Genomic DNA, 56,302 nt, shown 5'->3' on the forward strand with positions numbered 1-56,302 from the left:
CCGCCCCCCGGGGCCGCCCGGCGGGGCGCTCCCCCGGTGGCTCCTCTCTCTGAGCGCCGGGCGCTGTTGCCCCGCGTCCGGGGGGCCCGCGGGGGGGGCGTCACCGTCGGGCACGCGTCCGGCCTTGCGGCACCGGGGACCGGAGCGTCAACCACTGCTCCGGCCCCCGCCCCGCACCGGCCGGATCAGTACGCGCTGTCGTACGTGTAGAACTTGGTGTGGTCCAGCAGGTCGGCCGGGGTGACGTCGTTCCACGGCTTCATGGTGTCGTTCAGGGCGACCACGTTCCTGGTGCGGCGGACCGGCTGGTAGCTCTGGCCCGCGTGGCGGCTCTGCCAGCCGGCCCAGAGGCGGTCGATCATGCAGTGGTGCATCCAGAACACCGGGTCGTTGGGCGACATTCCGGTGCTCATGGTGCCGCCGACCCAGACGTGCACCCGGTTGTGCACGTTGACGCCCACCCAGCCCTCCAGGTTGTTGCGGAAGCCGGCGCTGGAGCTGTTGAACGGCGCGGCGTCGTACGTGGCGATCGCCAGCACGGCGTCCACGTCGGCCCTGGTCGGCAGGTCCTCTCCGCCCTGGCCCAGTTGGCGGACCAGGAAGTTGCGGGTGTCGGGCCTGACGGTGAGCGTCCAGTTGCCGGAGCCCTGCGCGAACGGGCCGGTGGTCACCCGGCCGTTGGTGCCGGTGCCGTCGCCGCCGAGGAAGTCCGGTCCCCAGAGCGAGGCGTCCGGGGTGCGGTCGGTGGTCCAGTCCCAGTACGGGAGTGTGACGGTGGCGTCGATCGCCTGCAGTGCCCGCTCGAAGCGCAGCAGGAAACTGCGGTGCCAGGGCAGGAAGGACGGCGAGCGGTGGCCGGTGCGCTCGGCGGTGTCGGTGTCGCTCATGATGAAGTCGTTGTGCGTGCTGACGAACGCGTCGTACGCGCCGCGGCGCTTGAGTTCAAGGACCGCGTTGACGAAGGCGCGCTTCTCGGCGGCCGTCAGGGTCGCCTGGCTCTTGCGGACTGCCATGGGAATTCCTTTGAGGGTGGTCTGCGCGGAGGCCGGAGTGCGGTCCGGAGTCAGGCGGCGAGCGGCGCCAGGTCGGCGCCGTTCAGGGAGTTGACGGCGGCCCGGACCAGCGCGCGCGGCGTGGTGAAGGTCTGGTAGTGGTTGATGACGCTGATCCAGCTGCCGTCCGCGTTGCGCATCACGTGCAGTTCGCGGCCGTCGATCAGCACCGCGTAGCCGCTCATCGCGTGGTGGCCGTCGCCGGCCATCGGCATGCCCTGGATGCGGCGGCCGCGGAAGACCTCGTCGAAGCTTTCGCCGGTCTGCGTGTCGGCGCCGCTGGCGGGTGCCACGGCCGGGCCGGTGAGGCCCAGGACGACCGTGCCCGTGGCGACGGCCGTCGCGACGACGGCGCCTTGCAGCATCCGCCGGCGGGTGATTTCGGTGGTGGTGTCTTCGGACATGGCAGTGCCCCCCAGATGGAGATTGTGAAGAGTTTTCAGTGCCCCCGTTCTTCGCGGACCGGTCGGCAACGGCGACTGCCGGACGCGTCGTCGGCACTGGTCAGGGCGATCTGTCGGCGACCGGCCCGCTCGAAATCATTCCTACCAGGCGTACGCGAACAACTCGGATGTGTGATCGACCTGAGGGCCATAAGTGATCATTTCAAGACGACCGTGTGAAAGATGTTGCATCTTCTACAGAAGCCAGAGCTTCGGTCAGCCGTGAATCCTGCGCGCGGAAACCGAAGATCCTTCGCCCGGACGACCGCCGCACCGCAAGGCCTGCGGCCTTGACGCACCTCTTGTGACGGTCGTTACACGAACAGGATGGCGCGATGCCGACAGCCGCTCACGCACCTGCTTCGAGGCGGTCGATCGCGAGGAACTGCCGAGCGGCTTCGATTGCGGCGGCGAAGGAGGCGGCGTCGGTCTCGGCCCCGAAGTGGTGAATCACGTGTTCGCGGACGTGGTCCTGCTGGGCGCGGGTGAAGGCCGCGCATGCGTCGTGGATGACGTGGGCGGTGTAGCCGCGGTCGTGCGCCTCGCGCAGGGTGGACTCGACGCACACGTGGGTGGCGAAGCCGCCCAGGTACAGGTCGGTGACGCCGAGGCGGCGCAGGATCCGGTCGAGGTCGGAGAAGCCGGCGAAGGCGCTGGCGCCGGCGCGCCCACGCACGACCGCCTCGCCGGGCGCGGGCCGGAACGCCGCGGCGAACTCGGTGCCGGGGTCACCCTCGATCCAGGTGCCGGCCTTCGGGATCGCCGCGCGCAGGCCCAGGCGGGCCGGTGTCCAGCCCGCGAGCTCCGGGGCGCCGGGGGTGAGGACGAGCGGCACGTGCACGACGGGGACATCGTGGGCGCGGGCGGCGGCCAGGGCGGCGGCCGCGCCGCGGACGGCGGCGTCCAGCAGGTCGCGGTCCTCGACGAGGTGGTTGAGGCGGCCGTGCTCGGGGTCGAGCCACTCGCGCTGGAACTCGATCAGAACCAGGGCGGCGTTCGGGCGTGCGGAGGCGTGCGTCATGGGAGCTCCCGATTCGGAAAATTTCCAACTGGCGAGTTGGAGACTAGCGCGAAGAGACCACATCTCCAACCAGCGAGTTGGAGATGTGGTCCGGGCGAATCAGGACTCCAGCCTGCGCACCAGCTCCACGACGACGGCCCGGCGGCCGGCCGGGTCCTCATCGGCCGTCCCGCCGAGGATCATGCGGGCGAGCTGCGGCACGGCGAACTGCCAGCCGGCCAGCGCCACGACCGCAAGCAGCAACTCCCCGGGCGGCAGCGGCACACCGACCCGCGCGAAGCCCTCCCCCTCCCGGTGCGCCCTGGCGACGGCGGCGACCTTCTCGGCGTAATAGGCGGCACGCCGCTCCTCGCCCGCGACCGGAGCGTTCGCGTCGCCGTACAACGCCTCCCACTGCAGCAGGCGCAGCAGGTGCGGGTGGGCGAGGTGGTAGTCGAACACCCGGCCCGCGTACTCCGGGAGCTGCACCGGGCGCCCATCCGCCCCCTCCATCGGCACGGCGGCGGCGAGCTGTTCCAGCTCGCGCTGGACCACGGCGTCGAAGAGCTGCCGCTTGCCGCCGAAGTACGGGTAGATGCGTTCCTTGTTGACCCCTGCCGCGGCCGCGATCCGGTCGATCCGCGCGCCCTCGGGCCCGTGCGCGGCGAACTCGTCCACGGCGGCCTCCAGCAGGAGCCTCCTGGTCTTCGTGGTGTCCCATGCCATGCGACCAGGATACGGAGCATCCAACCCGCCAGTTGGCAATCAGGGGCGCCGACCACGGGCGCGGTGCCGGCAGGAAATCCTGCACGGCGCCGCCGGAACCGACGACGCCGTAACGGCTCGCACACCGCGGCCCCCTCCGCACCGCCCGTACGGGGCGGGCGAAAGCGCCCTGGCCGGCCGGGAATCGAAGACGCGGCACACGGGTAGCCGGCCCGGACGGTGGTCGACGACGCTGCCTGGACCGGACCAGCCCGGACCAAGCCGGACCAAGCCGGGACACGGTTCGCCCCGACCCGGCCGCCGCACGGCCGGGGGCGATTTCACTCGACCCGGCCGCTCCCCACCTGCGGGGCCCAGGTGCGCGGGTGGCCGAGCCAGCGGGTCGCGGCCCGCTGGAACGCTTCGGTGTCGGCGTGGTCGTCCGCCCAGGCCACGATGCCGTCCGGCCGGATGAGCAGGGCGGTGAATCCGAGGTCGTTGCGCACCGGTCCGGCCGCGTAGTGGATCCGGCCCGCCCAGCCCTCCGCCGCGGTCTGCAGCGCACGGTCGCGGCCGAAGTCCAGGAGCACGCCCCGGCCCTGGCGCAGCAGTTCACCGAGGCGGGCGCCTTCCTGGAAGCGGAAGTCGGGGGCGCTCAGGCCGATGAGCGGCTGCTCGCCGCCCAGGTCGTAGCGGTGGAACAGTCCCGACGTCTGCCGGTACACGTGGGTGACCCCGCCGGGGGTGCTCAGCAGGTCGAGGACCAGCTTGCGCAGGGCGGGGGCGTTGGGGCCCGGCTTCATGGTGGCGACCTGGGCGCGGGACCAGTCGAGGACGGCGGCGCCGATGGGATGGCGCTCGTCGGTGTAGGTGTCGAGCAGGCCCTCGGGCGCGGTGCCGTGGACGGTGGCGGCGAGCTTCCAGCCGAGGTTGACGGCGTCGCCTATGCCGAGGTTGAGGCCCTGGCCGCCAAGCGGTGAGTGGATGTGCGCGGCGTCACCGGCGAGCAGGACGCGGCCCTTCCTGTACCTGGTGGCCTGCATGGCGCGGTCGGTGAAGCTGGAGGCCAGCTCGACGTCGGTCAGCGTCACGTCGGTGCCGGAGATGCGACGCAGGACCGCCTGGAGGTGCTCGCGGGTCAGCGGCTGGGAGCGGTCGAAGGTGCCGCCGTCGAAGTCGTTCATGCCCAGATGGCCCTCGAAGGACGTGCGCAGGTACATGCCGGTCGGCGTCAGGTTGAAGCCGAGCGGCAGTTGCCGGGGGTCGGCGAAGGTGACCTTGGCGACGTAGCCGGTGAACAGCGGGTCGGTGCCGACGAAGTCGAAGCCCACGAGTTCGCGCACCGCGCTGCGCCCGCCGTCGCAGCCCACCAGCCAGCGCCCCCGGTGCTCCTGTCCGCCGGCGGTGGCGGTGACACCGCCGGCGTCCTGCGTCACGGCGGTGACGGGAGCACCCCGGACGATCTCCACGCCGAGCGAGGCGGCCCACCGGGTGAGCACCGTCGAGACGGCCTCCAGGCTCGTCATGAACCCTGCCATCGCCGGACCGGGCAGCCGGAACGGCAGAGCGGACGCGTCGATGCCACCCGCGTCCAGGCCCATGCCCGCGAAGTGGGACACGTCGCGGGGAGCGGGCGCTTCACTGGCGTCGGGGTCCGCACCGACCTCCTTCCGGTCGGCGCCGGAGGCCTCCAGCATCGCTTCCAGCAGGCCGCGGCGGTGGAACGTCTCGGCCGAGCCGGCGTTCAGTCCCCGCATGCCGAACGGCAGCGCCTTCAGCGGCGAGGTGAGGTCCCGGTCCCGTTCGAGGATCAGGACCGAGCAGCCGGACAGGGCCAGTTCGCCGGCCAGGAACAGGCCGACCGGGCCGCCACCCGCGATGACCACGTCATGCATGAGAGATTTCCCTTCACGGAAGTCCAGTTGGCCGCCCGGCCCGGTGGGGCGGGGTCAGCGCAGGCGGGTGAGGCCGTCGAGGACGACGGCGATGCCGGTGAGGAACTGCTCGCGGTCGTCGTGCTCCCTGATCTGGCCGACGATGGCGTGCAGGAACGGGTAGGACTCGGCGTCGAGTTCCTGCCACGCCCGCGAGGTCGCGTCGAAGAGTTCCTCGCGGTCCGCTTCGGGGTCGATGCCCGAGGTGTCCCCCTCGACACGGGCGTTCTGACTGATCGCGCCGAGGATGTAGTGCACGAGCGTCGAGGCGGCGTCGAACCATCGGGCCTGCGGGACGCCCAGGGCGCCCACCTGTCGGCCGAGCCTTTCGAAGATGCCCACCGTCACCGGGCCGACGGGGTTGCGGACGATCTGGAGGATCAACCGCGTGGCGAGCCAGTGGTGTTCGGCGATGGCATCGAACAAGGCCAGGGCGACGAGGCGGACCTCGTCCGCGGGCGTGGCCTGTGCCCCGGCGGGCCTGGTCGCCAGAGCCGCGGTGATGACGGTCTCCGTCGCCGTGTCCAGCAGTTCGTCCCGGTTGCCGACGTGGTAGTAGATCGCCCCTGACCCGGTGGCCAGGCGATCGGTCATCGCCCGGACGGTCAGGGCGCCCTCGCCACCGGCATCGAGAAGGTCGATCGCGGTGTCGATGATCTGCTCCCGGGAGAGCACCTGGTTACGCCGCTGGGTCCGGCGCGCTCGTGTTGGCATGGTCCGAATATCGCACAGTTGGAGCAGTGTTCCAACTTGGCGCAGCGCTCCAACTTGAATCACTGAGCCAACGTGAAGCCTCACTCCACAGTGGAACCGTGCACCACCGGGTCGGCGGACCGTACGACTGCCCGCGCCCTGATCGACGGCGGGCAGGAGGCGACCTTCGCCTTCAGCGGTGCTCGGGGTTGTCGGAGTCGAAGCGGAAGCCGGCGTCCCACTCGGAGCGCTGGTTGCCGTGGGCGGGGATTCCGCCGGCGTCCATGAGCATGCGGGCGAGGTGGAGCTGGTTCCAGGTCATGAAGGTGGTGTTGCGGTTGGTGAAGTCGTTTTCCGGGCCGCCCGAACCGCCCGCGCACGGATAGCGCACTGCTGCTGGTCCGGGCCCAGCACCTGGTGCTCGCCCACCCGTCGGCCGCGTCGTCCGGAGACCAGAGCCTCACGACCGCCGGCCTGCCACGCCGCCCACCAGTCGGCGACCGACTCGGCGCTCACGCCCAGGAGTTCGGCCACCTCACGCCGCTCCCGCCCCGCCCGAACGGCTGCCACGGCCCGCATTCCGCAAGGCTTCCTGCGCGTCCGGCGACAACCGCCGCGCGTCCCCAACCAGTGGAGGAGCGGCCACGCCGCCCCTCCACACCCGCCGCCACCGACCTCGGCACGCCGCGGAACGACCGGCCTGCCGGGCCGATGGGCACCGTGCCCGGTCCCAACCAGCACGGGACCTTCGGCACCGTCCTCCGGCAGGCGGTCGAGCACCTCGTCTACCGGGGCCACCCGGGCCCGCCAGGTCGTCGAGCACCCACGCTTCCGTCGCCGGCAGCCTTCCCTGTCGGTGCTGCCGCCATCCGGCATCGCCGCCAACGGTGACCCGATCGACGGTGTCCGTCAGTACGAAGCGCTGGTGGCGCACCGACCGGAATCGGTGTTGCACACGACGACGTACGAGGTGATTCCGGAGTCCTGGAGCTGGAGGGTGTAGTGCTCGTCGCCCCGGACGTTGCTGTAGGCGCTGGACCAGCGGCCGTTCGACTGCTGGAGGTTCACCGTGCAGTAGTTGCCCCCGGTGGAGATCACGTAGCCCTGCACCCAGTCGTGCCCGTTGTAGTACTGATCGATCATGCCTCCGGCACAGCCGGGAACATTGGCGGGGTAGGTGGCGTCGGCCGACGCCACCCCAGAGCTGAGACTCAGACTGCCGGCGGCGACGGCGGTCACGGCGGCGAGGCGAACGGCGGTGCGCAACCCAATCATTCTTTCCCCCTGTGGAGTTGGCGGCTCGCGACTGCGACCCATGCTGCCACCGAACCCCCCTGAAGGCACGCCTCGCGCACAAATTCGCACACGCCCGGGACGACCGGCCGAATGGGACGACACCCATGCCTGGTACCTCACGACCCAGGGCGTCATGAACAGGCTGTGGGTCGCAGAGCGGCTCATCCGCGTCCGGTTCCCCCTGCCGTACACGACGCGACACGTGCGTACTTCCTCGACCTCAACCGGACGGTGTGGGAAGGCCTGCCCGACGGCGAGAGCGTGCGGGTGGCATGGTCGGCCGGGGTAGGCGTCGCGGCGTTCCTGCTCGGTGCGGCGGGCCTGGCGTAGGCCCACTCGTCGAGCAGGGTGCGGTTGAAGCGTTCGACCTTGCCGTTGGTCTGCGGCCGGTAGGGACGGGTGCGTTTGTGCGCGATGCCCTCGGCGGCGAGGGCATCGCGCCAGGTCCGGGAGCGGTAGCAGGACCCGTTGTCGGTCAGTACGCGTTGGACGGTGATCCCGGCCCGGGCGAAGAAGGCGTTGGCCCGGGTCCAGAATCCGGTGGCGGTCTCCTTCCGTTCGTCGGGCAGGATCTCGCTGTAGGCCAGGCGGGAGTGGTCGTCGACCGCGTTGTGCAGATAGCTGTAGCCCGCTCCGGATCCGGTCTCGCGGCCGGCCTGGCGGCCCAGAGCGTGGTGCCCGCCGCCGTCGGGGATGTTGCCGAGCTTCTTGATGTCGACGTGGACCAGCTCGCCCGGTGCGGCGCGTTCGTAGCGCCGCACCGGGCGTACGGTGGCGCGGTCGAGGTGGGAAAGGCGGGCGAGGCGGTAGCGGACCAGGACCCGGTGGACGGTGGCCGGGTTGAGGTGCAGCAGGTAGGCGATGCGGGCCGGTCCCCAACGGCGGAGCAGGCGGACCTTGATGATCCGCCGTTCGGTGCGGGTCGCCGTGCGTCGGGGACTGCGGTGCGGGCGCGAAGAGCGGTCGGCCGTGCCGGCCTCGCCCAGCGCCCGGTAGCGGTCCGCCCAGCGCTTCGCGGTGGTCGGCGAGACCTGGAAGCGCTCGGCCGCCCGCCGCAGTGGCCAGCCGTCCTCGACGACGCAGCGGGCCAGGCGCAGGCGTCCGGTCTCGGTCAGCGGTGCGTTACGGTGTGCCATGAGGGCCTTTCTGGCGTTGGTGCAGATGTCGCAATCCACACCGAGTCAGAAGGCCCTCACTCATTTCAAGATCACCGCGCCGTGAGCCCCGTCACCAACCTCCGTGGTCAGGACAACTAGACCGGGACGGTGACGAAGGTCTGGCCCGAATCATTGACGACCGACACGGATGTGACGTCCGCCGGGGCGACCAGAGCCGATCCGTCCAGGGTGGTGCCGGCCTTGGCGCCGACCGGGGAGACCAGCCAACTGCCCGCGTCCACCGCGACACCGTCCTTGCCGTTGACGAGCAGGTGGCAGCGCTGGCCGACGGGGATTCCGGTGATCGCCGCGCTGACCCGGACCCAGCCCATCGCCGGGGTGACCGTCAGGGTCATCCGTGCGCCGGTCGACCGGTCGGTCGCCGAGTTGGTCCTGGTCCCGGCGGGTGGGGGCGCCACCGTCGCGGTCGGTGCCGGGCCCACCGCGACGGGGGGCAAGGGCTCTGCGGGGGATGTGGCCCGGCCGAGCAGGACGCCGCCGGTCAGTACGGCGGCGGCCACGACGGCCGCCGCCGTGCCGGCCACGGCCCAGCGCCGCCGCTGTCGCACGCCCTGCTCCGCGCGGGCCTGCCGCAGGGTGCGCTGCAACAGCAGGTCACCTCCCTCGGGAGGGCCGTCCACCAGCAGCTCGGGCGGCACCTCGTCCAACACCCTTTCCAGGTCGCGCAATTCGGCCACCTCCTGGCGGCAGGACGAGCAGGCGGTCAGATGCCGCTCGACCGAGTCCACGTCCGCCGCCTCCAACACGCCGAGGACGTAGGCACCGAGGAGCCTCGCGCTCAGCTGGTGCTGCTCGGTGTTCATACCGTCGCCTCCTTCAACGTCCCCGCCCGGCTGGTGTACGACTGCTTCAGGGCCCGCAGCGCGTAGTGTGCGCGGGACTTGACCGTCCCCGCGGGTACGCCCAGCTGCTCGGCCGCCTCGGCGACGGACAGCCGCTGGAAGTAGATGGACCGCAGCACCGCGCGGTGCTCCGGCGAGAGCTGGTCCAGCGCCTGCGTCATCACCAGCGTCTCCACCACGGTGTCCGCGTGGTCGTGCGCCACCGGCACGGTGGCCGTCGCCTCGGACACCTCGGCGACCTCGGCCGGCCGCGCCGCCCTGGCCCGGAACCGGTCGGTGATCAGGTTGCGTTCCACCGTCAGCAGCCAACCGCGCACCGAGCCGAGGTTGTTGGTCAGCACCTCGGGGTTGCGCCAGGCACGGATCAGCGTCTCCTGGACCACATCCTCGGCGGCAGCCCGGTCGCCGGTCAGCCGGACGGCATAGGCGAGCAGGGCGCCACCGTGCTGCTCGTAGAGCGTCCGTATCAGCGCCTCGTCGGCCGCCTTCTGCCGGGCGCCGGATCGTGTTCCAGCCATCCGCCCACTCCCCTGTCGTCATGTGCCAACGGACAGCACGTCCGGCGCGGCGAAAAGGTTCAACCCGAGACCGACCGGTCTGTCGCCCGGCAGCTGCGGTTCTCGTTCAGGCAGGCCACGATCGCTGCCATCCGGCTGTCGCTCATGACGTCGACGAACACGCCGTGGTCGGTGACCGGGCTGTGGTGCTGCTCGGGGAAGGCGTCCAGGGCGAACGTCTCGCCCGGCGGCGGCCGGTAGCTGACGGTCACCCGCAGGTGCGGGACCGGGAAGGTGTCGTGCGGGCAGCCGCCGGACGCGGCGGGGAACACCGCCTGGGCGCGATGGTCCCGGCTGTCGGTGCTGCGCCCGTCCCAGCAGCTCGGGAAGTCCAGGGTACGGGTGAGCAGACTCCCGGCCGGGCAGAGCGGGTAGCGGGTGGTGGATCGGTCGGGCAACGTACTGCAACCCCACTGCGCGTGGGCCTGCGCGCCGCCGTTGGTGGCCGCCGTCGGGTCGCCCTCCAGCAGCCGTAGGAAGCGCGGCATCGGCACGACCCGGCTCCAGGCGTTGCCGAGGTACTCGATGGACACCGCCTGCGGTGCGAGGATCTCGCCGACGTTGCCGTGCGACCCGTCCTGGGCGGCCGCCTGGTCGGTTGCCCGGTCGGTCCGGCGCAGCACCGGCCAGTAGTAGCTGGATCGGTCGCCGCCGAGACAGGTCGTCCCGGCGGCGGCCAGCGTGTCGTCGGTGGAGAGGGCGTCGGTGGACAGGTTGCCCACGTAGTCGTGCACGTGGTGGGCTCCGCCGACGACTCCTGGTGAGATCACGACGTTGTCGGCGTTGCGGTGCCCCTGCTCGTTGCGACCGCAGTCCTCGGTGTACGAGCCGGTGGCGGCGTCCGGCCCGGGCGGGGCGGCCCGCGGCTGGGTGCCGACGTCGGCGATCGCGACGTAGTCGGCGGAGCCCGGGGTCTGCGGCCACAGGTGCACCGTCAGGAGTGCGAGGGCCAGCGCCAGGCAGAGCAGGGTGCCGACGGGCAGCGCGAGGCCCTCCAGTGGACGGCGACCGCGACCGGGATTCATCGCGCCAGTCTCTCCAGCGCACCGTCGTGGCGGCAAGTCCGTCCCGGTCAGCGGCCCGGCCGGGGGTCAGCGGGCCGCTGACCGGCGGCTGTTCGCCGGTGGCCGTGGCTCTCGTCAGTAGCCGTAGCTGTAGCCGCTGCCGCTCTGCGATGCGCTCGGAGCCTGACCCGGTGCCGGTGTCTGCGCGGTGTTCTGGCCGCCCGCCTGAGCCTTCTTGCCCTCGGGCGTGCTGGCGAACCAGGTGCCGCCCACACCCTGGCCGTTGACCTGCCCGGCCGCCGTGTCCCCGGCGAAGCGGTAGAGCGGCCACCCGTTCAGGGTGAGCTGCTTGCTGCCGTCGGGGCGCGTCACGCTCCCGACCAGCGACGAACTGACACCGGTGAGGGTGACCTTGTCCTGGGCGATGGCTGGAGGCCACTTCACGGCGCAGGCGCCGGTGCAGTTCGTGGCCGACGGCTTGTTGGTGTCGTTGTCGAAGCGGTACAGCGTGCGCCCGGCGGAGTCGGTCACGATCGTGCCCAACGTGGTGGAGTCGACCGCGACCAGCTTCGCCGACCCCGTCGCGTCGGCGGCGGGCGCCGCCGAGCTGCTGGCGGGAGCAGGGGCGGGGGCGCCGGGACTCCCGGCGGAGGTCGTCGCGGTGCTGCTGCAGGCGGTCGCGGCGAGGGCGAGGGCGGCGAAGCCGGAGGCGAGGACCAGGCGGCGGCTGGCAGTCTTGGGCATGGCGAACTCCCCTGGAAGGCAGGTGTGTTGGTGGTTTCTACGCGTCGTGTTCGACGCTCGCACCCAGTACACGGACCGGAGCCGGGGGTGGTTCAACGCTCCGGAAGATTTATTCGGGGACGCGCTGCAGGGCGAGTCGGCGGACGGACAACGTCGGCATCGTCGTCGAGGGACTCTTCGCGGACCAGTGCACCGGACTCGACGGTGTCCGCTGTGACACCGCGATGCTCCGCACCCCGGACGGTCACAGCCGACCCGAGCTCGCGAAGTACCGCAGCCCGTGGCGATCAGCGCCGGGCCGCGCAACCGGCCGCACAACATTCTGGGTACGCACCGCGTCATGTTCGCCGACGAGGATATCGAGGACACCGTCGCCCGCCTGTGCCCTCACGGCGCCGAACTCGTCGGCGAGATCACCCGGTTCGAGGCCGGCTGTCCGTCAGCGTTCGGACCCTGAGGCGACGGACACCCGCGCGGGCCCAACTCCCTTGCACATCTGCCGACGCGGAGTTGATCTTCCCAGCCTCCCCGACCGGCGAAACCCTGATCATCAGCGGCCAGGCGGTCAAGACCCACGCCTCCCGGATCCTGACCAACCTGAGCCTCCGCGAAAGGTCCAAGCGGTCGCCCGCGCCCACGTGAATCGCGACTCGCCGTCATGAACTCCCGGATGCTGGGGCAGAAGCTGCTGTCGCACGTCCTGCCATGGCCGCGTTCGAGAGGCTTGCGCCTCCGTTCGGGCAGGTCAGCGGTGCTCGGGGTTCTCGAAGTCGAAGCGGCAGCCGGCGTCCCACTCGGAGCGCTGGTTGCCGTGGGCCGGGATGCCGCCGGCGTCCTTGAGCATGCGGGCCAGGTGGAGCTGGTTCCAGGTCATGAACGTGGTGTTCCGGTTGGTGAAGTCGTTCTCCGGCCCACCCGACCCGGGGTCGAGATAGGACGGCCCAGGCCCCGCTTCCCCCACCCAACCCGCGTCCGCCTGCGGCGGGATCACGTACCCCAGGTGCTGGAGGCTGTAGAGGACGTTCATCGCGCAGTGCTTCGCCCCGTCCTCGTTCCCCGTGATGAGACAGCCGCCCACACGTCCGTAGTAGGCGTACTGGCCTTCGGAGTTGAGGATCGAGGAGCAGGCGTAGAGCCGCTCGATGACCTTCTTCATCACGGAGGAGTTGTCGCCCAGCCAGACCGGTCCGGCCAGCGTGAGGATGTCGGCGGACATGACCTGGGAGTAGATGACCGGCCACTCGTCGGTCTCCCAGCCGTGTTCGGTCATGTCCGGCCAGACACCGGTCGCGATGTCGAGATCCACTGCCCGCAGCACCTCGACCTCGACGCCCTGGCGTTTCAGGATGCCGGTGCTGACGTCGATGAGGCCCTGGGTGTGGCTGCGTTCCGGGGAGCGCTTGAGGGTGCAGTTGATGACCAGGGCGCGCAGGTCGGCGTACGACGTCGATGGGTCCGGCACGGATTCCTCCCGGGGTTCGGCGGGGAGGCCGGGCGGGTCACGGCTCCCGGCCCAGCTCACCAGGGCGGTGTGGCGGGCGCACGTGGGGATGGGCCGGTCGGGGCGGGACGCCGTCGTTCGCCGGCGGATCAGACGGGCCGGGCTCGTTCGGGTGGTTCCGGTGACGTCGGTGGCTCCGGTGACGTCGGTGGTTCCGGTGTTCCCGGCGGTTCCGGTGTTCCCGGCGGTTCCGCTGTTCCCGGCGGTGCGGGCGTTCCCGGCGGTGCCGGCGCCCCGGCGGGTTCTGCCGGTGCGGGCTCGGGCTGCCAGTGCGGGTGCTCGCGTTCGGCCCACTGGCGGTCGACCAGGCCGGTGCGCATGCCCAGCCGTGACTCACGGTCCCCCATCGCCATCCGGATGTGCCCGGCGGTCACGGTGGCGATGGCCAGGGCGAACCAGTCGTGGACGAAGGTGGCTCCGGTCCGCCAGGCCGGGGGTGAGAGGTGGGTGAGCCACATCAGCAGGCCGGTGCCCAGGATGACCAGCATCGATCCGAGCGTCCACTGCGCGTACAACTTCTGGCCGGCGTTGAACTTGCCTGCGGGGCGGACCGCCAGGCGGGTGCGGACGGCGCGCAGCCAGGTCCGGTCCGCGGGGGTGAAGCGGCTCAGGCGGGACGCGTCCGCCCGGAGGGCCCGGGTGGTGAGACCGAGCAGCAGCGGGACGGGCAGCGCCAGGCCGCACCAGACGTGGACGCTGGCCAGGAGGCGTCGGCGTCCGATCAGTTCGGCGAGCGGCGCGAGGTAGAGGCAGGCCGCGGTGGCCAGGCAGACGAGCATCAGGGTGGCGGTGGTGCGGTGGACCCAGCGCTCGGCGCGGGTGAACCGGAGGACGAGGTCAGCCGGTCGGCGCATCGTCCCTCCCGTTGGAGCGGCCGACCCACGCGTCGATGTCGTAGCCGTTCCCCTCCCAGTAGCCGGGGCGGACGGCGTCGGTGACGGTGATGCCGGACAGCCACTTCGCCGACTTGTAGAAGTACATCGGCGCGACGTAGAGCCGCACCGGGCCGCCGTGGGCGTGCGTGATCGGGGCGTCCTGCAGTTTCAGTGCGATCAGGACGTCGTCACGCCGGGCCTGTTCCAGGGTGAGGCTCTCGGTGTACGCACCGTCGAAGCAGGTGAACTGCACCGCCCGTGCCCCGGGCCGGACTCCGGCCTCGTCCAGCAGGTGCGCGAGCGGCACGCCTTCGAACGGCGTGTCCGGGACGCGCCAGCCGGTCACGCACTGGACGTCCCGGACCAGCCGCCGCTGCGGCATCGTCCGGAGGTCGGCGAGCCGGTGGGTGGTCGGGCGGTCCACCAGGCCGTCGACCGTCAACGCGTAGGTGTCCGCGGTGCGGTCGGGCACCGAGGCGGCCACGGAGTAGTACCGGAAGCCGCCACCGCCGGGCAGCAGGCCGGTCAGCCCGGTCGGGTCACCGGCGGTGACGGCGTCCTGTGCCCGTTGGAGGTAGGGGCCGACGGTCACGCCGGCGGCGCCGAGCCCGAGCAGGCCGAGCACGACCCGCCGTCCCACCGGGGTGCCCCCTGGGGGTTCCGCAGTTCTGTCCACGTCCCCGATGAGACCAGCTCGGACGGGGTCGTGGCCAGTGCCGGGGGATTTCCGTCAGGTATCGGCGACCCCTGGGCCCGGAACGGCGACCACAGCCGCAACCGGGCCCGGCCGCCACCCGCAGGCGGCCGTCAGCGGACGGCCCCGGCAGCCGGGGCGCGGCGGACGATCAGCATGTCCTGGGTGTGGCCGATGGCGTAGCCGCCCTCGGGGCGGGCGAAATAATCCTGGACGTAGGCGGCGAGGGCGGCGCGGGACGGGCGGGGGTCGAGGGTGGCGAGGTCGGCGACGTTGACCATGAACTCGGCGACGTCGACGGCCTCGGCGAGGTGGGGCGTGCGGTAGTGGAGGCCGAGGGTCTCCAGGGCGACGGCGTCCGTCGGGCGCCGCGCGCGCAGGTCGGCGGCGAGGGGGCTCAGGTCGTGGCGGACGCCGGTGAAGTGGGCGGCCATCCGCATGCAGGGGCTCTCCGGGTTCTGCAGGACGACCAGGAGGGTGCCGCCGGGCGCCGTCCAGTCCAGGGCGCGGTCGACGGTGGCGGGCCAGTCCGCTTCGGGCACGTAGTAGAGCACGTGCGAGAGGTGGACCAGGTCGGCGGGCTCGGGCGGCCGCACCCGGTCGAGCCGGTCCGGGAGGACGAGGGCGTCGGGGCAGGCGGTGCGGAGCTTCTCGCGCATGGCCTCGCTCGGCTCGACGGCGATCGTACGGTCGAAGGACCTGGCCAGGTGGGCGGTGGTGCGGCCGTCGCCGGCACCGAGGTCGAGCAGGACCCGGCGCCGCGGCAGGGTGTCGACGAGTTCGCTCAGCCGGGCGTGGGTGAGGGGCTTCTCGTCCGTGCCGGCGAGGAACAGTTCGAACGCCCGGCGGTAGTCGGCGCTCGCCACGTCCAGGACGCGGACCGGTTCGGCGTCCTTCGTCGTCGTCTCCACCGGGCGGCCTCCTCTGGCGTCGGGCTGGGCGCGCCCATTGCACCCGGTCCGGCGGCCGACCGAATGCAGGGACGTTCCTGCCCGCGTGTCGCGGAGCGGCCGGGCCGGAGGGTGGGTCTGCGGTTCCCAGGGAACGGCGTTCCCTTCCCCGGCCCGGCGCGCTCGCGAACGATCGACGGCATGACCACCACCTCCCCGGCCCCCGCGCCGCCCGCTCCTCCGGCACTGCGGACCGACGATCAGCACTTCCGGTACACCGTCGCCGCCGTCGCCACCGCCGCCCTGATGCTGCCGTTCTCGGTGACGGGGGCCGCGGTGGCCCTGCCGAGCATGGCCTCCCGGCTGGGCGCGTCGGTCGGCAGCGCCCAGTGGATGCTCAACGCGTTCAACATCGGTTTCGCCGCGCTGCCGCTCGCGGCGGGCGGGCTCGCCGACCGGTACGGGCGGCGGCGGGTGCTGCTGGCCGGGATCACCCTGGTCGGGACGATGTCGCTGCTGGTCGCGCTGGCGCCGTCGATGGCGCTGGTGGACGCCGCCCGGGCCGTCCAGGGCTGCGGGGCCGCGGCGGTGCTGGCGTCGGGTGCGGCGGTGCTGGCCCACGGCACCTCGGGAGCGCGCCGACGGCTGGCCTTCGGGATCCTCGGCACCTCCTTCGGCACCGGGCTGGCGGTCGGGCCGCCGCTCGCCGGGGCCCTGGTGGAGGGGCCGGGTTGGCGGTCGGTATTCCTGCTGGTCGCGGCGGTGTCGCTGCCCTCCGCGTTCCTCACGGGCCGCGTGCCGGAGTCCCGTACGCCCCGCTCCCCCGGCACCGACCGGCCACCGCTGGACCTGGCCGGACCGGTCCTGTTCACCGCCGGGCTCGCCGCCCTCGCGTTCGGCTTCGCCCGGGCGACCACCGACGGCTGGGCGGCGCCCGTCCCGCTGGGCCTGTTCGCGGCCGCCGTCCTGCTGGTCCTGCTGTTCGCCGTGGTGGAACTCCGCCGGGCCGAGCGGGCCCTGTTCGACGTCCGCCTCTTCGCCCGGCCGGAGTTCCTCGCCGTGGTCTGCCAGCCCTTCACCGTCACCCTCGGCTTCGTCGTCCTGCTCGTCTACCTGCCCACCTACCTGCAGGGCACGGCGGGCCACGGCACCCTGGACAGCGGCCTGCTCCTGCTGCCGATGACCGCCCCCGTGCTGCTCCTGCCGCTGGTCGCCGGGCGGCTGGCCCAGCACACCTCGGTGCGGGCCGTCCTCACCGCCGCGTCGGCGCTCATCGCGCTCGGCGCGCTGCTGCTCACCACGCTGGACGGCGGCGGCTCGTGGGCCGGTCTCGCCGTGCCGCTGCTGCCGTTCGGCGCGGGTGTCGGACTGGCCTTCGGGGTGATGGACGACGCGGCCGTCGGCACCGTCCCGGTGGAGCGCGCCGGGGCCGCGGCGGGCATCTTCAACACCCTGCGGATCACCGGGGAGTCCGTGGCCGTCGCCGGTGCCGCGGCCCTGCTCACCTCGCTCACCGCGGCCCGGCTGCGGGCGGGCGGTCTCGGCGGCGGCCCGGCGGCCGACCTCGCCGGGCAGGCCGTCGTCCAGGGGCGGGTGACACCGGGGCAGCGGGCCGCGGTGGCCGAGGCCTTCACCGGCGCCTTCCACACGGCCGGGCTGCTGCTCGCCGCGCTGTCCGCCACGGGCGCCCTGCTCACCTGGCGTGCGCTCAGGCCGGGTTCGGGGCGGTGACGGCGGACGTGCGGGCGGCGGCACCGGCGGTAGCGGCATTGGCACCGGCACCGGCACCGGTGGCCGTTCCCGCGGCGGTGCCACCGGCAGTGACACCGGCAGTGACACCGGCAGTGACACCGGCGGCGGCTCCGGCGGTGACACCCGCAGTCGCTGCGGCCGCGACACCGGACAGCCGCCGCAGGGCCGACTCCGCCGGGCTGTCGGGGGCGGCCGTGTAGACCACCAGGAGGTGGTGGTCGGCACCGGGCGCCTGGAAGGTCTCGTAGGCCAACTCCACCTCGCCGACCGCCGGATGGTGGAAACGCTTGGCGCCGTGGGACTTCTCGTGCACGTGGTGGCTCGCCCACAGCGTACGGAACTCGGCGCTGCCCAGGGAGAGTTCGCCGACCAGCCGGACCAGCTCCGGGTCGTGCGGCCGGCGTCCGGCAGCCATCCGCAGGATCCCGACCGTGGTGCGCGCGGCCTCGTCCCAGTCGAGGTGGACCTCCCGGGCGCGCGGGTCGAGGAAGATCCGCCGCGCCATGTTGCGGTCGCGCGGCGGGAGTCGGGGGAAGTCGGCGAGCAGCGCGGCGGCGAGCGCGTTCCACGCCAGGACGTCGTTGCGGTCGTTCATGATGACGGCCGGGGTCAGCGGCATCGCTTCGACGACCATCCGCAGGGCCGGGCGCAGCGTCTCCGCCCCGCCCCTCGCGCCCGTCTCCTTCCTGGCCCGGGCCGCCGCCCGGCGGGGTGGTCGCGCCAGGTCGCGCAGGTGGGCGCGTTCGGCGGGGCCGAGGAGCAGTGCCCGCCCGAGGGCGTCGAGGACCTCGTCGGACGGGCGGTCGGCGCGGCCCTGTTCCAGGCGCACGTAGTAGTCGGTGCTCAGCCCGACCAGTTCGGCGACCTCCTCACGGCGCAGCCCGGGCACCCGTCGGCGTCCGGTCGGGGGCAGTCCCGCGTCCGCGGGCGAGACCAGCGCCCGTCGGGCCCGCAGGTAGTCGCCGAGGCTGTTCGGGGTCATGATCGGGTCGGCCATGGGTGTCAGTATCGCCGCACGTCGCAGGCGTGCGGGCGCCGGAGGGTGGCCCCGTCGTACCCACCTTCGCGGTGCCGCCGTACCCGCCTTCGCCGTGCCGCCGCGCCCATTCACTCCGGTGCCGTCGTACCCGCCCGCTCCGCTGCCGCCGCGCCGGCGCTTATTCGCTGGCCCGCACCCGACCGCCGCTCCTACAGTGTCCGCCGGATCGACAATCTCCACGGGAGCCCGGACATGCGCGTGCACTACCCCCGGACTCCGCACCTGCCCTGGTCACCGGGGGCAGCGGCGGACGACGTACGGACCGGGGACCTCGGTGCGCTGGCCGGCGCGGAGGTCGTCGTCACCGAGAAGCTCGACGGCGAGAACACCACCCTCTACGCCGACGGTCTGCACGCCCGGTCGCTGGACTCGGCCCACCACCCGTCCCGCGCCTGGGTGAAGGGCCTGCAGGGCCGGGTCGGCGGGCGGATCCCGGACGGCTGGCGGATCTGCGGCGAGAACCTGTTCGCCCGGCACTCGATCCCGTACACCGACCTGGAGAGCTGGTTCTACGGCTTCTCGGTCTGGACGGACCGCGACCACTGTCTCGACTGGGACGACACGGTCCGCTTCCTGCGCCGCCTCGGTGTGCCGTCGCCCCGGGTGCTGTGGCGCGGCCGCTTCGACGAACGGGCCCTGCGCACCCTGAAGTTGGATCCGGACCGGCAGGAGGGCTACGTGGTGCGGACGGTCCGGGGCTTCTCCCGGGCGGAGTTCGGCGCGCGGGTCGCCAAGTGGGTCCGCCCGCACCACGTGCGCACCGACACCCACTGGATGCACGCCGCCGTGGTGGAGAACGGGCTCGGCCCGGGTGCCGCGCTGTGGGCCGTACGGTCCGGGGCGCTGCCCGAGCCGGCCGCCCTGGCCACCGCCCTGAACCTTCCCGAACTTCCCTGCGAGTCAGAGCAGTTGTCGGATGTGTCGGCCCGGCTGGACGAGCTCGGCCGCGGCGGGGACGCCCGGCTGGCCGGGGTGCTCGCCACCGCGCTGCGCGCCGGGCACCGGCAGTCCCTGGCGCCGCGGCTGGCCGGGCCGCTCGGCCTGCCGCTGGCCCGGCGGGTCGCCGACCTGGTCGGGCTGCACCCCGGCCTGCACCGGCCGTACCCGGACGAGGACCGCCGCGCCGGGCTGGCCCGGCTCTCCTGCGCCGCCGACCTCGGGGTGCTGCACGCCGTCGCCGCGGCCGCCGCTCCCGGGGCGGAGGAACGCGAGCAGGTCGCCTGGTCCGCACTCCACGCCGAGGACGCCGGGCTGCTCGACGGCGCGCCGCTCGCCCGGCTGCGCACCGGCCTGCGCGAGGCGCTCGCCGGCCTCGACCGGGACGCCGCCGATCGCTGCTGGGCGCAGGCCCGCGAGGCGTTCGCGCTCGGCCGGATCTCCGGTGTCGAGGAGGCGGTCGCCGCGACCTGGCGCCGGCGGGACGGCGGCTTCCCCCGGCTGGTGCACCTGTGCGGCCCGTCCGGCAGTGGCAAGAGCAGTTTCGCCGCCGGGCTCGCCGGCGTCACCGCCCGGATCAGCCTGGACGACCTGCGCGCCGCCCGGGGCTCGCGCTCCGACCAGCGCGACAACGCCGTGGTGCTGCGCGAGGGCCTGGCCCGGCTGGACGCCGCCCTCGCCGCCCCGGGCACCGACGGCGCGGGCCCCACCGTCGTCTGGGACGCCACCTCCCTCAACCGGCAGCAGCGCTCGCACGTCCACGCCGTCGCACAGCGCCGCGACGCCCTGCTCACCCAGGTGGTGCTGGTCGTCGACGAGGACGAACTGCTGCGCCGCAACGCCGTGCGACCGCACCCGGTGCCGGCCGACGTGCTCACGGCGCAGCTGTACCGCTTCAGCCCGCCCTACCCAGGCCAGGCGCACCGCACCTGGTACGTCGGCGCCGGTGGCACCGTGGAAGACACGGCGGGCACACTCGACGCCGAGGAGGACTGATGCGTCCCATCGAGCAGATCTGCCAGCGCATCCGCTGGGACGCCCGCTTCGACCCGGCCCGGTTCACCCTGGGCGTGCGCCAGCGCGACGACCGCACCAAGCGGGTGCCGCTGGAGGCCTTCGCCGCGGCAGGCGACATCCCCTGGCACCGGGTCCACTGGGTCGAGGCCGACGGCGTGGTGGTCTGGGACCGCGTGTCCGGCGTGGACCTGCTCGACCGCACCGAGGCCGGACGCCGCACCGACCCGCGCCGCCTGCGCTCGCCGTTCTTCGTGGCGACGACCCCGTACGCCTGGCGGCCGGACGGTCACTGGCAGGCCGTCGCTGCGGAGAGCGTCCGGCCCGGGGCTCCGGCGGTCACGGGCCTGCGCGTGGTCACCTGGAACACCCTGTGGGACCGCTACGACGCCGACCGCATCGCGACCGCCCGCCGGCGCCCGCTGCTGCTCGCCGCACTGGAGGCCGCCGACGCCGACGTCATCGCCCTGCAGGAGGTGGAGCCGGCCCTGGTCACCCTGCTGCTGGCGGCGCCCTGGGTGCGCGCCGGGTACACGCTCAACGCCGACCCGCTCGGGCGGGACGTCGACGAGCACGGCCTGCTGCTGCTCAGCCGGCTGCCCGTCCTGGAGGCCGGCCGGCACGCCCTGGGCCCGCACAAGGCCGTCACCGCGATCACCGTGGGGACCGCGGGCGACCCACTGACCGTCGCCGCCGTCCATCTGAGCAGCGACCACTCACCGGACGGCGCGGCCCGCCGTGCAGCCGAACTCGCCCGGATCGCCGAGGGGTTGGGCGGCGTCGAGGGTGAACTGCTACTGCTCGGGGACTTCAACGACGCCCGTTCCGGCGCCTCGGGCCCGGCCGCCGCACTCGGCCTCCGGGACGCCTGGACGCAGGTGCACGGACCGTCCGACGACACCCCCACCTTCGACCCGACGGCCAACCCGCTCGCCGCGGTCTCCTCCCTCACCGGCCGGCCGGGCCGCATCGACCGCGTCCTGCACCGCGCCGACCGCACCCGCGCCACCGCCGCCACACTGCTCGGCAACCACCCGACCACCGACGGACTGCACCCGTCCGACCACTACGGCGTGGCCGTGGACCTCGGCCTCGGCGGAGCGGCCGGGGCTGCCGACGGAGCGCCGGACTTCCTCGACGCCGCGCCCGTCGCGCGCACCGCCGTCGCCTGGCTGCCGCCCGAGGAGCTGTGGCCGCCGATCCAGCGGCTGCGCGCCGCGCACGACCCGCAGCTGCACCGCTGGCCGCCGCACGTCAACCTGCTGTTCGGCTTCGTCCCGGAGGCCGAGTTCGACCGCGCCCTGCCGCTCCTGGGCGCCGCAGCCGCCGAAGCGGCCCCGTTCACGGCACGGCTGGACGGGGTGCACACCTTCGGCCACCGCGAGGACGCCACCGTCTGGCTCGACCCGGCCGCCGCCTCCGCCGAGCCGTGGGCGGCGCTGCGGCACGCGCTGGAGCGCCGCTTCCCGCGCTGCCACGGCCGTGCGGAGGGTTACACCCCGCACCTGACTCTCGGGCGCAGCACCGACCCGCAGCGGGTGGCCGCCGACTGCGCGGCCCGGCTCCCCGGGGTCACGGCCCGGGTCGGCGAGCTGGTGGTGCTCTCCCGCCGGGGCTCCGAGCCGATGCGACCGCGCGCGGTGGTCACGTTGGGGACGGGTGAGGTGCGGCCGGTGCCCGCGGAGCAGGCCGTCCGGCTGCAGCCGGAGTCTCCCCAACAGACCTCTGCGGCAAGGATATTGGCCCGGCGCATCACGGAGGCACTACCGGACGGCGCGGTCCGTCTGGTCGGCTCCCGGCGGCTGGGCTGCCACCTGGACGGCGCCGACGTCGACCTCGTGGCGGCGCTGCCCGGCCCGGCCGACCTGCCCGGCGTCCGCACCCGGGTGGCGGCCGCACTGCCGGAGGCCCGGCGGCTGCGCGAGGTGGTCGGCGCCCGGGTGCCGGGACTGCGGCTGGAGGCGGACGGCCTGTCCGTCGACCTCGTCGTGGTCTTCACCGGCTCCCTCGACCCGGCCCAAGCCGTGGCCCGCCGTGCGGAACTGGGCGAGGCGGAGGCCGTCGCACTGAGCGCGGTCACGGACGCCGAGGCGATCCTCGCGGCGGTCGGCGACCGGCACGACCGCTTCGTCCGGCTGGCCCGCCAGGTCAAGGCCTGGGCCCGGTCCCGCGGACTGGACTCGGCACCCTTCGGCCAACTTCCGTCGCTCGCCTGGTCGATGCTCGCCGCACGCACCGTCCTCGACCACGAGGACACAGACTGCGACCTCTTCCGGCAGTTCACCGAGACCTGGGCGGGCTGGGACTGGCGGCAACCCATCGCCCTGTCAGGCGAACTGACGGATCGTCAGGTCGGTACGGTCACCGTCCTCACCCCCTCCTCTCCCGTGCGCAGCTGCACCACCCAGGTCGGCGCGGACACCCGCGACCTGCTCACCGAGGAGCTCTACCGCGCCTGGGAGCTCAGCACGGAGAGCGCCGACCCGTGGCCCGCCCTGCTCACCCCGCCCCCACTCCACCGGCGCCACGCCGCCTGGGCGGTGGTCACCGCCCCGGAGGAGTCCGTCGGGCTGGTCCGCGGCCGCCTCCGCGCCCTGCTGACCGCCCTGGAGGAGGCGGGCGGCACCCACCTGCACGCCTGGCCGCACCCCTACCGGACCGCCGACGGCCTCACCCACCACCCCATCGGCCTCGGCCCCGACCCGCTCGCCGCCGACCGGCTCGCGGCGGTCGCCGACTCCTGGGGCCGCCACCTCCCCGGCGTCCACGTCCGGCATGTCGAGGGCGGCGCGGTCCCCACCCTCACCTAGCCGAGACCTGGCCGTCCGAGGCGACCCTGTGCCGCGCCTCGGTTTCGAGCCGGGCGGCGGCTTTCAGGGTTTCCGACCAGGTGCCCGTTCCGTGTTCCTCCAGGGGACGCAGAAGGTCGGCGACCTTCTCGGCGCAGGCCCGCGCCGCCGTCGGCGTCTGCGGCAGCAGTGCTCGGCCGTGCGCGAGCAGCAGGCCGCCGAGGAAGTCGATCGCGTGGACCTTCGGGACGGTGAGGTCGCCGCCGAGGTGCCGCTCGGCGCCCGCCAGCAGGGCCTCCCGCATCGCCATCGACTCGGCGTGCCGCCCGATTCGCCAGTAGGTGCCGGCGAGGAGCAGCTGCGCCTCGTAGGTGTCCGGGGCGTCCGCCGACAGGACCCGGGTGTGCTCGGCCAGCGACTGCTCCAGCGTGGTGACGGCGTCGTCCGGGCGTCCGTCGTACAGGTAACGCTTCCCGAGCCGCTGTCGCGTGGCGAGCGTGGTGGGGCTGTCGAGACCCTTGGTCCGGGCCAGGTCCGCCAGGAGGCGTTCCAGGACGGCGACGGCGTCCGCGGTGCGGCCGACCGTCCCGTACACGGCTTCGAGGAGGGCGCGGGCGTTGAACGTCCGTCGATGGGTGTCGCCCACGCGCCGAGCGGAGCCGTCGACCAGGCGTTCGGCCGGTGCGACCGCGTCGGCGGCCCGGCCTGCTGCGAGGTAGCAGGTGACGAGGGTCTTCCTGGCGGAGAGGGTCGGCAGGCCGTCGTCGCCGTGGATCCGCTCGCTCTGCGCGTGCGCCAGTTCGGCCGTCCCGACCGCCTCGTCCGTCCGGCCGACCTGGCGGTAGTAGCCGGCCAGGAGGGTGCGGCTGTGCACGGTGTCCTCGTGTTCGTGGCCCAGGGTGCGTTCCCGCTCCCGCAGCACCGCCTCGCCGAGCTCCACCGCTTCGGCGACACGGCCGGTGTTCTGGTAGCAGGAGGCGACGTTGCTGCGCACGGTCAGCGTGTTCGGGTCGGTCGGGCCCCACAGCTGCTCCACGTCGGCCAGGAGCTGTTCCGCCAGCGCGAGGGCCTCGGCCGGGCGGCCGGCCTCGCCGTACGAGACGACGAGGCTGTTCCGGACCGAGATGCCGCCGGAGAGGCCGAGCGACGAGGCGGACGGGGTGGTCGACAGCAACTGCTCCCCGAGCGCGACGGCGTCGGTGCTGCGGTCCGCGATGTTGTAGGCGGAGGCGAGACCCAGGAGGGCGCTCCTGGTGTCCTCGTGGTCGGGTCCGAACCGTTCCTCGCACTCCCGCACGAGGAACTTCCAGTACTCGGTGGCCTCCACGTGCAGGCCCGCGTCGGTGAGGCTGCGTCCGAGTGCGAACAGCAGGGAGTCCGCTCCGATCATCCACATGAACTTGTGTTCCGTCCGGGCGAGGTGCTCGCTGTTGGCACGCAGCACGTCGACCAGGGCACGGTCGGTGTGCTCGTACTCGGGCCACAGGCTCTGGAGGCTCCACGAGGCGGCGAAACAGGCGCCCAGGTACTTGGGCCCGACCTCGCGGGTCGCGCGGGAGGTGAGGGCGTGGACTGCGATCGCGCGGGGGCCCGCGTCCGGGCCGCCGTCCGTCAGCAGGTTGTAGTTGTGCAGCACGGCCAGGACCTGCCGGGCTTCGGTGGCGGAGACCGGGGGCTTCGGCTTCTCCTTCCGGCCCGCCACCAGGCGCCACAGGTTCCGCAGCACGGACTTCGGCGGGAACGGCGGATCGGTGATCCGGCGGTCGGGGCCCGACCGCCGCTCGGCGAGGTAGTCCAGCACGGCGGGCTCGGTCCACAGCTGCCGGGGGTGTCCGGCGGGGTCGAGCACGGCCGCCAGCTGCATCGCGGGGACGGCCAGGCCCTCGGGCTCCTCCCGCTGCGCCGCCTCCAGCGCCACGAGCAGGGCCGCGGTGACGGGCCGCCCGTACCTCTCGGCGTCGGTGGCGGCGGGCATGAGCGAGTCGAGGTCCGCCGACCGGGCGGTGAACCTGTCCAGGTACTCCCCGGTGGTGCAGCCGTTGCGGACGGTGTACGCGGCGGCGTGCCCGAGCGCGAGCGGCAGGTGTCCGAGCACCTGGGCCAGCCGCTCCGCGGACTCGTCCAGCAGCTCGGGCCGCCCCGCGCCGGTGAGCCGAGACCGCAGGAAGGCCAGCGACTCGTCCCGGCTGAACAGGCCCACCTCGACGATTGTGCGGCCGGCGGAGCTGACCGTGGCATCGCGCAGGCGGGTCGTGGCGAGGACCTGGCTGCCGGGATTCCGCGCCCGGGTCGGCCACACGGCACTCCGGGTGAAGTCGGTGACGTCGTCGAGGACCAGGAGCCACCGGCCGTCGGTCGCCGTGAGCCAGCTCAGGAAAGCGGCGGCGTCCCGCTCGGTGTCGGCGGGGTCCGCGGTGGTACCCGGCACCCCCAGCGCGGCCGCGGCCCGCGCGTACTGGGCGAGGACGTTCGAGACGTCGGTCGCGTCCACCCACAGGACGAGGTCGGCGCCGGTTTCGGCGGCCCGGTGCGCCCACGCCGCGGCGAGCTGGCTCTTGCCGACGCCGCCGCCTCCTGCCAGCACTGCGGACCGGAGGCCCAACCCGTGCGGCGCCTCGGCGGCGAGGGCCGCAGCCAGCCGTCCGTGGACGTCGTCCCGCGACTGGAAGGCGCTCGCCAGCGAGGGGAGGGCGCCGAGCGGGAAGGGGCCACCACCGGCCGCCTGCGGCGGCCCGCCCCGGTCGGGCGCGGGGTTGACGATCACCGTTCCGATCCGACCGGCCTGGATCACCGGGCCGTGGACGGTGCCGCCGCTGAGCGTGCTCGTCACGGTCATCGGCGCGGCGTCCGGCGCCGACCCGTCCCTGGTCGGCTCCTCCCCGGCCCCGACCTCGTTCCCGTCCACCGCCATGGTCCCTGCCCCTCCCCGGCACCGCCCGTCACGAGAAGCCTGCCACCGCCCGCCCCGCCTCGGCGTCCGTTCCGGCAACACGGACGCACGGACGCCGGGCCCTCCCGTCCGGGTCCTTTCGGATCAGTGCGCGGCGTCGGGAGTCCGGCTGGGAGTCCCGACGTGACGCCCTCGTCCTGGATGCGGATGCACTCGGGGTTTCGCCGGTGCTTCCGGCCGACGGGGCACCTCCCGGCCCCCTGGGGCTGGGGGTGAGCCGGCGGCGCGCGCTCGGCAAGATCCGGAGGAGAGGGCCTGGCCACGGTCGAGCACTCAGTCCGTGCCACCTTCCAGCGGAAGGCGGTCCCGGTAGTACTCCGACTCCAACCACTCCTCCTTCACGAAGAGCGGACGCGTGAGCCGCACGTCGCCGACCCGCTGGTCCCGCAGAAGGATCCCGAGGTCGGTCAGGGCGAGCGACGCGTCCGCGGTGAACAGGATCCAGTTCCCGTGCTCCGAGGCGTGGTCCGGAAGGAACTGCTGGCCCCACCCTGGATCGCTCCCTGCCAGGGGGAATCCTGCCAGCCAGACCTGCGGACCGATGACGGCGTCCAGCGCGACGCAGGCGAGCCGGCCGACGTCGTAGAACGCCTTCACCCCGTTCGGGAAGTCCTCCTGACCGTACGGGCCACCGACCCGGGACCGGGGCTCGGAAACCATCAGCGCCTCGGCGACGTCCGCCGGAGACATCCCGAAGAGCAACGGTCCCACTCCGATGTCGGGCCGCAGCTCCCACGGCTCCCGCTCCCCCACCACGCCCGTCCGCCCGCCCCGCCCCGGCACCGCGCGAGAGGACCTGCTCGACGGCCTGCGCTACCTCGGGCGCCACCGTCTGATCGGCCCGCTGGTCGCCGTCGGGACGGTCTGCGAACTCGGCCTCGCCGGCACCCTCAACGTCGGCATGGTGCTCCTCAACGCCGAGCGCGGCTGGGTCCGGCACCCCGGCCTGGCCGCCGGTGGCGACCGCGATCCCGGACAAGAAGCAGCAGACGAGCCGCACGCGCCGGTCGTCGGGCTCCTTCACCCGCCCGAGGCGCTCCAGCGCCGCCATGTTCCGGGCCGGGATCACCACCGCGCCACCGATCTCCGCCGACGCCGCCGGCGCACCCCGCCCGCGCGCTCGACCGTCGGGCGGGCCCTGACCGGGCCACCCGCACCGGATTGGCCCGGGACGACGCCCCGCGCCGCTCGTTACGCTCGGGCGCAGTCGATCAACGGAGAACCGCCATGCACCCCGAACTCGCCGCCGACCTGGCCCGGTTGCCCGACCTCCTGGAGGAGACCCGGCGGCGGGCCCTGGCCTTCCTCGACGGTCTCGACGAGCGGCCCGTCGTCCCCCGGGCGGCCCCGCCCGGCGCCGGATCCGGCGCCCCGATGGAGCTCTCCGAGGCGGGCGGCGGGCTGCCCGCGGCGCTGGCGGAGTTCGCGCAGTGGTGGGAGCCCCGGCTGTCGGCGAGTGCCGGGCCGCGGTACTTCGGCTTCGTGACCGGCGGAGCGACCCCGGCGGCGCTGGCCGGCGACTGGCTGACCTCCACCGTCGACCAGAACTCCAACTCCTCGCTGGACCCGGCCGGTCAGCACCTGGAGCGGGAGACGGTCGGCTGGCTGCGCGTGCTGTTCGGGCTGTCGGAGGCGCACCACGGAACGTTCGTCAGCGGCGCGACCATGTCCAACACGGTCGGGCTGGCGATCGCCCGCGAGTGGCTGGGCGAGCGGCTCGGGGTGGACGTCGCCGAGGACGGGGTCGGTGCGCTCGGCCCGGTCCGGGTGCTGTCGGGCGGCGCGCACTCCTCCGTGTCCAAGGCGCTGTCGGTGCTGGGCCTGGGCCGGTCGGCGCTGCGGCGCGTGCCCCTGCTGCCGGGCCGGGAGGCGGTGGACGTGGCCGCGCTGGAACGGGCGCTGGCCGGGACGGACGGGCCGTGCGTCGTGGTGGCCAACGCGGGCACGGTCAACACCGTCGACTTCGACGACCTGCGGGCGATCGCGGGCCTCCGCGAGCGCCACCGCTTCTGGCTGCACGTGGACGCCGCGTTCGGCGCCTTCGCCGCACTGTCGCCGGAGCACGCGGAGCTGGTGACCGGCCTGGACCTCGCCGACTCGGTCTGTGTCGACCTGCACAAGTGGCTGAACGTGCCGTACGACAGCGCCGTGCAGTTCACCCGCCGCCCGGACCTGCAGACCCGGGTCTTCCGCAACGCCGCCGCTTACCTCGGCCCCGCCCCGGTCTCCGGCCGGGCGGGCGGCCACGGCGAGCACCCCGACCTGGTCCACCTCACCCCGGAGAACTCGCACCGGCTGCGCGCCCTCGCGGCCTGGTTCACGCTGCGCGCATACGGGCGTTCGGGCCACCGGGAGATCGTGGAGCGCAACATCGCGGGCGCCCGGGTGCTCGGCGAGGCGGTCGAGCGGATCGACGGGCTGGAACTGCTCGCCCCGGTCCGGCTGAACGTCGTCTGCTTCACCCTGACGACGGACCCCACCCCCGAGCGCCTCGCCGCCCTCGCGGCCGGTCTGGCCGGGGAGGCCTTCCTGACCCCCACCCACTACGCCGACCGGCCCGCCCTGCGCGCGGCGTTCAGCAACTGGCGCACCACGGAGGCGGACGTCCGGCGGACGGCGGAGGCGCTGGCACGGGCCGTCCGGACGCAGGCCGCCGGCCGGGACGGGGATTGACCGGGGACGAACCTGGGCGGCCCCGGTGACGCCCCCTCACGCGCGGGGACGGCACCGGGTGCGGCACCGGTGACGAGTTCAGCTCCGGTTGTGGTCCCCGGTCCCGCAGTCGATCAACTCCCGCAGGATGTCGAGGTGTCCGGCGTGCCGCGCGGTCTCCGTCGTCATGTGGATCAGCACCCAGCGCAGCGTGACGCTGTTCCCCGACCAGGACGTCCCGAGCTCCTCCAGGGCGAGTTCCCGGATCACCTCGTCCGCACCGGCCCGGGCCCGTGCGTAGAACTCAAGGATGTCGGCCGTCGACTCGTGCGGCTCCACCCGCATGTCGGAGGTCTCGTCGGCGTCGATGTCGAACGGCAGCGGCCCGGTGTCCCGTCCGAACGTCTCGCGGAACCAGCCGAGTTCGGCACCGCCGAGGTGCTTCACCAGGCCCAGGAGGTTCGTGCCGGACGGCGTCATCGGACGGCGCAGCTGCTCGTCGTCCAAACCCTCCGTCTTCCACAGCACCGCATCGCGGTGCCGGTCCAGCGCCGCGTGAAGGCTTTCCTTCTCCCCACCTGTGAAGGGCACTCGTATGCTCATGCCCGGACCGTACCAGCCGCCTCCGACAGCCGGCCGCGCACGCCACGGTCCGGGCACGCAGCCCGGACGCGCGACCCCGGCGCACGCCCGGGCCCGGCCCGCCGACCGCGCAACACGCCTGGCCCGCCTTGACCTTCACACCGGTGTCAGGGTCGATGATGCTCCCATGACCGCCACACCCTTCGACCCGTACGCGCTCCTCGCGCAGAGCCGCCTCGGCGTCCTCGCCACCATCAAGGCGGACGGCCGGCCCCAGCTCTCCCCCGTCCTGCCGTTCTACGACCGGGAGGCGAACAGCATTCTGGTCTCCACCCGGGACGGCCTGGCCAAGACCGTCAACCTGCGCCGGGACCCCCGAGTGAGCCTGGAGGTGACCGGGCCGGACGGGCGCTCCTGGGTCACCGCCGAGGGCGTCGCCGCCCTCACCGGTCCGGGCACCGATCCCGACGGGCCGGAGGTCGAGGCGCTGGTCGACTACTACCGCCGCGCCGCCGGCGCGCACCCCGACTGGGCGGAGTACCGCCGGGTGATGGTGTCCGACCGCCGGGTGCTCCTCACCATTCCCGTCGACCACGTGTACGGCACCCACCTCTGAACGTGCCCCACGGCACCCGCCTCCGAGCGTGCCCGATACGGCACCTCCGAGCGCGTCCGGTGCGGCACCTCCGAGCAGTCCCGGCCACCGTCACAGGGGTACGGTGGCCGGGACACCCGGAGGTCAGGCCGACGTGGCGGTGACCACCGTGGCGTCCAGGTCCTCGTGCCGGCTCTCCACCGCCGCCAGTCCGGCCGCCCTGGTCACCGCGAGGGCCGCCGCGACCTGCCGCTCACTGGTCTCGAACAGCAGCGCACCGCCCGCCGTCAGCCACCGCGGCGCCTCCGCGACCACCCTGCGCAGCACGTCCAGGCCGTCCGCCCCGCCGTCGAGCGCCGGCCTGGCCTCGTGCAGCCGCGCCTCGGGCGGCAGCAGCCCGAGGTCACCGGTCGGAACGTAGGGGACGTTGGCGATCAGCACGTCCACCCGGCCGCGCAACTCGTCGGGCAGGGCAGCGAACAGGTCGCCCTCGTGGATCCGCGCTCCCGTCCCGGCCAGGTTGCGGCGGGCGCAACGGACCGCGTCCGGGGCGATGTCGGCGGCGTACAGCTCGACCGGGTGCGCGGCCCCGGCCGCCACGGCGGCGCCGAGCGCACCGCTGCCGCAGCACAGGTCGAGCACCACCGCCCCGGGGCCCCGGGGCGGGCCGGTCAGCGCGGTGGCGGCGGCGGCCAGGAACTCGCTGCGGCGGCGCGGGACGAAGACGCCCGGGTCGACGGCGATCCGCAGACCGGCGAACTCGGCCCAGCCGACGACGTGTTCGAGCGGCCGCCCCTCGGCGCGGGCGCGGACCATGACGGCGAGTTCGGCGGGCGAGGCGGCGGCGGTGAGCAGGATCCGCGCCTCGTCCTCGGCGAACACGCAACCGGCAGCGCGCAGCCGGGAGACCACCGAGGAACGGAGGGAAGCGGAGGAGAAGACCGGCAAGACAACCCCTTGGGGAAGACGGGAGGAAGGCGAACGGAGGGAAAGGACTCCGTCAGGGCTCCCGCAAGGGCCGACACCGCGCCGGTGCGCCACCCGCGCTACACGCGTGCGGCGCCCGCACGGCCGCGCTCCGGGAGCACCCGCTCGGACGTTCCGGTAATGGGTCTCACCTCCCTGAGTCGCGGTCATACTCGGCGCCGAACACCCTACCGCACCACCCGCCGTGGATGATCAGTCGCCGGCCGGAAGCGGCGCGGGCGGGCCGACCGGGCCGCTCGCCCGCAGGTCGTGCCAGAAGGTTGCCGAGGCCTCCTCGCGCAGGGCGCCGAGGTCCTCGGCGATGTGGGAGGGCCGGCCGGCAGGAGCGCGTCGGGCGCGGTCCGTCCAGGGCGAGGGTCGGCCGGGCCGGGCAGCAGGTCGGTGAGGCTGGTCGGAGTTCCCCTTCGGGTGGTGGTCGGCCGCTCGACGCCTCCCCATCGCCCCCCGCGGCCTTGCTTGCCCACCGTGCGGCCTTCGGAGGTGCACTCGTACAAGGACCCGATCGGGGCGCCCGCCAGTCAGGCGGGCTGCGGCGCCGGCGGCCTGGTGCGGTACTCACCGGCCGCCCCCGGGGGAACCAGACAGGGCAGCAGCCAGTCCCACAGCGCGCCGACCCGCCGCGCACGCTCCTCGGCCGGGAATCCCTCCGCGAACACGACCTCCAGGCCGCAGGCGGCCGTCACCACCAGGGTCTCCGGACCGAGCGCTCCCGAGCGGTCCCGCAGCTCGCCCGCACGACCGGCCTCGGCCAACAGGCCCCGGACGACCCCGGCCCAGACGCTGTGGAAGCCGCGCAGGCCCGCGAAGGCCGACCGTGGGTCCGCCGCTCCGGAGCCGTCCGACCCGGGCCCGCCCCGGACGTACCCGCCCGACGCGTACCCGCCCGACGCGTACCCGGCCGACGCGTACCCACCCGACGCCGGCCGGCCCGCGGTGGCCCTTGTCGGCCGGAGGTCACCCGGCGCACCCCCTCCCGACCGCGGCTGGACCTGCCAGCCGCCGTCTTCACGGCCGAGCCGGAACGCCGCCCGGACCACCGGGTCCGCCCCCAGGGCGTCGACCAGCCAGTACCCGGCGTCGATCAGCCCCTGGAGCGGTGAGGAGGAGGCGCCCCGGTCGCCGCAGGCCGACCGCAGCGAACACTCGGCCTGCTCGAACACCGCTCTGGCCAGCTCCTCCTTGGAGGCGAAGTGGAAATAGAGCGCCCCCTTCGTCACCCCCGCGGCCGCGGCGATCTCGCCGAGGGTGGCACCGGCGTAACCACGACGGTCGAACAGCCCCGCCCCCGCCTCCACCAGCCGCCCGCGCGTCCGTTCCGACCTCTCCTGGACCACCCGTCCCACAACCCCTCACGACGACAAGCACGTTCCGACCAGATCCCGGCAGCTCCCGGGCGGGCGCCGGCCTTCCGATCCGACCTCCTCAGCCGACCCGGCTGAGCCGGGCCGCCCCCGCACCCTCCGGCAGCGCGGCGGCGACAGCGGGCTCCCGCTCCGGCCCGGCAAGGCGCTCGGGCCCGGCAAGGCGCTCCGGCCCGGCGAGCAGGATGGAGCGCTGCAGGCGGCGCAGTCCGGCGGACGGCTCCATGCCCAACTCCCGTACCAGGGTGTTCCGCAGGCGCTGGTAGGCCTCCAGGGCCTCGCCTCGCCGTCCGGAGCGGTGCAGGGCGACCATGTACTGGCCGTGCAGGCTCTCGTGGGTGCGGTAGCGGTCGACCAGGACGGTGAGTTCCGCGAGCAGGACGCGGTGCCGGCCCAGGCGCAGGTCGGCGTCGATCCGCTGGTCCAGCGCGCAGAGCCTGGTCTCCTCCAGCCTCCGCGCCTCGACGGCGAGTTGGCCGCCGACCGGCACGTCGGCGAAGGCCGGACCGCGCCACAGCGCGAGCGCCTCGCCGAGCATCCGGGCGGCCAGCGGGTGATCGTCGGCGTCGATCGCCCGGTAGCCCATGCCGGCCAGCCGCTCGAACTCCCGGACGTCCGCCAGCCCGCCGCCGCTGTTGAGCATGTATCCGCCGGGCGAGGTGACCAGGACGTCCTTGGCGCAGGACACCCCGGCCTCCGCGCCGACCCGGGCGAGCGCCCGGTCGATCAGGTCGCGCAGTTGCAGGACGTACGTCTGCACGGTGGTGCGCGCACTGCGCGGGGGACGGCCCGACCACAGTTCGTCGGCCAACACCCCCGCCGGTACGACCTGGTCCGCACGGAGCGCCAGCAGTCCCAGCACCTGGCGCGGCTTCGGTGCCGACGGCACCACCGACACCCCGCACACCCGGACGTCCAACGCCCCGAGCACCCGAATTTCCACGATGACCACCCCAATCACACGGAACGCCGCAGGCTCTTGCGCCGCGGCCGGCACCCGGGTCGACACCCCTGGGGGCAACTGTCACCAGTGAAAAACAGGACGAGCGGTTTGTCAATACAAAACCGAACGTGCTGTTTGTTTCTGAGGTCGAACGATCCCACCACCGTGCGGAGTCACTCCACTACTCCAGGTGTCGATCGCAGGGCAAACCGAAGGCGGCGCAGGACCTCCGTGGTCCCGTCGCCGCCCGTGCGCGCCCGTCGCCGCCCCACCTCCCGCGGAGGGGTGGCCGGTTGAGTTCCCGTCAGCCCGTGCCGGCGCCTGCCCGCACCTCGACCGGCACGCCGTCGCCGTCGCCCTCTTCCCCGTCACCCTCCCCCGCACGGGCCGCCGCGATCTCGGCGATCACCTGCGCACCCCGGTCCGGCCCCAGCCGCAGGGAACCGAGGACGCCCGGCACGGCAATGCTCGGCATCAGGTGCTGGAACAGCGCGGACACCCGAAGTTCCAGGTCAGCACGCCCGGAGAGCTTCTGGGACTGGATCTGCACACCCGTCCACGCCGCGATGATCAGCCACGCGGTGTCCGCCGGGACGACGTGCGGCAGCAGCTCGCCGCGCTCGCCGGCCGCGAGCAGGATCGTCTCCATCCGGCCGATCCACCCGGGAATGGCACCCCCGCCGAGGTCGTCGAACACGTCCTGCCCGAGCGACAGCCGAGCACCCGCGCTCAGCAGCGGATCACGCGGCATCAGGTGCGCCACCACCATCCCGGTGTCCACGAACTCCTGGAGCTTGCAGCTCCGTTCGGGAACTCCGTCCTGGGAGAACTGCTCCTCGACCACACCCTGCGCGAGATCCCGCTTCGACGCGAAATGGAAATACACCGCACCACGCGTCACACCGGCCCGGGAGACCACCTCGCCGATGGTCGCGCCCTCGTACCCGAACTCGTCGAAGACCGACGCCGCCGCCTCCAGGATCAGCCGACGCGTCCGGAGCGCCCGCTCCTGCCGTACCACCGCAACCACCCCGCCCTGAGAGCCCGGAAAACAAAACCAAACACCCCGTATCTTAGCTACGCCCCACCCGCAACCGACAAGACGATGTCGGTCAATCCCCCAACCGTTCCCCTTTCTCCACAACCCGACGAGCCCCGTCCGACGGGCCGTCACCACACGCCCCACCCACCCCGGCAGCCCACGACGGGCTTGAGGACCTTGCCGACCTTCGTCGGCGAAGCTGTCGGAAACGTCGCGCCGTCCGAAAAACCGAACGATTGGTTTCTTTGAGAGTGCCCACCGGCCCGGCCGACGCACACGGCGACGGCCGGTGGGTACGCCGCGCGACGGCGCGCCTCCACGCCTCCACGCCACGGATCGGGACACGGAGCCTCGCCGGCACCGGCGCGTGACGACGAGGGAAAGCGGGCGGCAGCGGCCGTCTGCGCTCATCAGACGGACCTTGGTGGTGAAGCCGCCGCGCGGTCCTGATGCCCTCCCGGCCCGGCCCCCTCTGAATCACGGGCTGGCGGCGGATCGGTACGAGCGCCGGCCGTGCGCTGATGGGCCCGGACGATGGTGGAGTCGACGGGGATGCCCCAGTCGATGTCCCCGGCCGCGTCCGCTTCCGCCCGGACCCGCTGGAGCAGACGCTCCCAGGTCCCGTCGGCCGACCACGGCCGATGGCGTCCGTGGACCGCCTTCCACGGACCGAACCGCTCGGGCAGGTCTCACCGGTGCGCTCCGGCCCGCAACCGGTACCGAATCCCGTCGATCACCTGCCGGTGGTCCCGCCACCGGGCACAACGCCTGCCGCTGACCGGCAGGAACGGCCGCAGCCGTGCCCCGCTCGGCACCCGTGAGATCTCCCCGCCCCATGTCCGATCCAACGACCAGGCGGGCGACAGTCACATGATCAACCGGACGGGTCCTGGCTGAGGAACGCCCGAGCGGTTGTCACTCTCACAGCCCGAACGGTCGGTGGGCCAGGGCCAGTTCGACCACCTCGGCCGCTGTCCGCTCCGGCCCGTCGGGCCAGTAGATCAAGTCGCTGACATGGCCACTCGGACAGCCGAGGCCCCTGTCCAGCGCCTCCAGCGCGCGGTCGACCTCGGCGTCGTCGACGCAGTCCCCATCCATGATCTTCTGCACCATCGCAACAGCCGACTCACGAGTCATCACTGCTTCGGTCACCCCCTTCCCCGACAAGGTTAGCCTGGTGAGTCACGTGATCGACCGGACAGGCCCCGTCCCGGTTCAGGGCGTCGCGGGGACAGATTCGGAATCACCGCCCGGTCCTGGAGCACCCGGGCCGGCACCGTTCCGGGCGGCTTTCGGACCCGATCGGGTCCAGGAACCGGGCGGGTCCAGGAACCGGGCGGGCGTCAGGCCGCCCAGGGCAGCCGCAGGGCCTCGATCTCCGGGTCGGTCAGCAGGGCCTCGATGAGGGCCGGGGGTCCGGCGACCTTGGTGGCCCAGAGGTCGTAGTCGGTGCAGAGCAGCCAGGAGTGGTCGGCGGCCCAGAAGTTGGACGGGCTGAAGTCGGCGTCGTCGGTGTCGTAGAGGAGTTCGGCGTCCCCGAGGCGGCCCACGCGCACGTGGAGGTTGTCGAAGTCGTAGCTCCCGGTCATCAGCGGGTTGTAGTAGGCGAGGCAGGGGGTGTCCGGGCCGGCCGGGCTGTGCTCGGTGAGGACGGCGACCAGGCGGTTCCAGGTCGCCCGGTCCAGGCTCCCCTCGGTGGGCGGGACGATGCCGACCGGCCAGCTGCCGTCCTTCTTCACCGACGGGAAGCAGCGGTAGCAGGGGAGCATTCCCTCGGGCACCACCGGGTCGCCGAGCCGCGCGGCCAGTTCCACCCAGCGCAGTCGGCGCCAGCCCGGGCCCGGGTGCTCGGCCCGGCCCAGGCCGCCGCCCGTGAGGACGCCGACGGCGTCCAGGTCCACGCCCGCGATCACGCAGCGCTGCGCGGTGCCGTCCGCCAGCCTGGCGCGGTGGCGGTCGTCGTACGAGAGTTCGCTCGGCCCGCGCTCGTGCTCGTACATGGCGTTGAGCACCCAGGCGGCGTCGGGCATCACGGGCGGCATGAAGCCGGTCGTGCCGTCGCCGCACAGCTCCGCCAGCCAGTCGGTCGTGCCGGACGGCGCGAGCGGCCACAGGCCCGACAGCGGGTCAGCCGACGACGCGGGCGACGACGCGGGTGACGGCGCGGTCGGCGGGGCGGGTTCCTCGGGCATTCGATCATGCTCCCACACCGGCTGACCAGTGCCTCCAGGCGGGCGGCGCCGTCATCGTCGCCCCGCTCCGCCCGTCCGCACGGCCCCGGCGCCGGCTCCCACCACGATGAGGATCGCCAGGCACTGCGACGCCGACAGCGCCTGCCCCAGGACCAGGAATCCGGCCAGTGCCGCGACCGCCGGGGCCAGGCTCGTCAGGACCGCGAAGGTCGGGGCGGGCAGGCGGCGCAGCGCCAGCAGTTCCAGCGTGTAGGGCAGCCCTGAGGACAGCAGCGCCACGGCCAGGCCGAGCCCCAGCACCCCCGGATCCAGCAGCGCGCCGCCCGCCGAGCCGATGCCGAGGGGCAGGCTCATCAGTGCGGCGACCGCCATCGCGACCGCGAGTCCGTCCAGCCTCGGGAAGCGCGCCCCGGCCCGGGAGTTGAGCAGGATGTACGCGGCGAGCATGGCGCCCGCACCGAGCGCGAAGGCCGCGCCCGCCGGGTCGAGCCGGCCGAAGCCGTCGCGTCCGAGCAGGAAGACCCCCGTGAACGCCAGGCCGGCCCACACCAGGCTCATCGCGCGACGTGCGGTGACCACCGACAGCAGCAGCGGGCCGAGCACCTCCAGCGTCACCGCCGGGCCGAGCGGGATCCGGTCGATCGCCTGGTAGAAGAGGATGTTCATGCCGCCGAGGGCCAGTCCGAAGCCTCCGGCGACGGCCCAGTCCGTACGGCTGTACCCGCGCAGCCGGGGGCGGCAGACGGCGAGCAGCAGGACGGCCGTGATCGTCACCCGCAGCATCACCGTCCCCAGCGCCCCGACCCGCGGGAACAGCAGGGCGGCGACGGCGGAGCCGAACTGCACCGAGAGGGTGCCGGCCAGCACCATCCCGACGTCGCCCAGGCTGCCGACGCCGCCGGGCGCGATTGCCGTGCGGACGCGGCCGAGGAGCGGCGGACCGCCCGGCATGCCCGCCGCACCCGCTGCACCGGCTGCACCCGCTGCCGCGCTGGTGGCCGTGCCCGTGGCGGTCGCCGTGCCCGTCGAGGTGGGCACGGCAGTGGCGGTCGGCGCGGCCGTGGCGGTCGCCGACGGTGAACCCGTGTTCGTCATGTCCCCACGCTAGGGAGCCGCCCGGTTCGCGTGAAATGCCGATCGTGCAGCGATTATGCTTCCCGGGCATGACCATCGAGCTGCGCCACCTGCGGGCCTTCCTCGCCATCGCCGAGGAGGGAACCATCACCCGCGCCGCCACCCGGCTGCACATCGGCCAGCCCGCGCTGTCCCGGACGCTGCGCCAGCTCGAAAGCCACCTCGGCGTCCGCCTGGTCGACCGCTCCACGCACCACCTGGAGCTCACCGCGGCGGGCCGGACCTTCCGCGACCGGGCCGCCGCCGCGCTGGCGGCCGTGGACACGGCGCTCGACCCGCGCGCCCTGACCGCCCTGCCACTGCGCCTCGGTCACCCCTGGGCCGCACTCGGGGAGCACACCGTCCCCCTGCTGCGGCGCTGGGACCAGGAGCACCCGGACGTGCCGCTGGAGCTGCGCCGGATCGACGACCGCACGGCGGGGCTCACCCGGGGCAAGGTCGACATCGCGCTGCTGCGCGGCGACGTGACGGACTCCGACCTGGTCACGCAGCTGCTGCTGGAGGAGGAGCGGGTCGCGGTCGTGCCTGCGGACAGCGACCTGGCCGACCGGTCGAGCCTCACGCTGGCGGACCTCGCGGCCTGGCCGATCGCCCTGAACACGGTGGCCGGCACCACCACCCTGGACCTCTGGCCCGCCTGCGCCCGTCCCGGGACGACGATCGAGGTCACCAACACGGACGAGTGGCTGACCGCCATCGCGGTGGGCCGGGCGGTGGGCATCTCGACCTCGGCGACGCCGCGCCTGCACCGGCACCCCATGATCGCCTACCTCCCGCTGACCGACGCCCCGCCGGTGCCTCTGCTCCTGGCCTGGCGCCGCGGCACCCCGACCCACCCGGCGGTCCCGGCCCTGGTCCGGCTGACCCGGGAACTGCTGGCGGGGCACTGACCCCGACCGGCCGGCACCTCCCCCGTCGACCACTCCAGGATCCACAACCAAACGGTTGAATACGAAGGCCGGGCGGCGTAGCGTTGTCCTCAACCAATCGGTTGAGAATGAACAGGGGTACGCGGTGGCTGTCGACCAGCTCTCCCGGGCGTTCGTCGCCCTGGCGGATCCGACCCGGCGGGACATCGTGGCCCGACTGTCGACCCGGGACGCGACCGTCGGCGAGTTGGCCGAGTCCTACGCGATGTCCATGCAGGCCGTCTCCAAACACCTGAAGGTGCTGGAGGAGGCCGGGCTGGTGAGCCGCAGTCGGGACGGGCAGCGCCGACCGTGCCACCTGGAGCCGCAGGTGTTCGACTTGATGACGAGCTGGATCGAGCGGTACCGACGCCAGGCCGAGGAGCGGTTCAGCCGCCTGGACGCCCTCCTCGCGGGCATGTCCGACGACACCACCGCCCACGCCGCCGCGCACACCACGACCCGCGGCGCCGCCCACGGCGCCCGGAACGACCATCACACCGACGACACCGACCCACCCCAGCAGAGCGAAGGAGTCCCGTCATGACCTCCACCACCGGCCCCGAGACCCGTATCGAGGCGGACCCGAAGCTGCCCACCATCCGGATCGTCCGCGAGTTCGACGCCCCGCAGGAGCGGGTGTTCCGGGCCTGGATCGAGCCCGAGCTGGTCGCCCAGTGGCTCGGCCCGAAGGACCTCGACATGAAGATCGACACCTGGGAGGGGCGCACGGGCGGGCGTTACCGCTACTCGATGCATCGCGAGGGCCAGGAGATCGCGGCCTTCTACGGCTCCTTCCACGAGGTCCGGCCGGCCACCCGGCTCGTCCAGACCTTCACGTTCGAGGGCGTGCCGGACAGCGTCTCACTGGACACCGCGACCTTCGAGCCAGCCGGAGAGGGCCGCACCCGCGTCACCGTGCTGTCGGTGGTCGACAGCCTGGAGGCCCGGGACGCCATCCTGGCCAGCGGCATGGAGCACGGCGTGGTCGAGGGCTACCAGCAGCTGGACGCCCTGCTCGCCGCGGGCTGATCCGGGAACCCGGACGGTCAGGGCAGCACGGCCACCGCCTCCACCTCGACCAGCTGGTCGTCGTAGCCCAGCACCGAGACACCGAGCAGGGTGCTGGGCGCGTCGTGCTCCCCCATGTACGCGCGGTACACGTTCCACACCTTCACCAGGTCCGCCTGGTCGGCCGAGGCCACGTACACGGTGGTCCGGGCGACGTCGGTGAGACCGGCACCCGCGTCCTCCAGCGCCGTCACCAGATTGCGCATCACCTGGTGGGCCTGCCCCTCGTAGTCACCGACGGCGACCGTCCGGCCCTCCTCGTCGAGCGGGCAGGCCCCGGCCAGCCACAGCGAGCGCGCCGGGGCGTCGACCACCGCGCCGTAGGCATAGTCGACGGCGGGCGTCAGCCGCGTGCTACGGATCAACTTGACGGCGCTGCTCACGAGTTCCTCCGACCGGCCGACCGAACGTTCGAGCCCATCGTTGGCCCCGCCCGAACGACCGTCAAACCATTTACCGGCGAACTCCCCACCGCCACCGGGCCGCTCGCCCACGATTCACCGTTGCGGGTGATGGCGCACCGCCCCGCCGGCGCGAAATGCTGGTGGCCGTACCCGCACCCCCACCGCAACCGCCGCCCGGGAGCCGCCCCATGGAAGCCCAGCCGTCCGACCGCGACCAGGACCCCGGCGTCGGGCGGCGCCGCATGCTCGGCCTCGCGCTCGGGGCGGGCCTGGCCCCCGCGCTCGGCCCGGCGGCGCAGGCCGCGCACGCGGCGACCGCGGCACCGCACGGCTCGGCCGGCGGGCCGGGCGTGGCGGCGGTGGCCGCCGACGCGCTGGGCCTGCGGGTCGCCGCCGTGGCCGAGGCCCAGATCGGCGTGCCGTACGCCTGGGGCGGCGGCGACCGCCTCGGCGCCGGTCTCGGCTTCTGCGACGACGAGAACGGCTACCTCGACGGCGTGTGCATGGGCGAGAAGACGGTCGGCTTCGACTGCAGCGGCCTGTCGCTGTACTGCTGGTACCGGGCCAGCCAGGGCACGGTCGAGCTGGGCCACTACACCGTCGCCCAGTTCCACCGCGGCGCCCCGGTGGAGCGGGACGCGATCGCCCCGGGCGACCTGCTGTTCTTCTCCCGCCCCGACGCGCCCCTGCACCACGTCGGGATCCACGTCGGCGACGGCGCGATGATCCACGCCGAGCGCACCGGGACGCTGGTCGCGCGAGTCGAGAACGTGCTCGACGTCCCGCGCTGGGCGGGCGAGTTCGCCGGTGCCCGCCGCCCCGGGCAGCCCGTCGGCTGACCGTCCGGGCCGGTCACGGACCGCTGCGCCGCTCCCCCAGCCCCCGGTGGACCCGCAGCAGCAGCGACTGCAGCACCTCCCGTTCACCCACGTCCAGCGGCGCGAGCACCTCGTCCTGCACCACCCGCGCCTGGGCGTCGAGTTCGGCGAGCAGTGCCCGCCCCGCCCCGGTGACCGAGACCGAGACCCGCCGCCGGTCGGCCGGGTCCCTGGCGCGCTCGACGTACCCGGCGACCGCGAGCTGCTCCACGACCTTGGCGAGGTCGCTCGGGTCGAGGCCCAACCGCCGGACCAGGTCCCGCTGGGCCTGCGGCCCGAAGTCGGCGAGCGAGGCCAGCACCGCCATGTCCCAGAGCCGCAGGCCGCGTTCGGCCAGCCGGTCGGCCAGCCGGCCGCGCGCTGCCTTGCCGATCCGGGAGAGCAGGTAGCTGCTCAGGTCCAGCAGGGTCGGGGGGAGTTCGGGCGGCGGGTCGATCGGGGTCTCGGAGGCCATGGCGGAAGTCTAGGGTGTCTTCCTATAGTGGGTTCAGACCCACTAATTCTCGACCCACCGGTTCCGCCCCCCTTCCCGACCCGCCCCTCCCGGGCCGCCGGTGCCGTGCCGCCATTCCCGGGCCGTCGGTGCCGTGCCGACCCGGGACCGGACCCCAGGAGTTCGACCGTGGACGCCCTGTACCCCCGACTGCTCGTCACCCGCTTCGCCGACTGCTTCGCCTTCTACCGCGCGACACTCCCGCCGCTCACCGGCGCCACCCTGGTCAAGGGCACGCCCGAGGGCCCGTACGCCAACTGGGACGTCGCCGACCAGGCCGTCCTCGTCCTCTTCGACCGCGCCACGATGGCCGCCACCCTCGGCACCATCGACCTGCCCGCCCGGCACGCCGCGCCCGCCCAGGACGCCGCGATGCTGGTGTTCCGGGTGGACGACGTGGACGCCGCCCTCGACCTCTGCCTGCGCCACGGCGGCACCCCGGCCGCCGCGGCGACCGACCGCCCGGAGTGGGGCCCGAACCTCCGCAGCGCGCATCTGCGCGACCCGGACGGCCACCTGATCGAGCTGCAGTCCTACTGACACGGTTGCCGCCGACGGCGGCCCGGCAGGCCCCCGCCAATCTGCCGGTGAAGCTGCCGCAGGCTCCCGCCCGGCCGCCATAACCTTCACTCGGCGCCCACCGGAACACCACACTGACGAACCGTCAGGAACTGGGCGCCGCAGGCCCATCACCTTCGAGAGGACCCGAAGACCGCCCATGACCAGTCTCCGTCTACGAGCCGCAGCCCTGACGGCCGTCGCCGCGATCGGGTTCGCCACCCTGAGCGCCGGCGCCGCCCAGGCCGCCCCTGCCCGGACCTCGACCCCGGCGCCCGCCCAGGCGGCCCCGGCCGCCCCGGCCGCCACGGCCGCCACGGCCGCCACGGCCGCCGCACTGTCCGCCCCCACGCACATCCCGATGAACAGCGTCATCTCCAGGAACCAGGCCTGGTACTCGCCCGACCACCACATCATGCTGGCCATGCAGGGCGACGGCAACGTGGTCCTCTACCGCGACACCACCCCGATCTGGGTGGCCAAGGGCGCCATACCCAACGGCAACATCCTGGCCATGCAGGGCGACGGCAACCTCGTCGTCTACGCCGCCGACAACACCCCGCTCTGGTGGAGCGGGACGGCCGGTCACCCCGGCGCCGAGCTGACCGTCTACAACGAGGGCGTCATCGCGGTCGAGCTGAACGGCACCGTCCTCTGGACCTCGGCCCCGCCCGCTCCCCACCTCCCTCCCTGCCCGGTGTGGGGCCCGCCCTACCCCGGCCAGTGGATCCCGCCGTGGTGCCCGACCTGGCCGTTCCCCAGCTAGGCCACAGCCAGGCCTGTCAGGCAGGCGCTCGGACCTCGGGCGCGCAAGGCTCGCCCGCACGCCCGAGGTGAGGCAGTCCGGGTCGGTCGTCAGGCCGACCCGGGCTGCCCGTCGGCCCGCCCCGTCAGCGGTGGAAGACCTGCAGCTCCCGCACCGCGTCGTTGAAGTTCGCCCCGAGAGCCGGGGCCGGGAGGTCCACGGTCTTCTCGACGTCGAGGGTGGACCAGAGGTGGGCGGCGTTGCAGTTGTCGTAGCCCTTCATCGAGGACACGCTGAGCGCCACGTCGAAGTAGTTCACCAGGTGGTAGCCGGTGGCGTCGCAGCCGCCCGCGTCCCCGTAGAAGGCGTAGATGACGCCGCCGCCGTAGTCGACGTCCTTGAACTCCTCCAGCAGGAGCGTGCGGTCGGCCGGCTGCTCCGCCGTACGGGTACGGCCGTCGGCCCGGGCGAGCGCGTCGGCCAGGGAGTCCGGCGAACAGGCCCGCCCGAGGAGCGGCGAGCCGCCGCCCGCGCCCGGCACGTGCCCGACCACCGCGGCGCAGTACCGGACATCGGGCACGGGCAGTGGTCGGAGCCGGGTCGCGTCGGCCGGGGCGGCCGCGACCGCCCCGGCGAGGGCCAGACAGCCGGCGAGGACGGGGGCGACGAGTCTTCGGGGGGTGCGCATCGGGAACCTCCGGGACGGGGGGACAGCGGCGGCCGTGGACTCGGCCACCGCGCCCATTCGACGGGCGGCCGGCGTCCACGGCCCGGCCGACACACCGCTCACCGCACTAGTCCTACGGATGCCGCCTGCGCGACGGCCCGCTCACCCCGCAGCGCCGTCCTCCCACAGCTCGGAGCCGCACCCGGCCACCAGTGCGCCGATCCGCGCCCACGCCTCCTCGGCCGGCAGCGGCTCCAGCCTCCGGCCGTTCCGCAGACGCAGCGCGACCCGGTCGTCCACGGCCTCCCTGGCGCCGATCACCGCCTGGTACGGCACCAGCCGCGCCTCCCGGATCCGGGCACCGAGGGTGCCGCGCTCGGGCCCGGCGACCTCGGCGCGCAGACCGAGGTCGAGGCAGCGCTGCCGTAGCCGTTCGGCCTGCGGCAGTTCGGCGTCGGAGACCGGCAGCAGCACCACCTGGACGGGCGCGAGCCAGGCCGGGAACGCGCCGCCGTACAGCTCGATCAGGTGGGCGACCACGCGCTCGACGCTGCCGATCACGCTGCGGTGGACCATCACCGGGCGGTGCCTGGCGCCGTCCGGGCCGATGTAGTGCAGGTCGAACCGCTCGGGCTGGTGGAAGTCGACCTGGACGGTGGAGAGGGTGAACTCGCGTCCGGCGCCGTCGGCGATCTGCACGTCGATCTTGGGCCCGTAGAACGCGGCCTCGCCCTCCGCCGCCTCGAACGGCACCCCGGAGCGTTCCAGCACGTCGCTGAGCAGCGCAGTGGCGCGTTCCCAGAGCGCCGGATCCGCCACGTACTTGCCGCCCGCGCCGGGCAGCGAGAGGCGGTACCGGACCGGGACGATGCCGAGCGCGGCGTGCGCCTCGCGGATCAGCTCCAGTGCGGCGACGGCCTCGTCGGCGGCCTGCTCCGGGGTGCAGAACACGTGGGCGTCGTTCAGCTGGATCGCCCGGACCCTGGTCAGCCCGCCCAGCACCCCGGACGGCTCGGAGCGGTACATGCCGCCCAGTTCGGCCATCCGCAGCGGGAGTTCCCGGTAACTGTGGGAGCGGGAACGGAAGATCAGCGCATGGTGCGGGCAGAGGCTGGGCCGCAGCACCACCTCTTCCGAGCCGAGGGCCATGGGCGGGAACATGTCCTCGCGATAGTGCGCCCAGTGGCCGGAGATCTCGTACAGCTCGCGTTTGCCGAGCACCGGTGAGTAGACGTGGCGGTAGCCGGCCCGGCGCTCGCGGCCGCGGATGAACTTCTCCAGGGTGTGCCGGACGGCCGCGCCGTCGGGCAGCCAGTAGGGAAGACCGGAGCCCATCAGCGGGTCGGTGTCGAACAGGTCGAGTTCGCGGCCCAGCTTGCGGTGGTCGTGCGCGGGGCGGCTCTGCGCGGGACGGTCGTGCGCGGGGCGGCTCTGCGCGGTGCGGTCGTGCGCGGTGCGGCTCTGCGCGGTGCGGTCGGGCTCGCGGTGGCCGTGCTGCGGGTTCACGTTCACGGTGGTGGTCTCCACTCTGGTGCTGCGGGCGAGTGGAGCCGGGAACGACGAAGCCCCGGGGCACTCGCCCCGGGGCTTCGGACTAGGTCAGCAGTCAGCGCGCCGGGACTCTTTCCGGCGTCGTCGTGGCGAGTGCAGCGCGCTTCATGTGATCAACCGTAGCAGGTCGACCGGTCGGCGCAGGGCCCCTCCGAACGGCTTCCGACGGACGGCCCCGGCCCGGACGGCGCCCGTACGAAGCGACGTCAGCGCCGTACGGCGCCCGTACAGGACGACGTCAGTACAGGACCACGCAGTCGCGCGCACCGAGCGCGTCCAGCAGCCGGGCCGACGGCCGGACGTCGTTCCACCGCAGGTCCAGCTTCTCCAGGGCCGGCAGCGCACCCGGTTCGCCGAGCCAGCGCGGCAGTTCGGTGATCCGGTTGCCGCGTAGGTCGAGGCGGCGCAGCCGCGGCAGTCCGGCGAGCACGGCCGGGACGGCGGTGAGGGAGTTGTCCCTGAGTTCCAGCTCGCGCAGTTCGGTGAGCCCCGCCACGGAGTCCGGCAGATCGCTCAACTCGTTTCCCTGAAGCCAGAGTTCGCGGATCGCTCCGAGCTTGCCGATCTCCTCGGGCAGCGCGCCGAGCCGGTTGTGCTGCGCCCGGAGTTCGACCAGGGAGGCCATCTCGCCGATGGTGGCGGGGAGTTCGGTGAGCCGGTTCTCGCCGACGTTGAGGTAGCGCAGCGCGGTGAGCCGTCCGAGGGTGTCCGGCAGGGCGGTCAGCGCGTTGTCGTGCAGGTAGAGGAAGTCGCCCAGCCCGGTGAGGGCGCCCAGCTCGGCGGGCACCTCGGCGAGCTTGTTGTGCCCGAGGTCGAGGGTGCGCAGCCCGGTCAACCGTCCGATCTCCGGCGGGAGTTCGGCGATCCCGGTGTCGGCGAGGATGAGCACCGTCAGGTCGGTGCGGTCCCACACCCCGGCCGGCACTTCGCCGAGCGGCTGCCGCCAGAGGTTCAACGTCACGTCCGTCACTGCGGCACTCCTCGGGTCTGCGGAAGCCGGAGGGTGCCGTCCACGACGCGGTGGAGCGGGCCTCCGGGAACCCGGCGAGGGTATCGCGGCGCGGACCGCCGGCGGCAGCCGGCCCGGACGCGCGGCCACTCCGGCCCGTCCGCGCATCGAGGACTCCCTGTCGGATTCCCGTCGGGGACTCCTCGTGGAGGGCTCGCCATCGAGGACTCCTCGTGGAGGGCTCGCCGTCGAGCACTCGCGTCGAGGACTCCCCCAGGCGGACGGGCCGGAGCGGTGACACGCCCCCGCGAGGTCAGTTGGTCGCGTCCCAGAGGCCGGAGGTGTGGTCGAGCAACTCGCGCACGCTGATGTCCGCGCCGTTCGGGAGCAGTCCCGGCAGGTGGCGCTCCACCGGGTCGTCCAGGCCGATCCGGCCCTCCCCCACCAGCCGGAGCACGGTGGTGGCGGTGAACACCTTGGTGATGCTGCCGGCCCGGAACCGCCCGTCCGTCCGGACCGGCGCGCCGGTGGCCAGGTCGGAGACGCCGGATCCGCCGCGCCAGACCCCGGTCCCTGACCTCGGCGATCGCCGAGACAGCGCCGGCCCCGGTCACCGCCCGCAGCGCCGCCGTCCGGCGGCTGGCGGTCTCCTGCTGTCCGGCGGCGCCCTGTCCGCCGTCCGCCTCGGCGGCACCCGCCGAGGCGACCGGCGCGGCCAGTGCCAGACAGACCGCCGCCACCAGCGCGGACCCCGCCCGGCGCGCCGTACGGCCCGCACCCCGCCGCGCGCCCCGCGCCCCGTTCCGTACGCCCCCACCCTGCTCCATGTGTCCCCACCCTCAGCGCGGCGAGCACTCACTCGCCCTCGAAGCCCGGCTTCGCCGCCGCCCTGACGGTCGGTCATCCACCGCCGGGAGGAGCCGTCCGTCCACCCCCCAAAGGAGGGCCCACGCCGAAAGGCGGAGAACCCCTCCTCGAACCGCTGCGGCTCGGGCCCGTCCCGCCCGGAGCCCTCCGGCTCGTACCGCTACCGCCCCGGCGCCGGACGGACGGGGTGCTTGCTCATGATGGACACCCGGTTGAAGGCGTTGATGGTGATCGCGACCCACACCACCGCGGAGATCTCCGCCTCGCCCATCACCTCGCGCGCAGCCGCGTAGGCCGCCTCCTGCAGGGCGGCGTCCGCCGGGTCGGTGGTCGCCTCGGCCAGCGCGAGGGCGGCGCGCTCCCGCGCATCGAACACCTCGGTGTCGCGCCACGCCGGGAGCACCCCCAGCCGCTGGGTCGTCTCGCCCTCGCGCAGCGCGGCCCTGGTGTGGACGTTCAGACAGTAGGCGCAGCCGTTGATCTGCGACACCCGGAGGTTGACGAGCTCGACCAGCCGACGGTCCAGGCCGGCCTCCGCAGCCACCTCGCGGGTCGCCTCGGCGGCCGCGACCAGCGCCTTGTACGCCTGGGGGCTCTGCTTGTCGATGAACACCCGCCGGTCCGCCGGGACCACCGTCACATCACTCACCTGGACTCCTTAGGCTTGATCACTGTCGCCCGTCACTCTGCCATGCCATGATAGTTGAATATAGAACTATCATGTCCGCAGAACCACCGCACGACCCCGCACCTGGGAGGGACCCCGACCGTGAGCACCACCGAGACCGACCTCGTCGAGCCGCACGCCGCCGACCCGCGCGTGGAGGTCCTGTCCCCGCGGGACGTCCCCCTCGGCGGCCCGCGCGCCATGACCGTACGCCGGACCCTGCCGCAGCGCTCCCGCACCCTGATCGGTGCCTGGTGCTTCGTGGACCACTACGGCCCCGACGACGTCGCCGACACCGGCGGCATGGACGTCGCCCCGCACCCGCACACCGGACTGCAGACCGTCAGCTGGCTGTTCACCGGCGAGATCGAACACCGGGACAGCCTCGGCGTCCACGCCTACGTCCGCCCCGGCGAGGTCAACCTGATGACCTCCGGCCACGGCATCGCCCACTCCGAGGTCTCCACCCCGGCCACCACCACCCTGCACGGCGTCCAGCTGTGGGTCGCCCTGCCCGAGGAACACCGGCACACCGGCCGCGACTTCCACCACCACGCCCCGACCCCGGTCCAACTCGACGGCGGCGAGGCCCGGGTCTTCCTCGGCACCCTGGCCGGCGACACCTCCCCCGTCCCCACCTTCAGTCCGCTGCTCGGCGCCGAGATCACCCTGCGCCCGCACGCCACCGTCACCCTCGCCGTCGAGCACGCCTTCGAACACGGCCTCCTGGTCGACCGCGGCGAGGTCCGCTTCGCCGGCACCCCGCTCCACCCCAACGACCTCGGCTACCTGGCCCCCGGCGCCACCACCGTCACCCTCACCAACACCGGCGACACCGACGCCCGGACCGTCCTCCTCGGCGGCACGCCCTTCCAGGAGGAGATCGTCATGTGGTGGAACTTCATCGGGCGGTCTCACGAAGACATTACCCGAGCCCGCGAGGAATGGATGAGCTCCGCGAACCCCGACCGCTACGGCACCGTCGAGGGCTACCCGGGCGACCGCCTCCCCGCCCCGGAGCTCCCGGGAATCGCCCTCAAGCCCCGCGGAAACGCGCGCTGACCTGCGCTTTACACGATCGGGGGTGCGGCGGCCGGGTCCGCCCCACCCCCGAGCCGGAGGCTCCCTGCGCTCGCCCCGAAGTGCCCCCGTCGACACTCGCCTCCGCGCCCGCCGCATGACACCGTTCGACCATCCACGACAGCGTCTGACAGGACGAATGCTGACCCAATGCTGACTTTGCTGACGGTCCATCAGAACTGACCGGAGCATTCACGGAGCCCGGGACGTCATCGTCGGGTGCCGTCGCGCGAACCGGCGGACGCCCTGGCACGTCCCCCTCGCCGGCTGCCGAAGGACGGCCACCACCGGAGTGGCGCGAGTCGGAGAAGACAGCCACCATGCAGCCGCACGCCCACCGACGATCTTGCTTCAAGCCAGTTATTAGACCCTGACCTTACGGAACGTCCCCACCTCCTCCGCCGGCAAGACCCGACCGAGGCGCCCCGACCCGGCGCTAGGGTGACCTCATGGCGGACGCCGCGACGACAGCTGCACCTTCGATCGAGGCGCTGGACGCCCTCGTCGAGCATGCCTGCGAACCGCCGACCGGCATGTCCCGGGCGAAGCAACTGCGCTGGGTCGCCGGCGAACTGCGCACCGCCCTGGAGCGCGGCGCGATCGTGCCCACGGCCGCCGGCTCGCTCGCCCTGCTCTTCGCGCCGGACACCCTCGCGGCATACCTCGCCGCCGCCGAGCGGGGCCTGCTGCGGCGCAAGCCCGCCGCACGACCGGGCCAAGCCTCACCCGCGTCCATGCGTGTCCGGCACGACTGCCTCCGCATCCTCGGTGCCCGGGCCGGCGTCGCCGTCACGCTCCCGGACCGCGACCCGCCGAAGGTCGAGCTCCGGCCCGTGGGCGCCGCCCGTCCGCGCAACGTCCTGCTCGGTCACCTGGAACACTCAGCCCGCCCCGGCCGGTCCGACTCCCGCAGCCGGATCCTCGCGATCATCGGCACCGTGCTGGACACCGGCTGCCGGGCCGGCGAACTCTGCGCCCTGCGCACGGACGACGTCGACCTGCACCGCGGCACGATCCACCTCACCCGACTCCCCCAGCACCGCGACCCGCGCACCACACCCGCCACCGAGACCGTCGCCCTGTCCGGCCCCACCCGGGCCGCGATGCGCCACTGGCTCACCATCCGCAGCCACCTCGTCGCGCGCGACCCCAACCGACCCATCAGCCCGGGCAACGAGACCACCGACGCCCTGTGGGTGAGCATCGCCCCCAGCGGCCACCCCCGCCCCGGCCTGCCGCTGCACTTCCGCGGCCTGGCCCGCGCTTACGCCCGCGCCATCCACAACCTCAACACCGAGATGGCCTCAGAACCCGGCTGGCACCCCCTGCCCCGACGCATGGAACAGCTCCGCCGCGCCATCGAGCTCGAACCGGCCGACCTCACCGGTGCGACTCCCCTCCTTCTCCGGCGGGCGACCCCGAAACACCGGCACCGGATAGTCGGGGCGGCCCAATGAACTGGCCTGTCCCGTAATCGGTGGCGACGAACCGTGCTAGGCATCCTTGCCCGGTGATGTGAGACGGCAATGAGCCTGCGGAGATGGCCTTCCCAGGCTCCGGTATTGGCGGTCGAGAGTGCGATAGACGAGGGCGAGGTCGTGAGGCTGTCGAACAGGCAAGTTCCTCGACGCGGCGCGGTCGGACACCGCTCGACGCCGGCGTGAGGACCTGGCCGACCAGGAGCCGAAGCCGGGGCCCGCGACCGAGGTGGACGACACGCTCCGGCTCTACTTCCATTGTGCCCAACCGTCGTTGACGCCGTCCTCCGCGGTGGCGCGTGGTGGAGGATGTGCAGCCGGCAGCTTCTTCGTTCCCGACACCAGATGCTCGGAGCCGCGATCGGCCCGCGGCACGGTCGTCGTCGTCGTAGACGGGAGACGCAGGGAATTGCGGTGACGTGGCACATGGCGCTGGAGGAGCTACCGGCGGGAGTGGACGCCGCGCCGGCCAGCCCGTCACCGTCGGTGGCGGCGCCGTGTTCAGATGCTGTCACATCGGCTGGCACGCGTCGACGGGGCTGGGGCGGCTGATGCCGGGTTCTCCGGCCCGGTGGGCCTCAGCCGGCCGGCGTCGTCTCCGGTACGGTCAGCCCCATGACACAGACGTTCGCCTCACCCGCCGACGCCGCTGAAGCCATCATCAGGGACGTCCTGCAGATCCGGGAAGACTCGCAGCGGCAGGCACACGATGGCAGCCACTACGGTGGAGCCTTCCAAGACGTGGAACACACGCTCAGCGCCATGCGCGAGGATGCGATCCTGCGCTGTCTGGGCCACCTGCTGGGTGTCACGGACGATGCCATCGTCGACGGCTACGTCCTGAACTGGGCCGCAGCGCGCGGAATGGATCTGGGTGAGACGTCGGTGCGCGTTCGGGAGTCGCCGAACGCCAGCGAGCTCTACAAACGGCGCGCACAGGCGCAACTGCTCGACGTGCTCCGCGAGACGGGCACGAACGGCATGCTCAAGACCAAACTCCTGCCACTGATCGGGGAGGCGGACAAGAGCGCGTGGCGCGGAAGCAGTCAGTGGCTCGAGGAGTGGCTCGGCGACGGCACCGTGATCGCTCGGCAGCGCGGTCGCAGCACCATCTACGTACACCGTGACTTCGCAGCCCTCGACATCGCTCACGACCTTCACCCGTTCGGGGATGCGGCGACGGACGCAAGCTGACTGCTCGTTAGGATTTCCGTCGTCGAGGTCGACGTCCGACGCCACCACGCCGACCGGAGGCCCGAGAGCCTGCGACCCAATCTGAACACCATCCGCGTCGTCGGCACGGTCAGCAGCCGGAACGGCTGGGCCGAGCGCCTCGACATCGCCAGACCGCTGATCCAACCGTCCCTGTGCGCGATCAAACGCCTCCAGGCAGCCGACGGCACCTCCCTCGGTCTCTTCCGCCCAGCCCGCATCGACTCCTTCCGCCTTGCCGACGCAAGCCCCTGGACCCCGGAGCAGCACGGCATCGTCAACCAGACCGACGTGCTGCACCCCGACCACCGGCCGCTGGAATGGGTGCCGTACGAGTTCCGCTACCGCTTCCACTGCGACAACGACGCCTGCCGGGGCCACGACATGGGCCTGCACGACTGGGAAGCCGGCCAGTCATGGCGCAAGTTCCGCCGCAACTACCCCGCCCACCGGCTCACCGACGTCCTACGCGAGCACTGGTGGAGCAGAATGGTCACGCCCGATCGGGCCACGCACTTCTTCGTCGGCAACATCGCCGCCCGCCCGAGGACGTTCATGCTCCTTGGCGTGTTCAACCCCACGATTGCCGCTCTCACCGCCCCGCGCCAGGACGCGCTCTTCTGAGCGTGCACCCGGAACCTTTACCGGTATCGGGCCGCGGGCGTGTGAGGCGGCTCATGGGAGCAGCTCCGCCACCGCGAAGCCCGACGGAGGCGACGGGGTCCAGCTTACTCGGACCGGCGCAGCGCTTGCTGGCATTCAGCACCGCCAGGGCGGTCACCCGAGGCGGGCACGTGCGCACCACTCCGACCAGCGGCTGGTCGCCCACGTCTCAAGATGATTACTTCGTTGCGTCGCCGAGTGCGACCGCCCTAGCGTGCCGGTACGGGGAGTGGCGGCTGCCTGCGGCGGCCAAAAGGCACTTGAGGGGTTCATGTATCTGGCACGCGTGCAGGCCGAGAACTTCCGTATTTTCGGCGGGCCTGCCACCGACTCGGATCCCGGGTCGGCCCTGGACCTCGCTCTTCAACCCGGCCTCACCGTTTTGGTCGGAGAGAACGACAGCGGCAAGAGCGCCGTGGTCGACGCGATCCGGCTTTGCCTGACGTCGAGCGCCGACTTCACCCGCATCACAACGGACGACCTCCACTACGGTGCCACCGGAAGAGCCGACTACCTGCAGATCAGCTGTACCTTCGAAGGCCTCGACAATCAGGAGCTCGGCTCCTTCGGCGAGTTCCTGACCTCGCTTCCAGGCGAGGCGCCCCGGCTGACCGTGACTCTGCGGGCAGAACCGTTCGACCCGGATGTGCCCCACCGCATGTCCGTCAGGGTGCGTGCTGGCGACACCGTGCTCGACGGCGCAGCCCGCGAGCGTCTTCGCGCGACGTACCTGCGGCCGCTGCGCGACGCCGAAGGGGAGATGCGGGCGGGCCGTAACTCCCGGCTGTCGCAGATCCTCACCCAGTACCCCGGCATGCACGAGCAGCGGGAGCCCGACTTCAGGCCCGCCGAGGACAGCGCCGGCACCTTGGTGGGCATCCTGCAGCGCGCCGACCACCACATCAACGCCAACGCTCTGGTGCAGAAGGCCCGGGCCGAGCTCAACAGCGGATACCTGAGCAGATTCGCCATCGGCCAGGACACTCTCTCCGGCGCGATCAGCATCGCCACGACCGCATCGCTCCAGAGTGTCCTGGAGCGCCTGGAGTTGGCGTTCGCGCCCGACCCCGGCCTTACCGAGTCGACCCGTCACGGCCTCGGCTACAACAACGCCCTGTTCATGGCTGCCGAACTTCTCCTGCTAGGACGGGAAAGCACCTCCCCCATCCTCCTCATTGAGGAGCCCGAGGCCCACATGCACCCGCAGTTGCAGACCCGCGTCGTCGACCTGCTCCGGGACCGCAGCCGGGGCGAGTCCCCCGTCCAGATCATCGCCACGACGCACAGCCCGCACATCGCCTCCAGTGTGCCGGTGGAGCACCTGACCCTCGTGGCGCGGGGCCGGACGTTCCCTCTCCGTCCGGAATGCACCCGACTCGACGCCTCGGACTACGCGTTCCTCAGCCGGTTCCTGGACGCCACCAAGGCGAATCTCTTTTTCGCCCGGGCGGTCGCCATGGTCGAGGGCGACGCGGAGGTCCTGCTCCTGCCCGCTCTCGCCCGCGTCGCCGGCCACTCGTTCGCCGAGAACGGCGTCAGTATCGTGAACGTCGGCAGCACCGGTCTGTTCCGATACTCCCGGATCTTCCAACGCGCGGACTCCGCCCTGCCACCGGTACGCGTGGCATGCATCACGGACATGGACCTGGCTCCCGACGGGGCCGACAAGAAGATGGCCAAAGGGCTCACGCGGTGGAGCAGCCTGACCCCGGCGGAGCGGGACGAACTGGTCCTCAAGAAGCGGGAACGCGACGGCGGGGCCGTCCGGACCTTCGTGTCGAACTGGTGGACCCTCGAATACGACTTGGCGCGCGCCTCGTGGCCGATGGCAACCCTGATGCACCAGGCGATCAGCGCGGCGAAGAGCACCAAGTGGCCGACACCGGAGGACCTCGTGGGAATCGAGGAGACCGCGGCCATGGAGGTCAAGAAGTGGCGGGAGGACGACCGTCTCTCGCTGGAGGAGTGCGCGCTGAGGATCTACCGCCCGCTGCGCGTGGGAGGCACCAGCAAACCGATCGCGGCCCAGCATGCTGCGCGCCTGCTGGAGGCATCCAGTGTCGCGCCCACGGACCTGCCGAGCTACCTGGTGGAGGCGCTCGACTACCTGAGCGGGAGTACCCGGTCGTGACCCTGCCTCTGTCCCCCACCGCTCTGGACCGTGAAGTCATCGAAGCCAAGGCCCGGAGCATGGGCCTCGCTCTGACGTCTCCCGAGCAGTTCGCGTTCTTGGAGGCCCGCGGCCCGCTGCATCTGCAGGCAGCCCCAGGCTCGGGCAAGACCACCCTCGTCGCCCTGAAGCTCGCCCTGGTGGCGGACGGCTGGTCGTCCGACCGCCAGGGCATTTGCGTCATGTCTCACACCAATACCGCCACCCAGGAGATCGCGAGCCGACTGACCGGACGGGCACGGCGGTTGGAGCACTACCCGCACTTCGTCGGGACGTTTCAAAGCTTCGTCCATACCTTCCTCGCACTGCCGGCTCTGCGTTCGCTGAAGGTCGTCACCCGAGCCGTCGACGACCAGGCCTTCGCCGCCCAGGCCCGCAGGCTTCTGGACCTGGGCCCGTTCACGACGCTGAGGTCCTACCTGAAGCGGCGGAGTGACGGGCTGAAGATGGTCACCGAAGCCACGTACGTCTTCGACCCCGCTGAACCGGAACTGCAGATCCGGGTTGATGGCCTCAATCGCGGCACCGCCAGCTACAGGCAGTTGATGAAACTGAAGGAGCACCTCTTCCTTCGTGGTGTCTTCCGCTACTCGGACATGTACGCGATCGCCACCAGGCATCTGCACCAGCACCCCCGCCTGGCCTCCGGCCTGCGGTCCCGGTTCCCGTTCGTCCTGATCGACGAGATGCAGGACACCGGTGAGGAACAGCGCCGCCTGTTGGAAGCAGTGTTCACGGACGGTGCCGTTGTGCAGTGCGTAGGAGACGTCAACCAGCGCATCCTCAGTGCAGATGGTGTCGGACCTGCGGCCGGGAGCCTCCTGGACGAGGCGGCGATGGACCTGCCGGTGAGCCTGCGCTTCGGCGCGGGGCCCGCCCGGGTGGCGAGCAGGCTCGCGGTTCACCGCCCACAGGAGATCCAAGGCCACGGACCCGAGAGCGCTCTCGCCATCATCACCTTCACCGAGGACAGCATCGTCCGGGTTCTGCCCGCTTTCGACGACCTCGTCCGGCGAACAGTGCCGCCCGAAGCCGTCGTCGCGTACCCGCCGAAGATCCTCGGCGCTCGCGAGAGCCCAGGAACCTCACGACTCTTCCCCCGCGCGGTCGGCTGCTACCTGCCCCAGACGGACACCGGGACGACGGTGGCGGTGAGTCGGCTGCTGCAGGCCTACCGGAATGCCAGGGCGGTCCTGCTGCGTACAGGCCAGGTCAGCCCAGCGGTCACCGTTCTGTGGGGAGCCGTCCGCGCTCTCCTCTGGGAGCTGCAGCCACCGACCACGCCCCCGACTCTCCCAGAGAATCTTCCCCCGTTCCCCCAGCTCGACCGCAGACCCGGCACACCGGGCCACCATCTGCGAGTGCTCCTGGTCAGGACGCTGTACGACGGCTGCGACACCCCTGCAGCCTGGGGGGACTTCGTGAGCCGCCTCGGGAGGCTGGTGGAGGAGGCCGTCGGCTCACGTGTCCCGGTGGACATGGCCACCTATACCCTCTGGCTGTCCCACACGCAGCTGCCACCGGCCTCGGACGAATCCCTGCCCCCGATGCTCACAGCTACCGTCGCGAGCGCGAAGGGGGAGACGCACTGCGCGACCCTGGTCCTCGAATGCGCCACCAAGCATGGGAGGAGCCACGACCTCGGCAGCCTGCTCCCCGTGATCACCGGAGAGGCTCCCGTCGGCGAACTCAATGCCACGGGCCGGCACGCCGCGATGACCACCTTCGTAGCGGCCACGCGTGCCAAGCACCTCCTCGCGCTCGCCGTCCACGAGAGCCGCGCGAATCCGCACCTCGAAGCCCTGGCGCGCGATGGCTGGTCCGTAGTCAGCCTCTGAGCGGGCGCGCGGGTCGGCGTGAGACTGTCCACATTGTGTGGCGGCTGAGTTCCTCGCCACGACCGGGCCGCAGTCTCTCTTCACCAGCGGGATCACCGTGCGGATCTGGGGAATACCGGTTGTTCGACCCTGACCTGTTCGCACTGCAGTTGGTCGAGGCGGTCCCAAGCGTCACCGCTTCCTCCTCGCTGCTGGCGGCCGGTTCGGTCGACGAGGTGGACGTCGGGGGTGACGACAACGGCGCCAACCGGGCCGGTCGAGGTGCCGGGGTGACTACGGGCGCTGTACGGCGAGCTGGACGAGGCTCTGACCGCGGCAGGCGAGCTGGAGGTGGTCGTGCACTACATCGCCTACAAGCGGCTGCTCAACGTCGCCTCGGTGGTCCTCCGCCCGTCGGTGTCGCACCGGGCGGGTCCTCAGCTGACCCCGTTGGCGCAACGCGCGCATGGAGAGCTCTGGACTTACTAGGACGTCCAACTATATGGTCGACGGCAGGTCCGCGGTGTCAGGGAAGCCGGTGTGAGTCCGGCACGGTCCCGCCACTGTGACCGGGGAGTTCGTCCTCGCAGGACACGGCCACTGGCAGCCAGCCGGGAAGGCCTGAGGGCGTGCGGTGATCCGGGAGTCAGGATACCGGCCGCGGGTGATCCGTGTTTTCCACGAGGATGGAGACGACACGCATGACTCCGGGCTGCTCCCGTTCCACTGCTCCTGGTTGTCCTGTGCC

Annotated in this window: 51 protein-coding genes, 5 pseudogenes and 1 riboswitch; of the genes and pseudogenes, 20 read left to right on the forward strand and 36 right to left on the reverse strand. The window is 72.9% G+C overall.

Annotated features, from left to right (window positions below):
• Nucleotides 1-185: 185 nt before the first annotated feature.
• From AB0D10_RS34925 to AB0D10_RS34990, 14 genes and pseudogenes are all read right to left on the reverse strand, one after another.
• Nucleotides 186-1,013, reverse strand: coding sequence for a tyrosinase family protein (locus tag AB0D10_RS34925; RefSeq protein WP_360263387.1), 828 nt, complete (start codon nt 1,011-1,013; stop codon nt 186-188).
• A gap of 50 nt (nt 1,014-1,063) precedes the next feature.
• Nucleotides 1,064-1,456, reverse strand: coding sequence for a tyrosinase cofactor (locus tag AB0D10_RS34930; RefSeq protein WP_360263390.1), 393 nt, complete (start codon nt 1,454-1,456; stop codon nt 1,064-1,066).
• A gap of 388 nt (nt 1,457-1,844) precedes the next feature.
• The gene (locus AB0D10_RS34935; RefSeq protein ID WP_360263393.1) at nt 1,845-2,516 is read right to left on the reverse strand and encodes a cysteine hydrolase; all 672 of its coding nucleotides are present in this window, start codon (nt 2,514-2,516) and stop codon (nt 1,845-1,847) included.
• A 99-nt stretch (nt 2,517-2,615) separates the two neighbouring features.
• A complete protein-coding gene (locus AB0D10_RS34940) occupies nt 2,616-3,221 on the reverse strand; it encodes a TetR family transcriptional regulator (RefSeq protein WP_360263396.1) in 606 nt (201 codons plus the stop codon).
• 320 nt (nt 3,222-3,541) lie between these two features.
• Nucleotides 3,542-5,095, reverse strand: a complete 1,554-nt coding sequence (locus tag AB0D10_RS34945) for an FAD-dependent monooxygenase (protein WP_360263399.1) — start codon at nt 5,093-5,095, stop codon at nt 3,542-3,544.
• Between the two features lie 54 nt (nt 5,096-5,149).
• Entirely contained in the window at nt 5,150-5,848 is a 699-nt protein-coding gene (locus AB0D10_RS34950; RefSeq protein WP_360263402.1) for a TetR/AcrR family transcriptional regulator, read from the reverse strand.
• A gap of 172 nt (nt 5,849-6,020) precedes the next feature.
• A pseudogene (locus AB0D10_RS34955) lies at nt 6,021-6,239 on the reverse strand (flavodoxin family protein); the annotation flags it as partial.
• The gene (locus tag AB0D10_RS34960) at nt 6,146-6,703 is read right to left on the reverse strand and encodes a helix-turn-helix domain-containing protein (RefSeq protein ID WP_360263405.1); all 558 of its coding nucleotides are present in this window, start codon (nt 6,701-6,703) and stop codon (nt 6,146-6,148) included. The gene AB0D10_RS34960 and the pseudogene AB0D10_RS34955, both read right to left, overlap by 94 nt.
• A 33-nt stretch (nt 6,704-6,736) precedes the next feature.
• Nucleotides 6,737-7,093 (reverse strand): hypothetical protein, encoded by a 357-nt coding sequence (locus tag AB0D10_RS34965; RefSeq protein WP_360263407.1) that lies wholly within the window; start codon nt 7,091-7,093, stop codon nt 6,737-6,739.
• Nucleotides 7,094-7,284: 191 nt separating this feature from the next.
• On the reverse strand, nt 7,285-8,259 hold the full coding sequence (locus tag AB0D10_RS34970) for an IS481 family transposase (protein WP_360263410.1): 975 nt from the start codon (nt 8,257-8,259) through the stop codon (nt 7,285-7,287).
• Between the two features lie 116 nt (nt 8,260-8,375).
• Nucleotides 8,376-9,104, reverse strand: a complete 729-nt coding sequence (locus AB0D10_RS34975; protein ID WP_360263413.1) for a zf-HC2 domain-containing protein — start codon at nt 9,102-9,104, stop codon at nt 8,376-8,378.
• The gene (locus AB0D10_RS34980) at nt 9,101-9,661 is read right to left on the reverse strand and encodes a sigma-70 family RNA polymerase sigma factor (protein WP_360263416.1); all 561 of its coding nucleotides are present in this window, start codon (nt 9,659-9,661) and stop codon (nt 9,101-9,103) included. The genes AB0D10_RS34975 and AB0D10_RS34980 overlap by 4 nt, the downstream gene beginning before the upstream one ends.
• Nucleotides 9,662-9,720: 59 nt before the next feature.
• Nucleotides 9,721-10,725: a DUF1996 domain-containing protein gene (locus tag AB0D10_RS34985; protein WP_360263419.1), complete on the reverse strand. Its 1,005-nt coding sequence runs from the start codon at nt 10,723-10,725 to the stop codon at nt 9,721-9,723.
• A 114-nt stretch (nt 10,726-10,839) separates the two neighbouring features.
• Nucleotides 10,840-11,448, reverse strand: coding sequence for a hypothetical protein (locus AB0D10_RS34990; RefSeq protein WP_360263421.1), 609 nt, complete (start codon nt 11,446-11,448; stop codon nt 10,840-10,842).
• Nucleotides 11,449-11,612: 164 nt separating this feature from the next.
• On the opposite strand from AB0D10_RS34990, the pseudogene AB0D10_RS34995 reads away from it, so the two are divergent.
• Nucleotides 11,613-11,875: pseudogene (locus AB0D10_RS34995) on the forward strand (VOC family protein); the annotation flags it as partial.
• A gap of 318 nt (nt 11,876-12,193) precedes the next feature.
• Here AB0D10_RS34995 and AB0D10_RS35000 read toward each other — a convergent pair.
• From AB0D10_RS35000 to AB0D10_RS35015, 4 genes and pseudogenes are all read right to left on the reverse strand, one after another.
• Nucleotides 12,194-12,910 carry a flavodoxin family protein gene (locus AB0D10_RS35000; protein ID WP_360263423.1) on the reverse strand — a complete coding sequence of 239 codons (717 nt, stop codon included), beginning with the start codon at nt 12,908-12,910 and terminating at the stop codon, nt 12,194-12,196.
• 299 nt (nt 12,911-13,209) lie between these two features.
• Nucleotides 13,210-13,803: pseudogene (locus AB0D10_RS35005) on the reverse strand (cytochrome b/b6 domain-containing protein); the annotation flags it as partial.
• On the reverse strand, nt 13,787-14,500 hold the full coding sequence (locus AB0D10_RS35010) for a molybdopterin-dependent oxidoreductase (RefSeq protein WP_360263425.1): 714 nt from the start codon (nt 14,498-14,500) through the stop codon (nt 13,787-13,789). The pseudogene AB0D10_RS35005 and the gene AB0D10_RS35010, both read right to left, overlap by 17 nt.
• Nucleotides 14,501-14,631: 131 nt before the next feature.
• A complete protein-coding gene (locus AB0D10_RS35015; RefSeq protein ID WP_360263428.1) occupies nt 14,632-15,429 on the reverse strand; it encodes a class I SAM-dependent methyltransferase in 798 nt (265 codons plus the stop codon).
• Between the two features lie 180 nt (nt 15,430-15,609).
• Between AB0D10_RS35015 and AB0D10_RS35020 the strand changes: the two genes are divergently transcribed.
• On the forward strand, nt 15,610-17,139 hold the full coding sequence (locus AB0D10_RS35020; RefSeq protein WP_360263431.1) for an MFS transporter: 1,530 nt from the start codon (nt 15,610-15,612) through the stop codon (nt 17,137-17,139).
• Here the strand turns inward: AB0D10_RS35020 and AB0D10_RS35025 are convergent.
• Nucleotides 17,117-18,157, reverse strand: coding sequence for a helix-turn-helix transcriptional regulator (locus AB0D10_RS35025; RefSeq protein WP_360263434.1), 1,041 nt, complete (start codon nt 18,155-18,157; stop codon nt 17,117-17,119). The genes AB0D10_RS35020 and AB0D10_RS35025 overlap by 23 nt on opposite strands.
• A 234-nt stretch (nt 18,158-18,391) precedes the next feature.
• Between AB0D10_RS35025 and AB0D10_RS35030 the strand changes: the two genes are divergently transcribed.
• A complete protein-coding gene (locus tag AB0D10_RS35030) occupies nt 18,392-20,131 on the forward strand; it encodes an RNA ligase family protein (protein ID WP_360263436.1) in 1,740 nt (579 codons plus the stop codon).
• Nucleotides 20,131-22,959 (forward strand): RNA repair domain-containing protein, encoded by a 2,829-nt coding sequence (locus tag AB0D10_RS35035; RefSeq protein ID WP_360263439.1) that lies wholly within the window; start codon nt 20,131-20,133, stop codon nt 22,957-22,959. The genes AB0D10_RS35030 and AB0D10_RS35035 overlap by 1 nt, the downstream gene beginning before the upstream one ends.
• On the opposite strand, the gene AB0D10_RS35040 is transcribed toward AB0D10_RS35035, so the two are convergent.
• Together AB0D10_RS35040 and AB0D10_RS35045 are read right to left on the reverse strand one after the other, a co-directional pair.
• Nucleotides 22,952-25,849, reverse strand: coding sequence for a tetratricopeptide repeat protein (locus tag AB0D10_RS35040; RefSeq protein WP_360263441.1), 2,898 nt, complete (start codon nt 25,847-25,849; stop codon nt 22,952-22,954). The two genes, AB0D10_RS35035 and AB0D10_RS35040, sit on opposite strands and share 8 nt — an antisense overlap.
• 312 nt (nt 25,850-26,161) lie before the next feature.
• Nucleotides 26,162-26,578 carry a hypothetical protein gene (locus tag AB0D10_RS35045; protein ID WP_360263443.1) on the reverse strand — a complete coding sequence of 139 codons (417 nt, stop codon included), beginning with the start codon at nt 26,576-26,578 and terminating at the stop codon, nt 26,162-26,164.
• An 85-nt stretch (nt 26,579-26,663) separates the two neighbouring features.
• Between AB0D10_RS35045 and AB0D10_RS35050 the strand changes: the two are divergent.
• A pseudogene (locus AB0D10_RS35050) lies at nt 26,664-26,819 on the forward strand (MFS transporter); the annotation flags it as partial.
• Between the two features lie 296 nt (nt 26,820-27,115).
• Nucleotides 27,116-28,561 carry a pyridoxal-dependent decarboxylase gene (locus AB0D10_RS35055; protein WP_360263446.1) on the forward strand — a complete coding sequence of 482 codons (1,446 nt, stop codon included), beginning with the start codon at nt 27,116-27,118 and terminating at the stop codon, nt 28,559-28,561.
• Between the two features lie 78 nt (nt 28,562-28,639).
• Here the strand turns inward: AB0D10_RS35055 and AB0D10_RS35060 are convergent, their stop codons facing one another.
• On the reverse strand, nt 28,640-29,143 hold the full coding sequence (locus AB0D10_RS35060) for a DinB family protein (RefSeq protein WP_360263449.1): 504 nt from the start codon (nt 29,141-29,143) through the stop codon (nt 28,640-28,642).
• A 166-nt stretch (nt 29,144-29,309) separates the two neighbouring features.
• Here AB0D10_RS35060 and AB0D10_RS35065 point away from each other — a divergent pair, with 166 nt between their 5' ends.
• On the forward strand, nt 29,310-29,738 hold the full coding sequence (locus AB0D10_RS35065; RefSeq protein ID WP_360263452.1) for a PPOX class F420-dependent oxidoreductase: 429 nt from the start codon (nt 29,310-29,312) through the stop codon (nt 29,736-29,738).
• A gap of 123 nt (nt 29,739-29,861) precedes the next feature.
• Here AB0D10_RS35065 and AB0D10_RS35070 read toward each other — a convergent pair whose 3' ends face one another.
• The 7 genes from AB0D10_RS35070 to AB0D10_RS35100 form a co-directional block, all read right to left on the reverse strand.
• A complete protein-coding gene (locus AB0D10_RS35070; RefSeq protein ID WP_360263455.1) occupies nt 29,862-30,665 on the reverse strand; it encodes a putative protein N(5)-glutamine methyltransferase in 804 nt (267 codons plus the stop codon).
• A 557-nt stretch (nt 30,666-31,222) separates the two neighbouring features.
• Entirely contained in the window at nt 31,223-32,038 is an 816-nt protein-coding gene (locus AB0D10_RS35075) for a TetR/AcrR family transcriptional regulator (RefSeq protein ID WP_360263458.1), read from the reverse strand.
• A gap of 88 nt (nt 32,039-32,126) precedes the next feature.
• A complete protein-coding gene (locus AB0D10_RS35080; protein WP_360263460.1) occupies nt 32,127-33,008 on the reverse strand; it encodes an AfsR/SARP family transcriptional regulator in 882 nt (293 codons plus the stop codon).
• 304 nt (nt 33,009-33,312) lie between these two features.
• Entirely contained in the window at nt 33,313-34,029 is a 717-nt protein-coding gene (locus AB0D10_RS35085; protein WP_360263463.1) for a ScbR family autoregulator-binding transcription factor, read from the reverse strand.
• 942 nt (nt 34,030-34,971) lie between these two features.
• On the reverse strand, nt 34,972-35,163 hold the full coding sequence (locus AB0D10_RS35090; RefSeq protein ID WP_360263465.1) for an e9imm peptide: 192 nt from the start codon (nt 35,161-35,163) through the stop codon (nt 34,972-34,974).
• A gap of 230 nt (nt 35,164-35,393) precedes the next feature.
• Nucleotides 35,394-36,242 (reverse strand): hypothetical protein, encoded by an 849-nt coding sequence (locus AB0D10_RS35095; protein ID WP_360263468.1) that lies wholly within the window; start codon nt 36,240-36,242, stop codon nt 35,394-35,396.
• 51 nt (nt 36,243-36,293) lie between these two features.
• Entirely contained in the window at nt 36,294-37,337 is a 1,044-nt protein-coding gene (locus AB0D10_RS35100) for an EamA family transporter (RefSeq protein WP_360263471.1), read from the reverse strand.
• A gap of 68 nt (nt 37,338-37,405) precedes the next feature.
• Here AB0D10_RS35100 and AB0D10_RS35105 point away from each other — a divergent pair, with 68 nt between their 5' ends.
• The 3 genes from AB0D10_RS35105 (at nt 37,406) to AB0D10_RS35115 (ending at nt 39,316) form a co-directional block, all read left to right on the forward strand.
• On the forward strand, nt 37,406-38,266 hold the full coding sequence (locus AB0D10_RS35105; RefSeq protein WP_360263473.1) for a LysR family transcriptional regulator: 861 nt from the start codon (nt 37,406-37,408) through the stop codon (nt 38,264-38,266).
• A gap of 124 nt (nt 38,267-38,390) precedes the next feature.
• Nucleotides 38,391-38,831 carry a metalloregulator ArsR/SmtB family transcription factor gene (locus AB0D10_RS35110; protein WP_360263476.1) on the forward strand — a complete coding sequence of 147 codons (441 nt, stop codon included), beginning with the start codon at nt 38,391-38,393 and terminating at the stop codon, nt 38,829-38,831.
• The gene (locus AB0D10_RS35115) at nt 38,828-39,316 is read left to right on the forward strand and encodes an SRPBCC family protein (RefSeq protein WP_360263479.1); all 489 of its coding nucleotides are present in this window, start codon (nt 38,828-38,830) and stop codon (nt 39,314-39,316) included. Before AB0D10_RS35110 ends, AB0D10_RS35115 begins: the two co-directional genes overlap by 4 nt.
• 17 nt (nt 39,317-39,333) lie before the next feature.
• Here AB0D10_RS35115 and AB0D10_RS35120 read toward each other — a convergent pair whose 3' ends face one another.
• The gene (locus AB0D10_RS35120; RefSeq protein ID WP_360263481.1) at nt 39,334-39,738 is read right to left on the reverse strand and encodes a RidA family protein; all 405 of its coding nucleotides are present in this window, start codon (nt 39,736-39,738) and stop codon (nt 39,334-39,336) included.
• Nucleotides 39,739-39,947: 209 nt separating this feature from the next.
• Here AB0D10_RS35120 and AB0D10_RS35125 point away from each other — a divergent pair, with 209 nt between their 5' ends.
• Nucleotides 39,948-40,598: an NlpC/P60 family protein gene (locus AB0D10_RS35125; protein ID WP_360263483.1), complete on the forward strand. Its 651-nt coding sequence runs from the start codon at nt 39,948-39,950 to the stop codon at nt 40,596-40,598.
• A gap of 13 nt (nt 40,599-40,611) precedes the next feature.
• Here AB0D10_RS35125 and AB0D10_RS35130 read toward each other — a convergent pair whose 3' ends face one another.
• The gene (locus AB0D10_RS35130) at nt 40,612-41,091 is read right to left on the reverse strand and encodes a MarR family winged helix-turn-helix transcriptional regulator (RefSeq protein ID WP_360263486.1); all 480 of its coding nucleotides are present in this window, start codon (nt 41,089-41,091) and stop codon (nt 40,612-40,614) included.
• Nucleotides 41,092-41,259: 168 nt separating this feature from the next.
• Here AB0D10_RS35130 and AB0D10_RS35135 point away from each other — a divergent pair, with 168 nt between their 5' ends.
• Together AB0D10_RS35135 and AB0D10_RS35140 are read left to right on the forward strand one after the other, a co-directional pair.
• Nucleotides 41,260-41,670 (forward strand): VOC family protein, encoded by a 411-nt coding sequence (locus AB0D10_RS35135; RefSeq protein WP_360263489.1) that lies wholly within the window; start codon nt 41,260-41,262, stop codon nt 41,668-41,670.
• 178 nt (nt 41,671-41,848) lie between these two features.
• On the forward strand, nt 41,849-42,454 hold the full coding sequence (locus AB0D10_RS35140; protein ID WP_360263491.1) for a hypothetical protein: 606 nt from the start codon (nt 41,849-41,851) through the stop codon (nt 42,452-42,454).
• A 124-nt stretch (nt 42,455-42,578) separates the two neighbouring features.
• Here the strand turns inward: AB0D10_RS35140 and AB0D10_RS35145 are convergent, their stop codons facing one another.
• The 5 genes from AB0D10_RS35145 to AB0D10_RS35165 all read right to left on the reverse strand — a co-directional run bounded on the left by AB0D10_RS35145 (nt 42,579) and on the right by AB0D10_RS35165 (nt 47,116).
• A complete protein-coding gene (locus AB0D10_RS35145) occupies nt 42,579-43,121 on the reverse strand; it encodes a hypothetical protein (protein WP_360263494.1) in 543 nt (180 codons plus the stop codon).
• A 141-nt stretch (nt 43,122-43,262) separates the two neighbouring features.
• Nucleotides 43,263-44,612, reverse strand: a complete 1,350-nt coding sequence (gene thrS, locus AB0D10_RS35150) for a threonine--tRNA ligase (RefSeq protein ID WP_360263496.1) — start codon at nt 44,610-44,612, stop codon at nt 43,263-43,265.
• A gap of 277 nt (nt 44,613-44,889) precedes the next feature.
• Nucleotides 44,890-45,621, reverse strand: a complete 732-nt coding sequence (locus tag AB0D10_RS35155; protein ID WP_360263498.1) for a leucine-rich repeat domain-containing protein — start codon at nt 45,619-45,621, stop codon at nt 44,890-44,892.
• Nucleotides 45,622-45,913: 292 nt separating this feature from the next.
• Nucleotides 45,914-46,198, reverse strand: a complete 285-nt coding sequence (locus AB0D10_RS35160) for a serine hydrolase domain-containing protein (RefSeq protein WP_360263550.1) — start codon at nt 46,196-46,198, stop codon at nt 45,914-45,916.
• Nucleotides 46,199-46,627: 429 nt separating this feature from the next.
• The gene (locus AB0D10_RS35165) at nt 46,628-47,116 is read right to left on the reverse strand and encodes a carboxymuconolactone decarboxylase family protein (protein ID WP_360263501.1); all 489 of its coding nucleotides are present in this window, start codon (nt 47,114-47,116) and stop codon (nt 46,628-46,630) included.
• A 120-nt stretch (nt 47,117-47,236) separates the two neighbouring features.
• Here AB0D10_RS35165 and AB0D10_RS35170 point away from each other — a divergent pair, with 120 nt between their 5' ends.
• The 7 genes and pseudogenes from AB0D10_RS35170 to AB0D10_RS35200 all read left to right on the forward strand — a co-directional run bounded on the left by AB0D10_RS35170 (nt 47,237) and on the right by AB0D10_RS35200 (nt 55,575).
• Nucleotides 47,237-48,196, forward strand: coding sequence for a pirin family protein (locus AB0D10_RS35170; RefSeq protein ID WP_360263503.1), 960 nt, complete (start codon nt 47,237-47,239; stop codon nt 48,194-48,196).
• 467 nt (nt 48,197-48,663) lie between these two features.
• Nucleotides 48,664-49,671, forward strand: a complete 1,008-nt coding sequence (locus AB0D10_RS35175; protein WP_360263505.1) for a site-specific integrase — start codon at nt 48,664-48,666, stop codon at nt 49,669-49,671.
• A gap of 129 nt (nt 49,672-49,800) precedes the next feature.
• Nucleotides 49,801-49,990: pseudogene (locus tag AB0D10_RS35180) on the forward strand (RNA polymerase subunit sigma-24); the annotation flags it as partial.
• A gap of 317 nt (nt 49,991-50,307) precedes the next feature.
• Complete coding sequence (locus AB0D10_RS35185) at nt 50,308-50,886, forward strand: hypothetical protein (RefSeq protein ID WP_360263507.1); 579 nt, start codon at nt 50,308-50,310, stop codon at nt 50,884-50,886.
• Nucleotides 50,887-51,195: 309 nt separating this feature from the next.
• On the forward strand, nt 51,196-51,528 hold the full coding sequence (locus AB0D10_RS35190) for a hypothetical protein (RefSeq protein ID WP_360263510.1): 333 nt from the start codon (nt 51,196-51,198) through the stop codon (nt 51,526-51,528).
• A 310-nt stretch (nt 51,529-51,838) separates the two neighbouring features.
• Nucleotides 51,839-53,698 (forward strand): AAA family ATPase, encoded by a 1,860-nt coding sequence (locus AB0D10_RS35195; protein ID WP_360263513.1) that lies wholly within the window; start codon nt 51,839-51,841, stop codon nt 53,696-53,698.
• A complete protein-coding gene (locus AB0D10_RS35200) occupies nt 53,695-55,575 on the forward strand; it encodes a UvrD-helicase domain-containing protein (RefSeq protein ID WP_360263515.1) in 1,881 nt (626 codons plus the stop codon). Before AB0D10_RS35195 ends, AB0D10_RS35200 begins: the two co-directional genes overlap by 4 nt.
• Nucleotides 55,576-56,040: 465 nt before the next feature.
• Nucleotides 56,041-56,232, forward strand: a riboswitch (cobalamin riboswitch).
• The last annotated feature ends 70 nt before the right edge of the window (nt 56,233-56,302 follow it).

Source organism: Kitasatospora sp. NPDC048545 (assembly GCF_040651155.1).
Classification (GTDB): Bacteria; Actinomycetota; Actinomycetes; order Streptomycetales; family Streptomycetaceae; genus Kitasatospora.

Excerpts from the sequence above, each read along its gene's own strand:
- AB0D10_RS35060 (WP_360263449.1), bottom strand. The coding sequence starts at position 29,143 with ATGAGCATACGAGTGCCCTTCACAGGTGGGGAGAAGGAAAGCCTTCAC.
- AB0D10_RS34980 (WP_360263416.1), bottom strand. The coding sequence starts at position 9,661 with ATGGCTGGAACACGATCCGGCGCCCGGCAGAAGGCGGCCGACGAGGCG.
- AB0D10_RS35055 (WP_360263446.1), top strand. The coding sequence starts at position 27,116 with ATGCACCCCGAACTCGCCGCCGACCTGGCCCGGTTGCCCGACCTCCTG.
- AB0D10_RS34950 (WP_360263402.1), bottom strand. The coding sequence starts at position 5,848 with ATGCCAACACGAGCGCGCCGGACCCAGCGGCGTAACCAGGTGCTCTCC.
- AB0D10_RS35045 (WP_360263443.1), bottom strand. The coding sequence starts at position 26,578 with ATGTCTCCGGCGGACGTCGCCGAGGCGCTGATGGTTTCCGAGCCCCGG.
- AB0D10_RS35195 (WP_360263513.1), top strand. The coding sequence starts at position 51,839 with ATGTATCTGGCACGCGTGCAGGCCGAGAACTTCCGTATTTTCGGCGGG.
- AB0D10_RS35185 (WP_360263507.1), top strand. The coding sequence starts at position 50,308 with ATGACACAGACGTTCGCCTCACCCGCCGACGCCGCTGAAGCCATCATC.
- AB0D10_RS35040 (WP_360263441.1), bottom strand. The coding sequence starts at position 25,849 with ATGGCGGTGGACGGGAACGAGGTCGGGGCCGGGGAGGAGCCGACCAGG.
- AB0D10_RS35020 (WP_360263431.1), top strand. The coding sequence starts at position 15,610 with ATGACCACCACCTCCCCGGCCCCCGCGCCGCCCGCTCCTCCGGCACTG.
- AB0D10_RS34945 (WP_360263399.1), bottom strand. The coding sequence starts at position 5,095 with ATGCATGACGTGGTCATCGCGGGTGGCGGCCCGGTCGGCCTGTTCCTG.
- AB0D10_RS35095 (WP_360263468.1), bottom strand. The coding sequence starts at position 36,242 with ATGCCCGAGGAACCCGCCCCGCCGACCGCGCCGTCACCCGCGTCGTCG.
- AB0D10_RS35105 (WP_360263473.1), top strand. The coding sequence starts at position 37,406 with ATGACCATCGAGCTGCGCCACCTGCGGGCCTTCCTCGCCATCGCCGAG.
- AB0D10_RS34925 (WP_360263387.1), bottom strand. The coding sequence starts at position 1,013 with ATGGCAGTCCGCAAGAGCCAGGCGACCCTGACGGCCGCCGAGAAGCGC.
- AB0D10_RS34930 (WP_360263390.1), bottom strand. The coding sequence starts at position 1,456 with ATGTCCGAAGACACCACCACCGAAATCACCCGCCGGCGGATGCTGCAA.
- AB0D10_RS34975 (WP_360263413.1), bottom strand. The coding sequence starts at position 9,104 with ATGAACACCGAGCAGCACCAGCTGAGCGCGAGGCTCCTCGGTGCCTAC.
- AB0D10_RS35145 (WP_360263494.1), bottom strand. The coding sequence starts at position 43,121 with ATGCGCACCCCCCGAAGACTCGTCGCCCCCGTCCTCGCCGGCTGTCTG.
- AB0D10_RS35130 (WP_360263486.1), bottom strand. The coding sequence starts at position 41,091 with ATGGCCTCCGAGACCCCGATCGACCCGCCGCCCGAACTCCCCCCGACC.
- AB0D10_RS35090 (WP_360263465.1), bottom strand. The coding sequence starts at position 35,163 with ATGGTGCAGAAGATCATGGATGGGGACTGCGTCGACGACGCCGAGGTC.
- AB0D10_RS34940 (WP_360263396.1), bottom strand. The coding sequence starts at position 3,221 with ATGGCATGGGACACCACGAAGACCAGGAGGCTCCTGCTGGAGGCCGCC.
- AB0D10_RS35115 (WP_360263479.1), top strand. The coding sequence starts at position 38,828 with ATGACCTCCACCACCGGCCCCGAGACCCGTATCGAGGCGGACCCGAAG.
- AB0D10_RS34960 (WP_360263405.1), bottom strand. The coding sequence starts at position 6,703 with ATGCCGGATGGCGGCAGCACCGACAGGGAAGGCTGCCGGCGACGGAAG.
- AB0D10_RS34935 (WP_360263393.1), bottom strand. The coding sequence starts at position 2,516 with ATGACGCACGCCTCCGCACGCCCGAACGCCGCCCTGGTTCTGATCGAG.
- AB0D10_RS35035 (WP_360263439.1), top strand. The coding sequence starts at position 20,131 with ATGCGTCCCATCGAGCAGATCTGCCAGCGCATCCGCTGGGACGCCCGC.
- AB0D10_RS35125 (WP_360263483.1), top strand. The coding sequence starts at position 39,948 with ATGGAAGCCCAGCCGTCCGACCGCGACCAGGACCCCGGCGTCGGGCGG.
- AB0D10_RS34970 (WP_360263410.1), bottom strand. The coding sequence starts at position 8,259 with ATGGCACACCGTAACGCACCGCTGACCGAGACCGGACGCCTGCGCCTG.
- AB0D10_RS35065 (WP_360263452.1), top strand. The coding sequence starts at position 29,310 with ATGACCGCCACACCCTTCGACCCGTACGCGCTCCTCGCGCAGAGCCGC.
- AB0D10_RS35025 (WP_360263434.1), bottom strand. The coding sequence starts at position 18,157 with ATGGCCGACCCGATCATGACCCCGAACAGCCTCGGCGACTACCTGCGG.
- AB0D10_RS35030 (WP_360263436.1), top strand. The coding sequence starts at position 18,392 with ATGCGCGTGCACTACCCCCGGACTCCGCACCTGCCCTGGTCACCGGGG.
- AB0D10_RS35100 (WP_360263471.1), bottom strand. The coding sequence starts at position 37,337 with ATGACGAACACGGGTTCACCGTCGGCGACCGCCACGGCCGCGCCGACC.
- AB0D10_RS34990 (WP_360263421.1), bottom strand. The coding sequence starts at position 11,448 with ATGCCCAAGACTGCCAGCCGCCGCCTGGTCCTCGCCTCCGGCTTCGCC.
- AB0D10_RS35175 (WP_360263505.1), top strand. The coding sequence starts at position 48,664 with ATGGCGGACGCCGCGACGACAGCTGCACCTTCGATCGAGGCGCTGGAC.
- AB0D10_RS35140 (WP_360263491.1), top strand. The coding sequence starts at position 41,849 with ATGACCAGTCTCCGTCTACGAGCCGCAGCCCTGACGGCCGTCGCCGCG.
- AB0D10_RS34985 (WP_360263419.1), bottom strand. The coding sequence starts at position 10,725 with ATGAATCCCGGTCGCGGTCGCCGTCCACTGGAGGGCCTCGCGCTGCCC.